This is a genomic window from Cupriavidus pauculus (assembly GCF_008693385.1).
GTDB lineage: Bacteria > Pseudomonadota > Gammaproteobacteria > Burkholderiales > Burkholderiaceae > Cupriavidus > Cupriavidus pauculus_D.
The window spans coordinates 967,875-1,024,573 of record NZ_CP044065.1; the positions used below are offsets into that span (position 1 = coordinate 967,875).

Annotated in this window: 51 protein-coding genes and 1 tRNA gene (2 of these 52 cut by a window edge); 28 read left to right on the plus strand and 24 right to left on the minus strand. The window is 67.0% G+C overall.

Annotated elements, in window-relative coordinates:
* Positions 1-305 carry the final stretch of a hypothetical protein gene (locus tag FOB72_RS04475; RefSeq protein WP_150371418.1) on the plus strand. It extends 514 nt beyond the left edge of the window, so 305 of the gene's 819 nt are visible here — the last part of the coding sequence; the start codon falls outside the window, past its left edge; it ends in the stop codon at positions 303-305.
* Positions 306-425: 120 nt separating this feature from the next.
* Here the strand turns inward: FOB72_RS04475 and FOB72_RS04480 are convergent, their stop codons facing one another.
* From FOB72_RS04480 to FOB72_RS04490, 3 genes are all read right to left on the minus strand, one after another.
* Complete coding sequence (locus FOB72_RS04480; RefSeq protein ID WP_150371419.1) at positions 426-2,222, minus strand: DUF6538 domain-containing protein; 1,797 nt, start codon at positions 2,220-2,222, stop codon at positions 426-428.
* Between the two features lie 113 nt (positions 2,223-2,335).
* On the minus strand, positions 2,336-3,748 hold the full coding sequence (locus FOB72_RS04485; RefSeq protein ID WP_150371420.1) for an FAD-binding oxidoreductase: 1,413 nt from the start codon (positions 3,746-3,748) through the stop codon (positions 2,336-2,338).
* 21 nt (positions 3,749-3,769) lie between these two features.
* Positions 3,770-4,606 carry an IclR family transcriptional regulator gene (locus tag FOB72_RS04490; RefSeq protein WP_150371421.1) on the minus strand — a complete coding sequence of 279 codons (837 nt, stop codon included), beginning with the start codon at positions 4,604-4,606 and terminating at the stop codon, positions 3,770-3,772.
* A gap of 197 nt (positions 4,607-4,803) precedes the next feature.
* On the opposite strand from FOB72_RS04490, the gene FOB72_RS04495 reads away from it, so the two are divergent.
* The 5 genes from FOB72_RS04495 to FOB72_RS04515 all read left to right on the plus strand — a co-directional run bounded on the left by FOB72_RS04495 (position 4,804) and on the right by FOB72_RS04515 (position 9,956).
* Positions 4,804-5,529 (plus strand): (Fe-S)-binding protein, encoded by a 726-nt coding sequence (locus FOB72_RS04495; protein WP_150371422.1) that lies wholly within the window; start codon positions 4,804-4,806, stop codon positions 5,527-5,529.
* A 23-nt stretch (positions 5,530-5,552) separates the two neighbouring features.
* Positions 5,553-6,965 carry a LutB/LldF family L-lactate oxidation iron-sulfur protein gene (locus tag FOB72_RS04500; protein WP_150371423.1) on the plus strand — a complete coding sequence of 471 codons (1,413 nt, stop codon included), beginning with the start codon at positions 5,553-5,555 and terminating at the stop codon, positions 6,963-6,965.
* The gene (locus FOB72_RS04505; RefSeq protein ID WP_150371424.1) at positions 6,962-7,228 is read left to right on the plus strand and encodes a hypothetical protein; all 267 of its coding nucleotides are present in this window, start codon (positions 6,962-6,964) and stop codon (positions 7,226-7,228) included. The genes FOB72_RS04500 and FOB72_RS04505 overlap by 4 nt, the downstream gene beginning before the upstream one ends.
* Before the next feature lie 138 nt (positions 7,229-7,366).
* A complete protein-coding gene (locus FOB72_RS04510; protein ID WP_150371425.1) occupies positions 7,367-8,401 on the plus strand; it encodes a tripartite tricarboxylate transporter substrate binding protein in 1,035 nt (344 codons plus the stop codon).
* Between the two features lie 49 nt (positions 8,402-8,450).
* A complete protein-coding gene (locus FOB72_RS04515; protein ID WP_150371426.1) occupies positions 8,451-9,956 on the plus strand; it encodes a M81 family metallopeptidase in 1,506 nt (501 codons plus the stop codon).
* On the opposite strand, the gene FOB72_RS04520 is transcribed toward FOB72_RS04515, so the two are convergent.
* From FOB72_RS04520 to FOB72_RS04595, 16 genes are all read right to left on the minus strand, one after another.
* Positions 9,957-10,805 (minus strand): alpha/beta fold hydrolase, encoded by an 849-nt coding sequence (locus FOB72_RS04520; RefSeq protein ID WP_150371427.1) that lies wholly within the window; start codon positions 10,803-10,805, stop codon positions 9,957-9,959. It abuts the gene before it with no gap.
* A 95-nt stretch (positions 10,806-10,900) separates the two neighbouring features.
* A complete protein-coding gene (locus FOB72_RS04525; RefSeq protein WP_150371428.1) occupies positions 10,901-11,695 on the minus strand; it encodes an ABC transporter ATP-binding protein in 795 nt (264 codons plus the stop codon).
* A gap of 1 nt (position 11,696) precedes the next feature.
* Entirely contained in the window at positions 11,697-12,593 is an 897-nt protein-coding gene (locus FOB72_RS04530; protein ID WP_150371429.1) for an ABC transporter permease, read from the minus strand.
* Positions 12,594-12,648: 55 nt separating this feature from the next.
* Complete coding sequence (locus FOB72_RS04535; RefSeq protein ID WP_150371430.1) at positions 12,649-13,635, minus strand: ABC transporter substrate-binding protein; 987 nt, start codon at positions 13,633-13,635, stop codon at positions 12,649-12,651.
* A gap of 215 nt (positions 13,636-13,850) precedes the next feature.
* Positions 13,851-14,882: a quinone-dependent dihydroorotate dehydrogenase gene (locus tag FOB72_RS04540; RefSeq protein WP_150371431.1), complete on the minus strand. Its 1,032-nt coding sequence runs from the start codon at positions 14,880-14,882 to the stop codon at positions 13,851-13,853.
* 39 nt (positions 14,883-14,921) lie between these two features.
* Positions 14,922-15,707, minus strand: coding sequence for an arginyltransferase (locus tag FOB72_RS04545; protein WP_150371432.1), 786 nt, complete (start codon positions 15,705-15,707; stop codon positions 14,922-14,924).
* Positions 15,708-15,775: 68 nt separating this feature from the next.
* The gene (gene aat, locus FOB72_RS04550) at positions 15,776-16,525 is read right to left on the minus strand and encodes a leucyl/phenylalanyl-tRNA--protein transferase (RefSeq protein ID WP_150371433.1); all 750 of its coding nucleotides are present in this window, start codon (positions 16,523-16,525) and stop codon (positions 15,776-15,778) included.
* Between the two features lie 21 nt (positions 16,526-16,546).
* Positions 16,547-17,143 (minus strand): NUDIX hydrolase, encoded by a 597-nt coding sequence (locus FOB72_RS04555; protein WP_150371434.1) that lies wholly within the window; start codon positions 17,141-17,143, stop codon positions 16,547-16,549.
* Positions 17,144-17,266: 123 nt separating this feature from the next.
* Positions 17,267-17,725, minus strand: coding sequence for a hypothetical protein (locus FOB72_RS04560; protein WP_150371435.1), 459 nt, complete (start codon positions 17,723-17,725; stop codon positions 17,267-17,269).
* 225 nt (positions 17,726-17,950) lie between these two features.
* A tRNA-Met gene (locus tag FOB72_RS04565) sits at positions 17,951-18,027 on the minus strand.
* A 57-nt stretch (positions 18,028-18,084) separates the two neighbouring features.
* The gene (locus FOB72_RS04570; protein WP_191002191.1) at positions 18,085-18,822 is read right to left on the minus strand and encodes an RES family NAD+ phosphorylase; all 738 of its coding nucleotides are present in this window, start codon (positions 18,820-18,822) and stop codon (positions 18,085-18,087) included.
* Positions 18,782-19,171: an antitoxin Xre/MbcA/ParS toxin-binding domain-containing protein gene (locus FOB72_RS04575; RefSeq protein ID WP_150371436.1), complete on the minus strand. Its 390-nt coding sequence runs from the start codon at positions 19,169-19,171 to the stop codon at positions 18,782-18,784. The genes FOB72_RS04570 and FOB72_RS04575 overlap by 41 nt, the downstream gene beginning before the upstream one ends.
* A 109-nt stretch (positions 19,172-19,280) precedes the next feature.
* The gene (boxA, locus tag FOB72_RS04580) at positions 19,281-20,498 is read right to left on the minus strand and encodes a benzoyl-CoA 2,3-epoxidase subunit BoxA (protein ID WP_150371437.1); all 1,218 of its coding nucleotides are present in this window, start codon (positions 20,496-20,498) and stop codon (positions 19,281-19,283) included.
* 10 nt (positions 20,499-20,508) lie between these two features.
* Positions 20,509-21,933, minus strand: coding sequence for a benzoyl-CoA 2,3-epoxidase subunit BoxB (gene boxB / locus FOB72_RS04585; RefSeq protein WP_150371438.1), 1,425 nt, complete (start codon positions 21,931-21,933; stop codon positions 20,509-20,511).
* Positions 21,934-21,946: 13 nt separating this feature from the next.
* On the minus strand, positions 21,947-23,689 hold the full coding sequence (gene boxC / locus FOB72_RS04590) for a 2,3-epoxybenzoyl-CoA dihydrolase (protein ID WP_411859822.1): 1,743 nt from the start codon (positions 23,687-23,689) through the stop codon (positions 21,947-21,949).
* 111 nt (positions 23,690-23,800) lie between these two features.
* Positions 23,801-24,874 carry a helix-turn-helix transcriptional regulator gene (locus FOB72_RS04595; RefSeq protein WP_150371440.1) on the minus strand — a complete coding sequence of 358 codons (1,074 nt, stop codon included), beginning with the start codon at positions 24,872-24,874 and terminating at the stop codon, positions 23,801-23,803.
* Positions 24,875-25,078: 204 nt separating this feature from the next.
* Between FOB72_RS04595 and FOB72_RS04600 the strand changes: the two genes are divergently transcribed.
* The 8 genes from FOB72_RS04600 to FOB72_RS04635 all read left to right on the plus strand — a co-directional run bounded on the left by FOB72_RS04600 (position 25,079) and on the right by FOB72_RS04635 (position 34,549).
* Entirely contained in the window at positions 25,079-26,698 is a 1,620-nt protein-coding gene (locus tag FOB72_RS04600; RefSeq protein ID WP_150371441.1) for a benzoate-CoA ligase family protein, read from the plus strand.
* Complete coding sequence (locus FOB72_RS04605; protein ID WP_150371442.1) at positions 26,695-27,495, plus strand: alpha/beta fold hydrolase; 801 nt, start codon at positions 26,695-26,697, stop codon at positions 27,493-27,495. Before FOB72_RS04600 ends, FOB72_RS04605 begins: the two co-directional genes overlap by 4 nt.
* Positions 27,496-27,543: 48 nt before the next feature.
* Positions 27,544-28,722 carry an ABC transporter substrate-binding protein gene (locus FOB72_RS04610; RefSeq protein ID WP_150371443.1) on the plus strand — a complete coding sequence of 393 codons (1,179 nt, stop codon included), beginning with the start codon at positions 27,544-27,546 and terminating at the stop codon, positions 28,720-28,722.
* Positions 28,723-28,740: 18 nt separating this feature from the next.
* Positions 28,741-29,607, plus strand: a complete 867-nt coding sequence (locus FOB72_RS04615) for a branched-chain amino acid ABC transporter permease (protein WP_150371444.1) — start codon at positions 28,741-28,743, stop codon at positions 29,605-29,607.
* Positions 29,608-29,612: 5 nt separating this feature from the next.
* Positions 29,613-30,662, plus strand: a complete 1,050-nt coding sequence (locus FOB72_RS04620; RefSeq protein ID WP_191002192.1) for a branched-chain amino acid ABC transporter permease — start codon at positions 29,613-29,615, stop codon at positions 30,660-30,662.
* Positions 30,659-31,474: an ABC transporter ATP-binding protein gene (locus FOB72_RS04625; RefSeq protein WP_223851410.1), complete on the plus strand. Its 816-nt coding sequence runs from the start codon at positions 30,659-30,661 to the stop codon at positions 31,472-31,474. The genes FOB72_RS04620 and FOB72_RS04625 overlap by 4 nt, the downstream gene beginning before the upstream one ends.
* Positions 31,471-32,241: an ABC transporter ATP-binding protein gene (locus FOB72_RS04630; RefSeq protein WP_150371446.1), complete on the plus strand. Its 771-nt coding sequence runs from the start codon at positions 31,471-31,473 to the stop codon at positions 32,239-32,241. The genes FOB72_RS04625 and FOB72_RS04630 overlap by 4 nt, the downstream gene beginning before the upstream one ends.
* A 406-nt stretch (positions 32,242-32,647) precedes the next feature.
* Positions 32,648-34,549, plus strand: a complete 1,902-nt coding sequence (locus tag FOB72_RS04635) for a potassium transporter Kup (protein WP_150371447.1) — start codon at positions 32,648-32,650, stop codon at positions 34,547-34,549.
* A 40-nt stretch (positions 34,550-34,589) separates the two neighbouring features.
* Here FOB72_RS04635 and FOB72_RS04640 read toward each other — a convergent pair whose 3' ends face one another.
* A complete protein-coding gene (locus tag FOB72_RS04640; RefSeq protein WP_150371448.1) occupies positions 34,590-36,959 on the minus strand; it encodes a Tex family protein in 2,370 nt (789 codons plus the stop codon).
* Positions 36,960-37,138: 179 nt separating this feature from the next.
* On the opposite strand from FOB72_RS04640, the gene FOB72_RS04645 reads away from it, so the two are divergent.
* From FOB72_RS04645 to FOB72_RS04655, 3 genes are read left to right on the plus strand one after another with little or no spacing between them, the layout of a single operon-like run.
* A complete protein-coding gene (locus tag FOB72_RS04645; protein WP_223851411.1) occupies positions 37,139-37,843 on the plus strand; it encodes a hypothetical protein in 705 nt (234 codons plus the stop codon).
* 44 nt (positions 37,844-37,887) lie between these two features.
* The gene (locus FOB72_RS04650) at positions 37,888-38,091 is read left to right on the plus strand and encodes a DUF465 domain-containing protein (protein WP_150371450.1); all 204 of its coding nucleotides are present in this window, start codon (positions 37,888-37,890) and stop codon (positions 38,089-38,091) included.
* A 49-nt stretch (positions 38,092-38,140) separates the two neighbouring features.
* Positions 38,141-40,363, plus strand: coding sequence for an ATP-dependent DNA helicase (locus tag FOB72_RS04655; RefSeq protein ID WP_191002193.1), 2,223 nt, complete (start codon positions 38,141-38,143; stop codon positions 40,361-40,363).
* A gap of 70 nt (positions 40,364-40,433) precedes the next feature.
* Here FOB72_RS04655 and FOB72_RS04660 read toward each other — a convergent pair whose 3' ends face one another.
* Positions 40,434-41,213: an outer membrane protein assembly factor BamD gene (locus FOB72_RS04660; protein WP_150371451.1), complete on the minus strand. Its 780-nt coding sequence runs from the start codon at positions 41,211-41,213 to the stop codon at positions 40,434-40,436.
* Between the two features lie 106 nt (positions 41,214-41,319).
* Here FOB72_RS04660 and FOB72_RS04665 point away from each other — a divergent pair, with 106 nt between their 5' ends.
* Both FOB72_RS04665 and pgeF read left to right on the plus strand, forming a co-directional pair.
* A complete protein-coding gene (locus tag FOB72_RS04665) occupies positions 41,320-42,609 on the plus strand; it encodes an RluA family pseudouridine synthase (RefSeq protein WP_150371452.1) in 1,290 nt (429 codons plus the stop codon).
* Entirely contained in the window at positions 42,596-43,456 is an 861-nt protein-coding gene (gene pgeF / locus FOB72_RS04670) for a peptidoglycan editing factor PgeF (RefSeq protein ID WP_150371453.1), read from the plus strand. The genes FOB72_RS04665 and pgeF overlap by 14 nt, the downstream gene beginning before the upstream one ends.
* 35 nt (positions 43,457-43,491) lie before the next feature.
* Here the strand turns inward: pgeF and FOB72_RS04675 are convergent, their stop codons facing one another.
* Positions 43,492-43,710 carry a hypothetical protein gene (locus tag FOB72_RS04675; protein WP_150371454.1) on the minus strand — a complete coding sequence of 73 codons (219 nt, stop codon included), beginning with the start codon at positions 43,708-43,710 and terminating at the stop codon, positions 43,492-43,494.
* Between the two features lie 258 nt (positions 43,711-43,968).
* On the opposite strand from FOB72_RS04675, the gene phaC reads away from it, so the two are divergent.
* The 9 genes from phaC to FOB72_RS04725 all read left to right on the plus strand — a co-directional run bounded on the left by phaC (position 43,969) and on the right by FOB72_RS04725 (position 54,861).
* Positions 43,969-46,062, plus strand: a complete 2,094-nt coding sequence (phaC, locus tag FOB72_RS04685; protein WP_223851412.1) for a class I poly(R)-hydroxyalkanoic acid synthase — start codon at positions 43,969-43,971, stop codon at positions 46,060-46,062.
* Positions 46,063-46,181: 119 nt separating this feature from the next.
* The gene (locus tag FOB72_RS04690) at positions 46,182-47,360 is read left to right on the plus strand and encodes an acetyl-CoA C-acetyltransferase (protein WP_150371456.1); all 1,179 of its coding nucleotides are present in this window, start codon (positions 46,182-46,184) and stop codon (positions 47,358-47,360) included.
* Between the two features lie 74 nt (positions 47,361-47,434).
* The gene (locus tag FOB72_RS04695) at positions 47,435-48,175 is read left to right on the plus strand and encodes a 3-ketoacyl-ACP reductase (RefSeq protein ID WP_150371457.1); all 741 of its coding nucleotides are present in this window, start codon (positions 47,435-47,437) and stop codon (positions 48,173-48,175) included.
* A gap of 326 nt (positions 48,176-48,501) precedes the next feature.
* Positions 48,502-49,056: a polyhydroxyalkanoate synthesis repressor PhaR gene (phaR, locus tag FOB72_RS04700; RefSeq protein ID WP_150371458.1), complete on the plus strand. Its 555-nt coding sequence runs from the start codon at positions 48,502-48,504 to the stop codon at positions 49,054-49,056.
* A 124-nt stretch (positions 49,057-49,180) separates the two neighbouring features.
* Entirely contained in the window at positions 49,181-50,164 is a 984-nt protein-coding gene (locus FOB72_RS04705; RefSeq protein ID WP_150371459.1) for a tRNA dihydrouridine synthase, read from the plus strand.
* 69 nt (positions 50,165-50,233) lie between these two features.
* Entirely contained in the window at positions 50,234-51,616 is a 1,383-nt protein-coding gene (rimO, locus tag FOB72_RS04710; RefSeq protein ID WP_150371460.1) for a 30S ribosomal protein S12 methylthiotransferase RimO, read from the plus strand.
* Positions 51,617-51,726: 110 nt separating this feature from the next.
* On the plus strand, positions 51,727-52,911 hold the full coding sequence (gene bktB, locus FOB72_RS04715) for a beta-ketothiolase BktB (protein ID WP_150371461.1): 1,185 nt from the start codon (positions 51,727-51,729) through the stop codon (positions 52,909-52,911).
* Positions 52,912-53,021: 110 nt separating this feature from the next.
* The gene (locus FOB72_RS04720; RefSeq protein ID WP_411859823.1) at positions 53,022-53,594 is read left to right on the plus strand and encodes a hypothetical protein; all 573 of its coding nucleotides are present in this window, start codon (positions 53,022-53,024) and stop codon (positions 53,592-53,594) included.
* Between the two features lie 28 nt (positions 53,595-53,622).
* On the plus strand, positions 53,623-54,861 hold the full coding sequence (locus tag FOB72_RS04725) for a cystathionine beta-lyase (protein WP_150371463.1): 1,239 nt from the start codon (positions 53,623-53,625) through the stop codon (positions 54,859-54,861).
* 6 nt (positions 54,862-54,867) lie between these two features.
* Here the strand turns inward: FOB72_RS04725 and FOB72_RS04730 are convergent, their stop codons facing one another.
* Complete coding sequence (locus FOB72_RS04730) at positions 54,868-56,487, minus strand: PepSY-associated TM helix domain-containing protein (RefSeq protein WP_150371464.1); 1,620 nt, start codon at positions 56,485-56,487, stop codon at positions 54,868-54,870.
* 9 nt (positions 56,488-56,496) lie between these two features.
* Positions 56,497-56,699: the 3' portion of a hypothetical protein gene (locus FOB72_RS04735; protein WP_150371465.1), read on the minus strand. Its footprint extends 85 nt past the window's final position; the window shows 203 of its 288 coding nt (coding positions 86-288); its start codon lies off the right edge, out of view; it ends in the stop codon at positions 56,497-56,499.

The window sequence follows — 56,699 nt, forward strand, 5'->3', positions numbered from 1 at the left end:
AATGGATGGACGTCCAATGGTCCGGCCTGAAGACGCCCATTGATCAGTCCGACCCGCAGTATCTGAAGCTGCTGATGCTGCGCGAGCGGGACGCAAGAGGTCACGAGGACTTTCGAAAGGCATACGAGAATGGTGACCATCACGCGCGAGTCGCGCTAATTAAACGCGTGGTGAGCTATCTGAACGCCGATGACTTGGGCAGGGACACCTTAGACTCGGCCCGAGTCGATGAATCATTGAAACACGCCGAGTATTACTTGGCGCATCGGGCCTTTCTTAGCGAGGCTTACTGGATGAGTCAGTAGACGTGACGAGGGTCGCCATGTGAAAAGAGCCAGCACACTGCGGCAAGTGCCCCCGGGGTGCAGGGGAAGCTGCAAGCCGTGCCGACACATCAGGTGACGCGGATTTTTCTGGTTTTTTTCTTAGCCGTTCCCCTTCGTAGCGCCCGAAAAGGGTAGGCGGTCCAGTGCTTCTTTAACCGTCGCCAACGGCAATGTGCCCGTGTAGACCGTCCGACCGGCACTGCCTTTCGCCGAGTGCCCCGTGATCTGATCGGCCACAGCATCCGTAACATGTTGTGCCGCCAGCTCCGTCCGAATCCAATGGCGGAACCTGTGTGCCCCGTTGGGTGCCCCGTCCGGGAGGCCCACTGCATCGCGGAAGGCCCGGAACCATCGGTTGGCGACATCGCCGGGGAGGGTGCCCTTGCCGCAAAAGGTGAGCAATGCAGGGCCTTTGGTCAGGCGGGCACCATCGAGCCAGGTCGCGAACCACGCGTCGGTGACTAAATGCTCCGCCAGCGGGACCACGCGTTCGGAGGCGTCGGTCTTTACAGTGCCCGCTTCGGCGGTGATGCGGATCGCTTCCACTCCATTCCTGACGATAAAGTCCTCGCCCCGCAATTGCGCGATCTCGCCTATGCGTGCGCCCGTGTGCGCAAGCAGTAGTAGTAGCACCCGGCCATCCTGCGGCGCCGCGTTACGCCACGTTGGGAAGTCATGCGGAATCGTGTCGGCGAATAGGTCGCTTCCGAAGATCGCGTTGAGGTCTTCTGCATGCCACGGCTCGCGTTTCTTGCTCCCTGCCGATTTGTCCATCGTCAGGTCGAGCGGGTTGCTGTCAATGAGGTCCTCGCGCACCGCAATTGTCATCAACGCGCCTATAGCTGACGCATGGTTGTGCGCCGTCTTTGCGGCGAAGCCCCGGGCCTTGGAGTCTTTGAGGAAACGCAAGAAGGCTGCCCCGTGCGATTTCTCCAATGAGCGGAGGGGGATAGCGCCGACCGCTTGTTCAAAGAGTGCCAAGGCTCTCGCCGTGCGCTGGATCGCGTTGTCTGTCGGTGTGCTGTGCTGCTGCCAAAGCGGTACGACATCTCGCAGTGTCTTCGCCGAAGGCGCCTGCGATACCGCAGCAGGAGCGATGTTGTCCGGCGCAGCGATGGGCTCTGGCGTTTCAACGACTTCGCCGGAGTCTCGCTCGCTAACGGATTGCCACGCCTTTACTAGCGCCCGCATGATCTTCTGAAGCGCCGCTCGTGCGCGGGGGCTACCCCAGTCCACACGAATCGTTAGCGCGGCACAGGCGGCCTCTGCGCCCCTCTTGGCCGAATCTAAGCGACCGACCGCCATATCGGCCTTCAGCCCCCGTAGGATTGCCGAGTGGATTGCGGTGATGTCTTCGTGCTGCCTGGTGGAAAGATAGTCCCCAAGGTCCTGCCATGCAGGTCTCGTGACCGAGCTATCGGATAAGTAGGCAATCCCGCGTCCGACCATTCCCTTCATGAGCGAGGGGTTGGTCCGGAGCAGGTCGTCCAAGGCGAGCACGTCGCGCTCGATCCTGCCGCCGATATACGCGACAAGATCGTCCGTAATGGGAGTCAGGGGCGCTGGCTTTGCATTAGCCCGCAGGTCATCGAACTGCCGACGATAGTCGGCGATGATCTCGTGGGCTTTCGTGGCGGCCTCGTTGCGATCCGAAGTACGCAAGCTCGCCCGATAGGCATCAACGGCGTCAGACCCGTCTGCACGACGCGGCCATAGATGCCTGACGTCGTCGGGTACACCAATGCGGAGGTGGTAAGTCGAACCCCGGCGGTGGACGCCGGTTGGCAGTGATACTGGCATGTGTGAATCGCGCTCGATTGACACAGCGGATTGCCTCGACTCGGAAATGAAATCGCCCGGATCGCCATGACTGCCCTTGGTTTCAAGGACTGCCATAGCTTTCCGGGCGATGAAATCTGGTCGGGGCGAGAGGATTCGAACCTCCGGTATCGACACAGGAGGGCTACTATAACTCAGCGCGAGCGGTGGCTAGCACCCTTTCTCCCGGATCAGAGCAGCTTGCCGGGGTTCATGATGCCGGCGGGATCGAAGACACGCTTGATCTCGCGCATCAGGCGCAGTTCCAGCGGGTCCTTCGTATGCAGGAACGCATGGCGCTTCAGCTGGCCGATGCCGTGCTCCGCGCTGATGCTGCCGCCGTAGCGCACCACCTCGTCGAGCACTTCGTCGGTGAAGGCTTCGCCATCCTGCGCGGCCCATTCGCGCGGCGCGCCGGCCGGGCGGGAGAGGTTGTAGTGCAGATTGCCGTCGCCGAAATGGCCGAAGATAAAGGGCCGGATATCCGCGCTGCGCGCGCGCAGGCGTGCTTCCATCGATACCATGAACGCGGGGATATGTTCGATCGGCAGCGAGATATCGTGCTTGAGGTGCGGACCGTCCGCGCGCTGCGCTTCCGAGATTTCCTCGCGCAGCTTCCACAGCGCATGCAGTTGCGCGAGGGAGGCCGATACCACGGCGTCGAGGCAGAGTTCGCGCTCCAGCGCATCGCCGATGACCTGCTCGAGCAGCGCGTTGAGCGCGGCCTCGTCGGTGCTGTCGGCGAGCTCCATCAGCACATACGACGGATACCGTTGCGCGAACGGTTCCTGCACGCCCTCGGCATGCGCGAGCACGAGGTCCAGGCACGCGCTCGTAAAGAACTCGTAGGCCTGCACGCGCGCGCCGCAGCGCTCGAACAGCAGCTCGAACAACTCCAGCGCCTGCTTCGGCGATTCCACCGCGGCGAGCACCACGCAGCGCGTATCGGTGCGCGGGAACAGCCGCAGCGACGCGGCCGTGATCACGCCGAGCGTGCCTTCCGCGCCGATCAGCAACTGCTTGAGGTCGTAGCCCGTGTTGTCCTTGCGCAGCGTGCGCAGGCCATTGAACACCTCGCCATTGGGCAGCACCGCTTCCACGCCGAGCACGAGCTCGCGCGTCATGCCATAGCGGACGACGTTCACGCCACCGGCATTCGTCGACAGGTTGCCGCCGATCTGGCAGGAGTCCTCGGCCGCGAGCGACAGCGGCAGCAGACGGTTCGCTTCCGCGGCGGTGCGGCGCAGGTTGCCGAGAATGCAGCCCGCTTCGGCGACCATCGTGTTGGCAATCGTGTCGAGCGAGCGCACGGCGTTCATGCGGTCGAGGCTCAGCACCACGTTGACGGGCTGCGCATCGGGCGTGGCGCCACCGCACAGGCCCGTATTGCCGCCGCGCGGCACCACGGGTACGCCGGCCTGCTGGCACAGCGCGAGCGCGCGCGACACGTCATCGACGGTACGCGGCCGCACCACGGCCTGCGCGTGTCCACGATAGATGCCGCGCCAGTCGGCGAGCCACGGGGCGATATCGTCAGGGGCGGTGAAAACCGTATCGGGGCCGAGCGCTTCCGTCAGCCGGGCGGGAAAATCGGAACTGGACATGAGAAGGTGTGCGTTCGGTGGCTATGCGGCCGCGCCGTGCGAGCCGTGATGCGACAACTGGCTGCCGTGGCCCGCGGCCGTGGCATCGGTCGCGTAGCCCATGCCGCGCGAGATCTGCAGCGCGGTGTCCTTGAGGTTCTGCAGCCAGCTGTCCTGCAGCCGGTCCGCCGGCGCCGACAGCGACAGGCCCGCGACGAGGCGCCGCGAATCGTCGTAGATGCCCGCGGCGATGCAACGCACGCCGAGTTCGAGCTCCTCGTTGTCGCGCGCATAACCGTTCGTGCGAACCCAGTTGAGCTCGCGCTCGAGCTTGGTCAGATCGGTAATGGATGTGCGCGTGTGGCCGGCGAGCCCCGTGCGCGTGGCATAGCTGCGCACGCGCACCGCCTCGTCCGCGGCCAGAAACAGCTTGCCGACCGACGTCAGGTGCAGCGGCGCGCGGCCGCCGATCGCGCGCACGACCTGCATGCCCGAGCGCTCGCTATACGCACGCTCGATATAGACGATCTCGTCGCCCTGCCGCACGGACAGGTTCACGGTCTGCCCCGTGACGCGGTGCAGCGCGCGCATGGGCGCCAGCGCCGCATCGCGCACCGAAAGGCGCGCCTTGACGAGGTTGCCGAGCTCGAGCAACCGCATGCCCAGGCGATAGCTGCCCGGATCGGACCGGTCCACGAAACGGCACGCGACCATGTCGTTGAGAATGCGGTGCGCGGTCGAGGGATGCAGGCCGGTCGCCAGCGACAACTCCTTCAGGCTGACCGGATCGGCATGCTGGGCGAGGGCATCGAGCAGCGTCATCATGCGTTCGATGACCTGGATCGATGTCTTGCCCGGCGACTTCTCTGTTTCTGCCATGAGTGAAATGTTGCCCTGCGGCAATTTTTTAAGCGGTTGCCTGATTCTATCTCGCATCGTGAAAATTTCAATAGGTGAAATGTCGGTGCAGTGTGTACAGATGAGCAGGATTGGGCCTCGGGCTGAATAAGTTGAGCCGCGCGGCGCCGGGCGCGCGGCATAATTGCGGGGTTTCGGGTCTGGATAAAAGGAAAACGATGCGAGTCGGGCTGTTTGCCACCTGCCTGGTGGACCTCATGCGGCCGGAGATTGGGTTCTCCGTGCTCAAGCTGCTGGAAAACGCCGGCTACGACGTCATGGTGCCGGAGGCGCAGACGTGCTGCGGCCAGCCGGCCTACAACTCGGGCGAGCGGGCGGTCTCGCGCGATCTGGCCGAGAAATTCCTGCGCGAGTTCGAGATGTTCGACTACGTCGTGGTCCCGTCGGGCTCGTGCGGCGGCATGATCCGCCATCACTATCACGACCTGCTGCGCGACGATCCCGAACTGCATGGCCGCTACGAGCGGCTGCGCGAACGCGTGTTCGAGCTGACCGACTTCCTCGTCAATGTGGCAAAGGTGCAGACGCTCGATTCGGGCTTCACGGGACACGTGACCTATCACGACTCGTGCTCGGGCCTGCGCGAGCTCGGCGTCAAGCAGCAGCCGCGCGCGCTGCTGGGCCAGTTGCCCGGCGTGACGCTGACCGAAATGAACAACTGCGAGGCATGCTGCGGGTTTGGCGGCACGTTCTCGGTCAAGTACGGCAACATCTCGACGGCGATCGTCGACGAGAAGTGTGCGAACATCAAGGCGAGCGGCGCCGACGCCGTGGTACTGGGCGACCTCGGCTGCATGCTCAATATCGAGGGCCGCCTGCGCCGGTCCGGCGACGACCGCACGCGCGTGCTCCATATCGCGCAGGTGCTGGCCGGCGACGCATAACGACATACGAGACGAGCCCCACGATGCAAGTCCACAGCATGGAATTCAAGGCGCGTGCCGGCCAGAAGCTGGCCGACCAGCGCCTGCAGCAGAACCTCAAGAAGCTTTCCACGAAATTCGTCTCCGCGCGCGCCGAGGCCATTCAGGCGATCGACTTCGACGCCACGCGCGCCGCGCTGAAGGAGCGCCGCAATCGCGCGCTGGAGAACCTCGACGTCTGGCTCACGACCTTCGAGGAAGCCGCGACGAAGCGCGGCGCCACCGTGCTCTACGCGGAAACCACGGCCGACGCGGCGAAGCTCGTGGCCGATATCGCGCTGAAGCATGGCGTGAAGAAGGTCATCAAGTCGAAGTCGATGGTGACCGAGGAAATGCGGCTGAACCAGGTGCTCGGCGAGATGGGCGTGCAGAGCATCGAGACCGATCTGGGCGAATACATCCTGCAGATCAACGACTCGGAGCCGCCGTCGCACATCATTGCGCCCGTGATCCACAAGGACAAGGACGAAGTGGCGGACCTGTTCGCGCGCGTCCACAACAAGCCGCGCCTGACCGACGTGTCGGAGATGACCCGCGAGGCGCGCGGCGTGCTGCGTCCCGAGTTCCTGTCCGCGGACATGGGCGTGACGGGCGGCAACTTCGTGATCGCGGAGACCGGCTCGGTGGCCGTGGTGACCAACGAGGGCAACGAGGGCATGTGCACGATCATGCCGCGCGTGCACGTGGCGGTGACCGGTATCGAGAAGGTCCTGCCGACGCTCGAGGATCTGGCCACCGTCATGCGGCTGCTGCCGCGTTCGGCCACGGGACAGGCCATCTCGAACTATTTCTCGCTGCTGACGGGGCCGCGCGCCGACGGCGAGAAGGATGGGCCCGACCATATGTACTTCGTGCTCGTCGATGGCGGCCGCAGCGGGCTGATCGGCGGCGAGTTCCAGGAGATGCTGCGGTGCATCCGCTGCGGCGCCTGCATGAACCATTGCCCCGTGTACCAGAAGATCGGCGGGCACGCGTACGGCTGGGTCTATCCGGGCCCGATGGGCAGCGTGCTCACGCCCAGCTATGTGGGGCTGGCCAATGCGATCGATCTGCCGCAGGCGGCCACGCTGTGCGGCGAATGCAATCGCGTGTGTCCGGCGTCGATTCCGCTCTCCGACCTGCTGCGCAAGCTGCGCGAGAAACAGATGGAGCGCGGCCTGCGGCCATGGCAGGAACGGTTTGCCTTGCAGGCGTGGGGGTATGTGGCCAGGCGTCCCGCGCTGTATGCGTTTGCCACGCGGATCGGCGCGCGCTTCCTGTCGCGGCTCGGCGGCCGCAGCGGGCTGATCGCCAGCCTGCCGATGGCGGGCAAGGGGTGGACCGAGACGCGCGATATGCCCGCGCCGAGCGGGCGTACGTTCCGGGAGCTGTACAAGGAGAGGAGGGCGCGCGCATGAGCGTCAATACCGAAACCCTCGCGACGATGCGCGCGGCGCTCGACCGTCATCTGCGGGGCGATCTGCCGGTGACGGGACTGATCACCGCATGGCGCGGCGCCGCGCCGGCGCTGGCGCTGCCGCCCGTGTTCGGGCAGGCCATGGAAGAGCTGCTGCGCCGTCTGGAGATGTCCGCCGCGTTCGCGCAGGACAGCTGCTCGTTCTCGAGCACGGCGATCACCGACCAGCTGACGCGCTGGCTCGACAAGGCCGGTACGGTCTGAGGGGGGGCGTCGTTGCCTGCCAGGCAACGATGTCCTCCACATCTTGCTGTTGCTCGAACGCATTCTCACGCCAACAATCCGTAACACACGACGCCCCATCCCATATCGCGCGGGCGCGGAAGAACGGAGAGGAAGAGGATGCGCCATACCCCCAATATCATCGCCCGCGGCCTGTCCACCGCGGCCCGCCTGCTCGGCCTGACTGCGCTCGGCCTGACTGCGCTCGGCGTCCTGCCGATACTGGCGCACGCGGCCGAGACGTTTCCGAACAAGCCCATCTCGATGCTCGTGGCCTTCCCGCCCGGCGGCCCCGCCGACGTCGTGGCCCGCGCGATGCAGCCCGCGATGGCGAAGGTGCTGGGCCAGCCCGTGGTCATCGAGAACCTGCCCGGCGCCGGTGGCGCGCTCGCGATGCAGCGGCTGCTGAGCCGGCCCGCCGACGGCTACACGCTGATCATGGGCTCGCCGAACGAGGCCATCCTCACGCCGCTCGCGCTGGCCAGCGCGAAGTACAAGTCCGAAGACCTCGCGCTCGTCGCACCCGTGTCGAACCACCCGCTCGTGGTCATGACGCGCAACGACCTGCCCTACACCTCGCTCGAACAGATCATCGCGGCCGGCAAGGCGCCCGGCGCGCAGAGCCTGACGTTCGGCAATCCCGGCTATGGCACGATGTACCACATCGTCGCCGAATACATGGCCAAAGCGACCGGTGCGAAGGTGCTGCAGGTCCCGTACAAGGGCGCCACGCCGATGCTGGCCGACCTCACCGGCCATCAGATCGACATGACGATCCTGCCGAATATCGGCGCCTCCACGCAGTTGCTGGAGACGCGCAAGATCAAGGCGGTGGCCGTGCTCGACAGCCAGCGCATGCGCAACCTCCCCGACGTCCCGGCCATCGGCGAAACGCAGGTGGCGAAGAAATCCGAGTTCGTCTACGCGATCTGGATCGGCGTGATGGCGCGCGCTGGCATGCCCGCGGACCGCGCGCGCGTCCTGCTGGACGCATCGCAGCAGGCATTGCGCTCGCCCGAACTGATCAAGGCGCTCGAGCTCTCCGGCGTGCAGCCGCTGCCGCCGCAGACGCTCGAGACCTCGGCAAGGTTCTACGCCGACGAGACCGCGAAATTCCGCAAGATGGCGCGCTCGGTCGAGCTCGTCCCGCAGTAATCAACTCCAGCAAGCCGACCCCAGCAAGCGCAAGAAGCAAGGAGACCCCATGAACATCCTCGTCGCAGGCTTCCAGCACGAAACCAATACGTTCGCACCGACCATGGCGAGCTACGAAAGCTTTGTCCGCGGCGAGGACTTTCCGGCGATGGTGCGGGGCGAGGCGGTCTACGGCCTGCTCGACGTCAATGTGCCCGTCAGCGGATTCATTCACCACGTGCGCGCGCATGGCCACACGGTCACGCCCGTGATCTGGGCGGGGGCGGGGGCCTCGGCCCACGTCACGACCGATGCGTACGAGCGCATCGCGGGAGAGATCGTCGAGGCCGCGAAGCAAGGCAAGGCAGCCGGCAGCTACGATGCGATCTACCTCGACCTGCATGGCGCCATGGTCGCGCAGCACCTCGACGATGGCGAAGGCGAACTGCTCGCGCGCCTGCGCGACGTGGTCGGCGCCGACATGCGCATCGTGGTCTCGCTCGACCTGCACGCCAACGTGACCGAGCGCATGCTGTCGCTGGCCGACGGCCTCGTCGCGTATCGCACGTATCCGCACGTCGATATGGCCGAGACGGGCCGGCGCGCGGCCGAGATGCTGCTGGAGATCGGCCGCCACGGCAAGCGCCCCGTCTGCGTGGCGCGCCGCGTGCCGTTCCTGATTCCCGTCAACAGCATGTCCACGATGATGCAGCCGACGCAGGGCGTCTATGCGCTGCTCGAACTGCTCGAAGACACCGCGCCGGCCGATCTGCTGTCGCTGTCGTTCGCGCCGGGCTTTCCGGCCGCGGACTTTCCGGAATGCGGGCCCGTGGTCTGGGGGCACGGCTTCGAACGCGGCAGCGTGGAGCGCGCGGTCGATGCGCTGGTCGCGCGCATCTGCGAGCCCGAGTCGCAATGGGCCGTGCAGTTCGAAGCGCCCGACGCGGCCGTGCGGCATGCGATGACCGTGGCGCGGACCGCGACGCGTCCCGTGATCCTGGCCGATACGCAGGACAACCCCGGCGTGGGCGGCGACGGCAACACGATGGGCATGCTGCGCGCGTTGCTGGCGGCCGGCGCGGACGAGGCGGCCATCGGCATCGTCTGCGATCCCGCGGCCGCGGCGGCCGCGCACCGTGCCGGTGTCGGCGCCAAGATCGAGATCGCGCTTGGCGGCTGTCCGCAGGTGGCCGGCGACGCGCCGCTGCGCGCGACGTTCGAGGTGGAAGCGCTGTCCGATGGCAGGTTCACCTATGGCGGCCCGATGATGCACGGCAAGGCGGCCGACATGGGACCGATGGCGCGGCTGCGCATCGACGGCGTGCTGGTGGCCGTGAGTTCGGCCAAGGCGCAATTGCTCGACCGCAACATGTACCGCGTGGTCGGGATCGAACCTGAGCAGATGAAGATTCTCGTCAACAAGAGTTCGGTGCATTTCCGCGCGGATTTCGCGCCGATTGCCGAAGAGATCCTCGTGGTTCGCGCGCCGGGACCGTTTATCGCGGACCCCGCCGAGCTGCCATGGCGCCGGCTGCAGCCGGGCATGCGCCTGAGCCCGAACGGGCCTGCGTTCTGATCAATGCGCCGTGTCCTGCGTCATGTCGCGCAGGAATCGCGCGAGCACGGGATCGAACTGGGCGGGGGCTTCGCGGAACGGTGCGTGGCCCACGTGGGGGAGCCGCAGGCAGCGGCCCTCCCACAGGTTCGCGTAGGCCAGGCTGTCGATGTAGTCGAGGTTGAGAAAGCGGTCGTTCGCCCCGTTGACGATGGCTAGCGGCACGGGCAGCGATTCCACGAGCGCACGCTGATCGACGCCCGCTCCCGCGCGGGCGGCCTCGAACATCGTCTTGCGCGCGATGCCATCGGTGCGCGCGATCGCCGCGCGCAGTTCGGGCGTGAAATGCTCGCCGAAGATTGCATGGCCGAACGTCTCGATGTCTTCCGCCGAGAGCACCTGCTGGCTGGCGAGCCGCATATGCGGGGCCGGCAGGAACCCGACCGACAGGTCGCGGCCCACGGGCGGCGTGCCGCAGATCAGCATGCCGCGCACGCCGCGGAAGTGCGCGGCGATCTCGAGCGCGATATGGCCGCCGAGCGACCAGCCGACCAGAATCACGTCGTCGATGCAGAGCCTTGCCAGCAGTTCGATCGCCGCATCGGCAAAACCGGAGCGCGTGTACGTGCGGATGGGGTCGATCGCGTTCGACGATTCGCCGTGGCCGGGCAGGTCGAAGGCGATCAGGCGGTGCGAGGCGGCCAGCGGGCCTTCCATCTGGTGGCGGAACACGGCGCGGCACGACGAGTTGCCGTGGATCAGCAGGACCGGCGGCGTACGTGACGTATGCGAATGATGGGCGCCGGCGCGACCCGAATCTTCGACCGCGATCTGTCCGTGGGAGGTTTGCAGCAGGTATTGGCGTGGCATGGCGGCATCGGCGCGAGACGGCGGGTGCCAACCATGCTAGCCACAGCGCCGCGGCCCGATTTTCACCGGGCCACGGATGTTGCCTAACTGCGTGCTCAACCGAGAAGCAGGGCGTCGTCGTCGAGCTGCTCGTGGCGCGTCTGCTCGAACATCTTGAGCAGGTCCGGCACGTCGAGGCCCTTGCGCTGGTCGCCCGAGACATCGAGCACGACCTGCCCCTGATGCAGCATGACCGTGCGCTGGCCGTAGTCGAGCGCCTGGCGCATGCTGTGCGTGACCATCATCGTCGTGAGCTTGCTCTCCTCGACGATGCGCGCGGTCAGTTCCAGCACGAAAGCGGCCGTCTTCGGATCCAGCGCGGCGGTATGCTCGTCCAGCAGCAGGATGCGCGACGGCTGCAGCGAGGCCATCAGCAGGCTCACGGCCTGGCGCTGGCCGCCCGAGAGCAGGCCGATACGGTCCGTCAGGCGGTTCTCCAGCCCGAGGTTCAGCAGGCGTAGCTTGTCGCGGAACAGCTCGCGCGACGCCTTGTTCAGCGCGCCGCCAAAGCCGCGGCGCGTGCCGCGCGCCATGGCCAGCGCCATGTTCTCCTCGATCGTCAGCGCCTCGCAGGTGCCCGCCATCGGGTCCTGGAACACGCGCGCGACCAGATGCGCGCGGTCCCATGCGGGCTGCTTCGTGACGTCGGTCTCGTCGATCATGATGCGGCCCGTATCGACCATCTGGTCGCCGCTGATCGCGTTGAGGAACGTGGACTTGCCGGCGCCGTTGGAGCCGATCACCGCGACGAACTGGCCGCTCGGGATATCGAGGCTCAGGCCGCGCAGCGCGCGCGTCTCGATCGGCGTGCCGGGATTGAAGGTGAGCTTGAGGTCGGTTGCGCGAAGCATGTCAGGCACCTCCGTTCTTGCGCGCGAACAGCTTCTTGCGCGTGGCGGGCAGCACCAGCGCCAGCGTGACCAGCGCGGCCGTGACGAGGTTCAGATCCTGCGCCTTGAGGCCGATGAAGTCGCTGTTGAGCGCCAGCGCAATGAAGAAGCGATAGAGGATCGCGCCGAGCACCACGGCCAGCGTCACCCACACGAGCCGGCGTGCCGGCAGGATGGTCTCGCCGATGATCACGGCGGCCAGCCCGATGACGATCGTGCCGATACCCATCGAGATATCGGCGCCGCCCTGCGTCTGCGCGAACAGCGCGCCGGCCAGCGCGACCAGCGCGTTGGAGAGCGCCATGCCGGCCAGCGTGGCGCGGCCCGTGGCAATGCCCTGCGCGCGCGCCATGCGCGGATTGGCGCCCGTGGCGCGCATCGCGAGGCCCAGCTGCGAGGCGAAGAACCAGTCGAGCGCGAGCTTGGCCACCACCACCACGACGAACAGCAGGGCGGGGCGCAGCACATAGTCGGGCAGCCATTCGGGCTGCAGGACCGTGAACAGCGTGGGCTCGGTGATCAGCGGCACATTGGGGCGGCCCATGATGCGCAGGTTGATCGAATACAGCGCGATCATCATCAGGATACTGGCGAGCAGGTCCATGATCTTGAGGCGCACGTTGAGCCAGCCCGTGATGAAGCCCGCCACGGCGCCCGCGGCGATGGCCACCAGCGTGGCGAGAAACGGATCGTACCCGGCCGAGATCAGCGTGGCCGCGACGGCGCCGCCGAGCGGAAAGCTGCCATCGACGGTCAGATCGGGAAAGTTGAGGATGCGGAAGGAGATCAGCACCCCGAGGGCGACGAGACTGAAGATCAGGCCGATCTCCAGGGCGCCCAGCAGAGAGAAGAGGGACATGGGGAATCCTGTGCCGGGACGCGCGGGCGTCCCGGCTGGCAAGGCTGACTGGGGCTTACTTGATGACGGTCTTGGCTTCCTTGACCAGTTCCGGCGACAGCGTGACGCCTTGCTTCTCGGCTGCGCCCGTGTTCACGAACAGCTCGAGGTTGTCCGAGGTCTGCGAGGCGATCGCGCCGGGCTTCTCGCCCTTGAGGATGCGCACCACGATCTTGCCGGTCTGGTGGCCGAGGTCGCCGTAGTTGATGCCCAGGGCCGCGACGGCGCCGCGCTTCACGCTGTCCGTATCGGCGGCGACGAGCGGAATCTTCGATTCGTTCGCGACCTTGACCAGCGCTTCATACGCCGAGACCACATTGTTGTCGGTGTTCGTGTAGATGACGTCCACCTTGCCGGCGAGGCTCTTCGCGGCCGGGCCGATATCGACGGTGCGCGGCGCGGCGGCTTCCTTCAGCGTCAGGCCCTGCTTGGCCAGGATTTCCTTGAGCGCCTTGACCACGACCACCGAGTTGGCTTCACCGGGGTTGTAGACCATGCCGACGGTCTTCGCCTTGGGCACCACGCGCAGGATCAGCGCCACCTGCTTGTCCAGCGGCAGCTGGTCCGAGACGCCGGTCACGTTGGTGCCGCTCGGGCCCCATGCCTTGACCAGCTGGGCGGCCACGGGATCGGTCACGCCCGAGTACACCACGGGCACCGTCTTCGTGGCGGCGACCACGGCCTGCGCCGACGGCGTGGCGATGGCGACGATGGCGTTCGGCTGGTCGCCGACGAACTTGCGCGCGATCTGCGCGGCCGTGCCGGTGTTGCCCTGCGCGCTCTGGTATTCCCACTTCAGGTTCTTGTCGGCGTCATAGCCGGCGCTCTTCAGCTCGGCGCGCACGCCGTCGCGGATCGCGTCCAGCGCGGGGTGGTCGACGATCGACAGCACCTTGACGGTCTGGGCGTGCACGGCGCCGCCGGTCAGCAGGGCGAGCGCGGTGGCCGCGCCGAGGGCGGTACGCAGGAAATTCGAATGGGCAGATGCCTTGAGACGCAGCATGTAGTTGTTCTCCGCCGAAGGTTGGGAATGGGTTCTCAGGAAGCCCGAGAGGATACCATTTTCGGCGGCGGAGAGGCCCGCTTTTAGTGCGGCGGTGCGGCATATCGTGCCGCAATTGGCTGCGGCACGCGATGCAACGCGCATTTAATTGCGCGGAAATGCCGTTTTTGGTGCGATTCGGCACTCCGGGCCGTGGCCCGGGTCGGCTCGGGCGGTCAGCGCAGTGCGTTCGCGCAATCGCGCACCAACAGGGGGCCACGGTAGATCAGGCCGCTGTACACCTGTACGAGTTTTGCGCCGGCGTCGATCTTCGCGCGCGCATCGGCGCCGCTGAAGATGCCGCCCACGCCGATGATCGGCACCGCGTCCCCGACGACCGCGCGCAGCGCGCGCACGACGCGCGTGGAGGCTTCGAACACGGGCCGCCCCGAGAGGCCGCCGGCCTCCTCGGCATGCGGCAGGCCCTTGACCGCGTCGCGGGAGATCGTCGTGTTGGTCGCGATCACGCCGTCGATGCCGTGGCGCACGAGGGCATCGCCGATATTGCGCACCTGATCGTCGTCGAGATCGGGCGCGATCTTCAGCGCGAGGGGCACGTAGCGCTTGTGCTGGTCGGCCAGGCGCTGCTGTGCCTCGCGGAGCGTGGACAGCAGGCCGTCCAGTTCGCTCGCGCCCTGCAGCTGGCGCAGGTTCTTCGTGTTCGGCGAGGAGATATTGACGGTGACGTAGCTCGCGTGCGGATACACGCGTTCCAGGCAGTACAGGTAGTCGTCCACCGCGCGCTCGATCGGCGTGTCCGCGTTCTTGCCGATATTGAGCCCGAGCACGCCGCCTTCCGCCTTCCATCGCGAGGCCTGCACGTTGGCGACGAATGCATCGACGCCGCCGTTGTTGAAGCCCATGCGGTTGATCAGCGCGTCGGCCTGCGGCAGGCGGAACATGCGCGGGCGCGGATTGCCCGGCTGCGCGCGCGGCGTGACCGTGCCCACCTCGATAAACCCGAAGCCGAGCGCGGCCAGGCCGTCGATATAGGCGCCGTCCTTGTCGAGCCCCGCGGCGAGGCCGACCGGATTCGGAAACTTCACGCCCATCACGGTGCGCGGGTTGTCGGCGATGCGGTTGCCGATGCAGCCGCCCAGCCCGGCGCGCTTGGCGCGCAGCAGGTTGTTCAGCGTGAAATGGTGGGCATCTTCCGCGTCCATCGAGAAAAGGGCGGGGCGGAACAGGGGATAGAGCGCGTTGAGCACGGGGCGAAAGACGCGGCGGGCGCCGCAAGGGAGTTCAGGTCAGGGCGGCATTGTACCGGGTGCGGCGGGGCCGTCCGGTACGGGGGGCTCGAAGGCCTGCCACTGGTTGCCGGTGAGCACCTGCAGCGGACGGAAGCGCGACTTGTAGGCCATCTTGCGGCTGTCCGCGATCCAGTAGCCGAGGTAGAGATGCGGCAGGCCGAGCTCGCGGGTCTGGTTGATCTGCCAGAGGATGTTGTACGTGCCGTAGCTCGCGCCGACGTCGAGTGGATCGTAGAACGTGTAGACCGAGGATAAGCCATCGTCGAGCACGTCGATCATGCTGACCATGCGCAGGCGTCCGGCCTCGGGCGAGTCGGGCGGCTCCCGGAATTCCACGAGCCGCGAATTCACGCGGCTCTGCAGCAGGAACTGCTCGTACTGGTCGCGGCTGTCCTGGTCCATGCCGCCGCCCGCGTGGCGCATCGACTGATACAGCAGATACAGCGCGTAGTGCTCTTCCATGTACGTCAGCGGCGCCACCAGCGCCTGCAGGTTCGCGTGCTGCTTCCACGCGCGGCGCTGGCTGCGGTCGGGGTGGAACTGGTCCACGAGCACGCGGCACGGGGTGCACGCGTGGCATTCGTCGCAATAGGGGCGATACGTGAAGATGCCGCTGCGCCGGAACCCGGCGCGGACGAGGCGCGAATAGACATCCGCGTTGATCAGGTGGGCGGGCGTGGCCACCTGCGAGCGGGCCATGCGGCCGTCGAGGTAGCTGCACGCATATGGCGCCGTCGCATAAAACTGCAGCGCGGAAAGCGGGAGTTCCTTCAGCTTGCTCATGGCAGTGGCGTCCAGGCGAATGATGTGCCTGAACGCAGTCTAACAGAGGCCACGGCAGTGTTGCGGCGTCAGTCCGCGCCGCTGTTGCGCCACGCCCAATGGGCGAGCACCGACTTGTCGAACCGCCAGTCCGGAATCTCGGGGAGGGCCGCCGCCGCCCGCACATGGGCAAGGAACGCCTCGCGCGCGATGGGGCTCGCGCCGAGCGAGGCGAGGTGCTCCGTTTCCTGCTGGCAGTCCACGAGCGCCACGCCGTGGCCGACGAGAAACGCGCACAGCGCCGCGAGCGCGATCTTGGACGCATCGGTGCGATGCGCGAACATCGACTCGCCGTAGAACATGCGCCCGAGCGCCACGCCGTACAGCCCGCCCACGCGCTTGCCCTCGTACCATGCCTCCACCGAATGCGCGAGGCCGTTGCGGTACAGCGCGCTGTAGGCCGCCACGATCTCGTCGGTGATCCATGTGCCGAACTGGCCGTCGCGCGGCGTCATCGCGCACGCGCGCATCACGGCGACGAAGTCCGCATCGACGCGGATCTCCCATGCGGGGTCGCGCAGCACGCGGCGCAGCGTCTTGCGCAGCGTTGACGAGACGCGTAGCGCCGCGGGTGCGAGCACCATGCGCGGATCGGTGCTCCACCAGAGCACCGGTTGTCCTTCGGAGTACCACGGGAAAATGCCCTGCCGGTAGGCCAGCAGCAGCCGCTGCGGCGACAGGTCGCGGCTGGCCGCGAGCAGGCCGGGCGCGTCGGATGCAGGGCCCAGCGCCCGCTCGACGGGCGGAAACGGGTCCTGCGGGTCCAGCCAGGTAATCATGGGTTCGTGCCCCGGCGCGTCTCAGAGGGTGAGGGTCGGGGTGACGGACGCGCGGCTCTCGAGCGGTCGCATGGGCTTGTCGATGTCGAGGGTGTGCAGGCGGAAGCTGCCGTCCGCGATGCGGCCGGCGGCGCGATCCGCGAAGAAGCTGCGCAGCGTGTGGATGACGGTGGGAAACGCGAGGTCGTCCCACGGCACCTCGTCCTCGGTCACGAGCTTCACCTCGAGGCTTTCCTCGCCGGGGGCGAAGTCGAGGTCCTCGAGCGTCGCGAGGTAGAACAGATGCACCTGATGCACGTGCGGCACGTTCAGCATCGAGAACAGTTCGCCCATCTGGACGCGCGCACCGGCTTCCTCGAGCGTTTCACGCATGGCGCCCTGCGCGGTGGTCTCGCCGATTTCCATGAAACCCGCGGGCAGTGTCCAGAAGCCATAGCGCGGCTCGATCGCGCGTTTGCAGATCAGGATCTTGTCTTCCCATACCGGGATGGTGCCGACCACGTTACGCGGATTCACGTAATGAATCGTGCCGCAGTTGTCGCAAACGCTGCGCGGTCGGTTGTCGCCATCGGGTACGCGCAAGACGACCGCGTGGCCGCAGTTCGAGCAGAATTTCATGAGGGGCGTCCGGAAGGAATGGCGCCAAGTGTATCACCGCGCCGCCGGCCGCCCCCATGGCGTTTCCACTGCCCTTGCTGTCGCCCTCGCTGTCTTCCGCCAGCCGCGTGGACCGGCGCCGCATCAGCGGCCGCTCGTGCCGGTGGTGCCGGGCGAACCCGGTACGGGCGCCGGTGACGCGGTGCCTGGCGCGGTGGTGCCGGTACCCGGCGTCGTGCTCGGACGGCCCATCGTCGAATCGGTACCGCTGCGCGGCATCGTCCGGTTGCTGTCGCGCGGCATGGTGCTGTCGCGGGCGCGGTCACGCGTGCTGCTGTTGGGGTTGGTGCCGCGCGCGCCCGAAGGGTTCGTGGCCGGCGTATCGCCGGGGCCCGTGGTGCCCGAGGCCGTGCCCGTGCTCGTGCCCGGCGCGCCGCCCATGCCGGTGCCCGTGCCGGCGCTACCGCCACCGCCGCCCGCGCCGCCGCCCCCACCACCGCCGCCGCCACCCTGTGCCCATGCCGCGCCGCTCGCGAGCATCGCGCAGGTCAACGCTGCGGTGATCCACTTAGCCGAAGTCTTTCGTTGGTTGGAAGTCGCCATGATCTCTGCTCCTCTGAGAAACGAGTGATGGAGTGAGGACTTCCGCAAGACGCGTTCCTGCCCGCGTTCCTGTCGCTTCTTGTGGGTCAGGGCGGGGATGCGGCACATATCGCGCCGACCATTGCATATTGCACGTGGCAGCGGTGCAGATATTGCAGGCAATAAAAAACCCGCTGCGCAGCAGCGGGTTTTCGAAATGCGATGACGGCGTGTTGGTAACCAGGTTGGTTGCGGGGGCAGGATTTGAACCTGCGACCTTCGGGTTATGAGCCCGACGAGCTGCCAGACTGCTCCACCCCGCGTCCGTCGAAGCTGAAATTATATGTCATCTAATTTTGCATTGCAACACTTATGCCGACTTACTTCCAGGGCGCCGCTTCGAACTCGAAGCTATCGCGTTGCTGCAGGTCGTCACGCTGCCAGATCACGCGGTCTCGCCGCACGGTAAGCATCCACGTGGTGGTCTCGCGCGGATGCGTGGTATCGAACGCGCGCGGTGTCAGCACCGCGGCGGCGCGGCCATGGAGCGGGTCGCGCACCGAGGTGTATCGAATGACGCCGACACCGGCTTCGCGCGCGATGCGCGCGAAGGCCTGGCAGGCCGAGTAGTCGGTCGGGTCCGTCCACTGCGCGGCGTCCTCAACGAATGGCGGCGCATCGAGTGCGATGCCCTGCGTACTCACGCTGACCTGGAACAGCGTCTGCGCGCGCGCATCGATGCGCGGCAGGTCGGGGCTGTCCATCAGGAAGCGCCAGCGCCAGTAACCGAGCTCCGCGCAGGCGGTGCGAACCTCGTCGGCGCCATAGAACACTCCGGCATCCTGTGCCGCGCGAAAGCGGGAGGCGCGGCGCGCGTCGGCGGAACCGGTGGGGTAGCGGAACGGCGTGAACATCAGATAGTGGAGCGCCTGCGCGTCGTGAGGCACGTGGGGCTTGCCCGCTTCCAGCACGCGTTCCAGCACGGCCTGCTCCTCGAGGCTATCGACGAGGGGCATCGTCGACACCACGTGCTGGGCTTCCACGGCCCGCCACAGCAGGAGCGCGCAGGGCTCGCGCTCAGATGCGACCGCGGGTGGCGTCCAGGTAGTGAACGACACGTACGAGACCTTCCGTGGTGCGGATGAGTTCGAGCGGCTTGCCGCCCAGCGCGAGATTGTCGTGGGTCAGCCAGAGCCGGGCCTGTTCGTCATGGCCGAGTATGGCGTCGAGCGAGCGGAACAGGCGCACGAACAGCACGCCGAATTCCCATTCCTTGCGGTGCGCGTCGAGGATATAGCCTCCCGAGGCCATCCGCGACACCGAGGCCGTGCTGATGCCCAGCACGCTGGCGATCACGGCCTGGCTGATGCCGAGAAAGGCGGCGGCGCGCATGACCGCCTTGGTCAACGTCGTGCCCGGGTCGGGGCTGCCGGCCGGGTTTGTCTCCGGAATCTGAATGGGCTGCATCGGGGCTCCTGACCTCCGCTCCTGACCGCTGTTCCTGGGATTACCTGTTTCTTGAGAAACATTATAGGCGGGCAGTTTCAGAAGGGAAGTCGACGCAGCGTGGGCATTCTCAGTAGGTTTCCAGATGGAGCCGTCCCTCGGCCCGCAGCGTGGTCTCGATGGCCGCCCAGTCCAGTCCGTGCGCGGCGCAGACGTCCGCGAACGCGGCCAGCACGCCGTCTTCCATGCCCCTGAGGCCGCAGATATAGACGTAGCCGTGCGGGTCGCCGAGGTGCGCGGCCACGCGCGCGGCCGCCTGGCGGATGGCGTCCTGCACATAGCGGCGCGGCACGGCGGGGTCGCGCGAGAACGCGAAGTGGATGTCGAGGAAGTCCTTCGGCAGCTTCAGCAGCGGGCCGAAGTAGGGCAGTTCCGCCTGGTTGCGCGCGCCGAAGAACAGCAGGCGGCGGCCGTCGAACCGGTCGCGCTGGCGGCGCATGCGCTCGGTCATCGCGCGCATGGGCGCGGAGCCGGTGCCCGTGCAGATCATCATCACGCTGGCCTCGCGATGGTTCGGCATCAGGAACGTGCTGCCGAACGGGCCCACTACCTGCACGGTGTCGCCCTTGGCGAGATCGCACAGGAAGTTCGAGGCCACGCCGCGCACGGGGCGGCCGTCGTGATCGCGATCGACGCGCTTGATGGTCAGCGCGAGGTTGTTGTAGCCGGGGCGCTCGCCGTCGCGCGGGCTCGCCACCGAGTACATGCGAACGTAGTGCGGCTTGCCCGCGGCATCGGTGCCGGGCGGGACGATGCCGATCGCCTGGCCTTCGAGCACCGGAAAGAACTGGTTGCCGAAGTCGAGCACCAGATGGTGGATGTCGCTCGACGCGCCGGCGTCGGTGAGACGGTAGTTGCCCGCGACGGTCGCCGTGACCGGCGCGCGGACGCCGTGCAGGTTCACGTGCGGCTGCGCGGCCGACCATGGCGCGCGGGGCGAGGTGTGGCGGCTGGTTTCGACGGCCTGCACGGGCGTGCCGGCGTCCGGGGCGCCGGTCGCGGCCCCGGCAGCCGCTTCCATGGACACCTCGCCGGGCAGTTCGTCCCATTCGAGCTGGGCATCGATCGGATATGCCTGCCCGCGCGGCACCGTACGCCAGTTGTCGATGGCGCCCGTGGGGCACGGCGACAGGCATGCGCCGCAGCCGTTGCAGACGTCGGCCCTGACCACATAGTTGCGCGCATCGTGCGTGATGGCGCCGATCGGGCACGTGTCCTCGCACGTGTTGCAGCGAATGCAGATCTCGGGATCGATCAGATGCTGCCGGATGATGTCGGACGCGCCCATGTCGGTGTCCCTAGTTGAAGCGGACATAGGCGAAGTCCATCGGTTGCCGGTTGATGCCGACGGCCGGTGGCGCGATCCAGCCGGCATAGCGGCCGGGTTCGGTCACACGTCCCATCAGCGATGCGACGAATGCGCGGTCCTCGTCCGTCGCGAGCCATTCGTGCTGGCGCGCGGCCCATTCGGCCTCGCCGACGATCGCGCCTTCGGGCGAGACGCGGACGTTCGACAGTGTGCCGATGCGTCGGTTGAACGCCTTGTGCGGCACGGTCAGGCGGAACGGAATGCCGGCCTTCTCGATGACCTTGTTCCAGCGCGCCACGCCGCCCATCGAGTCGCGGATATAGTCGTCGCGCAGCACCTCGTTGAGCGCGTTGAGCATCGGCACCTCGCGCTCGGTCAGACGGCCGTCCTGGACATCGAGGATGCGATAGACGTCCTGCTTGAGCACGTGGTCGTCGTCGCGCTTGCCTTCCTCGAAACGGCCCTTGAGGCCCGCGCTGTAGAACGTGGCGGCGTTCGACGACTGGTCCGCGCCGAACAGGTCGATCGTCACGCTGTAGTGGAAGTTCAGGTAACGCTGGATGGTCTGCAGGTCGATGACGCCGGCCGCGCGCACGTCGGCCGGGTCGTGGATATCGCGCTCGCGCATGACCTCGCACGTGCGCTGGATCGCGCGCGATACGCCGGACTCGCCCACGAACATATGATGCGCCTCCTCGGTGAGCATGAAGCGCGTGGTGCGCGCGAGCGGATCGAAGCCCGATTCCGCCAGCGCGCACAACTGGAACTTGCCGTCGCGATCGGTAAAGTACGTGAACATGAAGAACGCGAGCCAGTCGGGCGTGCGTTCGTTGAACGCGCCGAGAATGCGCGGATTGTCTTCGTCGCCCGAGCGGCGCCCGAGCAGTGCCTCGGCTTCCTCGCGGCCGTCGCGCCCGAAATAGCGATGCAGCAGATACACCATCGCCCACAGATGGCGGCCTTCCTCGACGTTCACCTGGAACAGGTTGCGCAGGTCGTAGAGCGACGGCGCGGTAAGGCCGAGGTGGCGCTGCTGTTCGACCGACGCGGGTTCGGTATCGCCCTGCGTGACGATGATGCGGCGCAGGTTGGCGCGATGCTCGCCCGGTACCTCCTGCCACGCGGCCTCGCCCTTGTGCTCGCCAAAATGAATGCGGCGCTCGGGATCGCCCGGCGGCACGAAGATCCCCCAGCGGTAGTCGGGCATCCTGACGTAGTCGAAGTGCGCCCAGCCGGAGGGATCGACGGAGGTCGCCGTGCGCAGGTAGACGTCGTGCGTGTGCGAGCCTTCGGGACCCATGTCGCGCCACCAGTCCAGGAAGGCCGGCTGCCAGTGTTCGAGCGCGCGTTGCAGCGCGCGGTCGTCGGACAGGTGGACGTTGTTCGGAATCTTCTGGCTGTAGTCGATGCTCACGTGCGGTCTCCCGTTATACCCGGTCCCGGTCGAAGCGGGCCTTGTTGCCGGTGCCGAACACCTTGAGCGCACCGTACTCGCCGACCGCGTTGGGCCGGTTGAAGATCCAGTTCTGCCATGCGGAGAGGCGGCCGAAGATGCGCGTCTCCATCGTCTCGCGCGGGCCAAAGCGCAGGTTGGCCTCGAGGCCCGTCAGCGCATCGGGCGAGAGGCTTGCGCGCTCTTCCAGCGCGAGGCGGATCTCGTCGTCCCAGTCGATATCGTCGGGCGCCATCGTGACGAGCCCGAGCGCTTCGGCCTCGCGCGCATCGATCGGCGTGCCGATACGCGCGCGGGCGGCATCGATCGGGTCCGCCTCGCCGTAGAAGCGGGCCACGAGGCGCGGCAGGCCGTTCGACATCGGGTAGCGCCCGAAGTTGGCGGCATGCAGCGACAGCCGCGGGGCGGGGCGTCCGATCGCATCGGCATCGGTGGGGGCCGCATCGGTGGCGTCGAGCATGTAGCTGCGGTCGGCCGCCAGCGCGAGCTCGAGCAACGTGCCCGCGAAGCAGGAGCCGGGTTCGATCAGCGCGATCAGGCTGCGCGAAGACACATCGAGGCGCGCGAGCGTCCGGCGCAGCATGCCGACGGTCTCGCGTACGAACCAGTGGCCGGCGTGCGCGTCGAGCGTGGCATCGGCGGCAAGCACATGCGCGGCATCGCCTTCGGTACGCAGGACCCAGATGCCGATATCGAGATGATTCGTGCGGAGCATCAGGATGGCATCGTCGAGCTCGCGCGCCATCTTCAGCGGCCACCACCGCGCGCCGGCCGCGACGATGCCGTCGAGATCGGCCGGCGGGGCGGCGTCGGGCGCGCGGACGGTCAGCGTGGCGCGGCGGGCGGCACGGTCGAGCGTGACCGACACCGTCTCGTAGTCATAGCCATCGGCGCGGATCGTGCGCGAGAGCGGGACGAGCGCGATACCCGTAGCAATCCCGTCCGGGCGGTCGCTCTGCATGGCGAGCGCATGCGCGCGCGCCTGAACGTGTTCGGCGAAGCGCGCGGGTTTGACCACTGCATCCACGAGCTTCCAGTCGCACGCGCGCTGGCCCCGCACGCCTTCCGTCGTCAGGCAGAAAATGTCGGCATGATCGCGCCGCACATGGCGCTTGTCGGTCATGCGCGTCAGGCCACCCGTGCCGGGCAGCACGCCGAGCAGCGGCACCTCGGGCAGGCTGACGGCCGACGAGCGGTCATCGACGAGCACGATCTCGTCGCAGGCCAGTGCGAGTTCATAGCCGCCGCCGGCCGTGGTGCCGCTGCACGCGGCAATGAACTTGAGCCCCGAATGCCGGCTGCTGTCCTCGATGCCGTTGCGCGTCTCGTTCGTGAACTTGCAGAAGTTGACTTTCCACGCGTGGCTCGACTTGCCGAGCATGAAGATGTTCGCGCCGGAGCAGAATACGCGGTCGCGCGCGCTGGCGATGATCACGCTGCGGATCTCGGGATGCTCGAAGCGAATGCGTTGCAGTGCGTCGTGCAGTTCGATATCGACCCCGAGGTCGTAGGAGTTCAGCTTGAGCGCGTAGCCGGGGCGCAGGCCGCCGTTCTCGTCCACGTCCATGGTCAGCGTGGCGACCGGGCCGTCGAACGCTAGCCGCCAGTGGCGGTAGTGGTCCGGGTGGCGGTCGAACAGGACGAGGTCATCCCCCGACGACGCCTGGAGAAGGGGGGCCGGGGGGACCAGTGGGACAAGGGGGGCGAGGGCCGGCATGGACATGGGGCGCGTCTCCTTCGTGCACTATAGTGCTTCGCATATTTCGATGAAATATAGTGCATGGATTCAGGCGACGCAAGCCCGGAACTCACCGCGGAACAACAGGGGTCAGAGCGGTTCCCGCAGCCGCTCGCGCAGCGCGCGCAACGACGTGCCGGCGTCCTGCCCGCTGGTGTCGATCGCCAGATCCGCGCGCGCATAAAGCGGCGAGCGTGCCTGGAGAATGCGCCGCAGGTCGGTCATGGCCTCGCGGTTGCCTTCCATGGGCCGCATGTCGCCCTGCGCCACCACGCGCGCCATATGTTCCTCGGGCGAGGTGCGGACCCAGACCGTGAAGCAGTGCGAGAGCAGAAGATTGAAGGTGGCGGGCTCCGAGACGAGGCTTCCCGGCGTGGCGAGCACCATGGTCTCGTGCTCGCGCAGCACGCGCTCGAGCGCGCGCATCTCGTAGCGCCGGTAGGCCGCCTGGCCATACAGCGAATGAATCTCGGAGAGGCTTGCGCCCGCTTCGCGCTCGATCGCCGTATTGAGTTCGACGAACGGCATGTTCTCGGCGCTTGCCAGCGCGCGGCCCAGCGTCGATTTGCCCGCGCCGCGCAGGCCGATCAGCGCAATCCGGCGATGGCGCGCGGCTGGCGACGCCGTGGGGGAGAGCGCCTGGCGCGCGGCCTCGCGGACGCGTGCGAGATCGTGGGCGGGCAGTTGGGCAAGCCATTGCACGAGCTGGGAAAACTCGGTCGCGCGTTGATTCGGAGGTGGGGCGGGTTGTCCCGATTGCGGCATCTGTGCCGGTTGTGGCGCGACCGACGAGGGTGCCGAGCCGTCGGCACCTGGCCCGCCGGTTGGCATATCGGCGCGCAGGTCCACCTCGGCCAGCACCACGGGCAGCGGCACGTCCAGCGCGCGCGCGACCTCGCGCAGCAGCAGCACGGAGGCGTTGCCGGTACCGGTCTCGAGATTGGCGAGGTAGCGTTCGGAAACATCGGCGCCGCGTGCGAGGTCCTTGCGCGACATGCCGCGCGCCGCGCGCAGCGATCGGATACGCTCGCCGAGTTGCGTCAGATAGGGGTCGCGCGGCGCAGGCGTGGCGTCAGGCGTAGCAGGGGTGTCGGCTGCGGCTGCTGGTGCTGCAGCAGGGCGGCCGGGACGGTCATCGGGATTCGACTGTGGATCGCGGCGCATGCGTGAGGGTGTGTGTCGATGGTGTGTCGGTCACATCTGGCCGCATTATAAGGCTCGGCCATCAGGGTCGTGGGTAGACATTTGGTGGGGTAGGAGACTGCCATATAGTGCATACCCTTCCTTGCATAATACTCTGTGTGAAATAAAATGCATCGACGTCGGCGGCCATGGCTGTCGGGACAAGAAGACAACAGGAGTGGAGACATGACGCCCCCAGTCGTTTCCGAACCGCTCGTTGCATTGCCGCCGCGCTACAACGCCGCCCACGATCTGCTGTCCCGCAACCTTGCCGCGGGCCGGGGCGGCAAGATCGCCTACCTGGACGATCAGGGGGCCGTCACGTTCGGGGAACTCGACGCGCGCTGCCGCGCCTTCGCGGCGGCGCTGCGCCGCGCGGGCTACCGGCGCGAGGAGCGCGTGCTGCTGTGCGTGCTCGATACGATCGATTTCCCCACGGTCTTTCTCGGTTGCCTGCTGGCCGGCGTGGTGCCCGTCGCGGTCAATACCCTGCTGACCGCCGACGACTACGTCTATATGCTCGAGCACAGCGGCGCGCGCGCGGTCGTGGTGTCGGGCTGCCTGTTGCCGTGCATGCGCGCGGCATTCGGCAAGCTTGGGCAGGCGGTGCCGCCGGACCTCATCGTCGCGAACCCCGACGACGCCGGGCATGCGCCGCAGACGGTCGGCGCGATGATCGCGGCGCAGCGGGGCGATGTGGATCCCATCGTGGCGCCGACGGCGCCCGGCGATATGGCGTTCTGGCTCTACTCGTCCGGTTCCACGGGCCGTCCCAAGGGCACGGTCCATAGCCACGGCAATCTGTTCCATACGGCCGACCTCTACGCGCGGCAGGTGCTCGGCCTGCGCGAGGACGACGTCGTCTTCTCGGCCGCCAAGCTGTTCTTTGCGTACGGGCTCGGCAATGCACTGACGTTCCCGTTGTCGGTGGGCGCCACCACGGTGCTGATGGCCGAACGGCCCACGCCGCAGGCCGTGTTCCGCCGCCTGACGACCCATCGGCCCACCGTGTTCTGCGGCGTGCCAACGCTGTTCGCGGGCATGCTCGCGGCCGCCGACCTGCCTGAGCGTGCCGACGTGGCGATGCGCGTGTGCACGTCGGCGGGCGAGGCGCTGCCGCGCGATATCGGCGACCGGTTCCTTGCGCACTTCGGCTGCGATATCCTCGACGGCATCGGCTCCACGGAGATGCTCCATATTTTCCTGTCCAACCGGCCCGGCGACGTGCGCTACGGCACCACGGGCAAGCCAGTACCCGGCTACGAACTCAAGCTGCTCGACGAGCAGGGCGCGCCGTGCGCGGCGGGCGAGATCGGCGATCTCTATATCAAGGGGCCATCGGCCGCGCTGATGTACTGGTGCCATAACGATAGCGACCGCGAGCGCAACCGCGAGGTGTTCGTCGGCGCATGGACGCGCAGCGGCGACAAGTATGTGCGCGACGAGGACGGTTATTTCACTTATGCGGGGCGCAGCGACGATATGCTCAAGGTCGGCGGTATCTATGTGTCGCCATTCGAGGTGGAGGCCGCGCTCGCGCAGCATCCGTCGGTGCTCGAGGCGGCCGTGATCGGCGTGACGGACGCCGACCAGCTGGTCAAGCCGAAGGCGTTCGTGGTGCTGCGGCCCGGCGTGGCGTGGCATGACGGCATGGCGGCCGAATTGCAGGCTTTCGTGAAGTCGCGGCTGGCGCCCTACAAGTATCCGCGCCAGATCGAATGTGTGGACGAACTGCCGAAAACGGCCACGGGAAAGATCCAGCGGTTCCGCCTGCGCCAGCGCGAGGCCGCGCGCGTTGCCCGATGACGGCGGCTGTCCGGATTCCGTTCGACGATCGGCAGATCGATATCGAGGTCGCATGGCTGCGCGCGGACCGCACGGACCGTCCGCTCGTGGTTTTTCTGCACGAGGGGCTCGGATCGATCAGCATGTGGCGCGACTATCCGCGCCAGCTGTGCGAGGCGGGCGACCTGCGCGGCCTCGTGCTGTCGCGCTACGGTTATGGCCGGTCCACGCCGCGGCCGCATGACGAGAAATGGGGCGTGGATTTCATGCACCGGCAGGCGCGTGAGGCATTGCCCGCGCTGTTCGAGGCGCTGGAGATCGGCCCCGGCCGCCGCCATGGCGCGCCCTGGCTGTTCGGGCACAGCGACGGCGGTTCCATCGCGCTGATCCATGCCGCCAGTTTCCCCGACGCGGTGGCCGGCCTGATCGTGCTCGCGCCGCATATCCTGGTCGAGGACTGCTCGGTGCGGAACATCGCGGCCACGCGCGACGCGTATCTGCACACCGACCTGCGCGAGCGGCTGGCGCGCCATCATGCCGATGTCGATTCGGCGTTCTGGGGCTGGAACGATATCTGGCTCGATCCCGCGTTCCGGCAATGGGACCTGCACCCGCTGCTGCCGGCCATCGCCTGCCCGGTGCTGGCGGTGCAGGGCGAGGACGACGCGTACGGCACGATGGCCCAGATCGAGGGTATCCATCGATATGCCCAGCGCGCATCGCTGCTTAAACTCGCGCGCTGTGGACATTCGCCCCACCGCGACCAGCCGGAGCCGTTGACCGAGGCGGCGGTCGCCTTCATCACGACGCACAGCTGATTCCCGGCCCGAGACCCAGAGCAAGACCAGACCGACAGGAGGAAACCGATGCATCGTCGCTCGCTGCCATTCCCGGCGCTCGCCCTTGCGGCCGCGCTGGCGTGGGCCCCCGTGGCCAGCCACGCGCAGGCGCCGGCCGGCAAGGTCAAGGTCGGCTTCATGCTGCCTTATACGGGGACCTATGCGGCGCTCGGCACGGCCATCGAGAACGGTTTCCGCCTGTATGTGCAGGAGCAGGGCGGCAGGCTGGGGGGACGGGAGGTCGAATACTTCAAGGTGGACGACGAATCGGATCCGGCCAAGGCGCCCGAAAACGCGTCCAAGCTGGTCAAGCGCGACCAGGTCGATGTGGTGGTGGGCACGGTCCACTCGGGCGTGCAGATGGGCATCGTCAAGGTGGCCAGGGAAAACAACACGCTGCTGATCATCCCCAACGCGGGTGTCGATGAAGCGACGGGCCCGCTCTGCGCTCCCAATATCTTCCGCTCGTCGTTCTCCAACTGGCAGCCCGGCTATGCGATGGGACAGGTGGTGGCCTCGCGCGGGCTCAAGCGCGTGGTCACGCTCACGTGGAAGTACGCGGCCGGCGAACAATCGGTCAAGGGATTCAAGGAAGCCTTCGAGGCCAAGGGGGGCAAGGTCGTCAAGGAACTGAGCCTGCCATTCCCGAACGTCGAGTTCCAGGCGCAGATTACCGAGATCGCCTCGCTCAAGCCCGATGCCGTGTTCGTGTTCTTCGCCGGTGGCGGCGCGGTGAAGTTCGTGAAGGACTGGGCCGCGGCCGGCCTCAAGGACAAGATTCCGCTGTTCGCGTCGGGCTTCCTGACCGACGGCACGCTGGAGGCGCAGGGCGCCGCCGCGCAGGGGCTGGAGACCACGCTGCATTATGGCGATGGCCTGGCCAACGCGCGCGACAAGGCGTTCCGGCTCGAGTATGCCAAGGCGTACAAGCTGCAGCCGGACGTGTATGCGGTGCAGGGCTACGATGCCGCGCAGCTGCTCGCGGCCGGCGCCGGCGCGGTCAAGGGCGACATGACGCGCAAGGCGGAGGTCTACAAGGCGATGGAGGCCGCGCGCGTGGACAGCCCGCGCGGTGCATTCACGCTGTCGAAGGCGCACAATCCGGTGCAGGACTTCTATCTGCGCAAGGTCGACGGGCGCGAGAACAAGGTCAGCGGCGTGGCGGTGCGCGCGCTCGCGGATCCCGCGCGCGGCTGCCGGCTGTAATCGATGGAAGCTGGCGGTATGGATGTCGTTTCGTTTCTGATTCAGTGCCTGAACAGCGTGCAGTACGGCCTGCTGCTGTTTCTCGTGGCGAGCGGGCTGACGCTGATCTTCGGGATCATGGGCGTGATCAACCTCGCCCATGGCAGCTTCTACATGCTCGGTGCCTATCTGGCGTTCACGCTCGCCAGCCTCACCGGCAGCCTGTTCGTGGCGCTGCCGCTCGGCATCGTGCTCGCGATCGTGTTCGGCTATCTGCTCGAGTGGCTGTTTTTCAGCTACCTGTACCAGCGCGACCATCTGCAGCAGGTGCTGATGACGTACGGGCTGATTCTCGTGTTCGAGGAACTGCGGAGCATGCTCGTCGGCGACGACGTGCATGGCGTGCCCGTGCCCGCGCTGCTCGACGGCGCGCTGCCGATCGGCAACGACATGACCTATCCGGTCTACCGGCTGTTTATCTCGGCGGTCTGCCTGCTGGTCGCGGGCGGCATGTACTACGTGCTCCGGCACACGCGGCTCGGCATGACGATTCGCGCGGGCGCGGCCAACCGCGAGATGGTGCAGTCGCTCGGCATCAATGTCACGCTGCTGTACCGGCTCGTGTTCGCGCTCGGCGTGGCGCTGGCCGTGCTCGCGGGCATGATCGCGGCGCCGGTGTCCTCCGTATATCCGGGCATGGGCGGGCAGGTGCTGATCGTCTGCTTCGTGGTGGTCGTCATCGGCGGCATCGGCTCGGTCAAGGGCGCGCTGGTCGCGTCGCTGCTGCTCGGCTTCGTCGATACGTTCGGCAAGGTGTTCTGGCAGGACGCGGCGGGCGTGCTGATCTACCTGCTGATGGCCGTGATCCTGCTGTGGAAGCCGCAGGGCCTGTTTCGCGCGGGGTGACGGCCATGTCCATCCCGACCTCCCCGCATTCGCATCGTCGCGCGTGGCTGCACACGCTGGGGTGGCTCGTCGCCTTCGCGCTGCTCGGCGCCGCGCCGTTCGTGCTGACCGCGGACAGTCACCGCTTCTATATCGAGCTGCTCAGCAAGGTGATGATCATGGCGATCTTCGCGCTCTCGCTGCAGCTCCTCATCGGCTATACGGGACTCGTGAGCCTGGGCCACGCGGCGTATTTCGCGGTGGCGGCCTATGCGACGGCCATGCTGTCGCCGCAGGGCGAGGCGGGCAACGGGTGGGTGCTGCTGCTCGGCGCGCTCGGGGCCTCGGCCACGCTTGCGATCGCCGTGGGCGCGCTGGTGCTGCGCACGCGCGGCGTGTACTTCATCATGGTGACGCTGGCCTTCGCGCAGATGGTGTACTTCGTGTTCCACGACACGAAGATCGCGGGCGGCAGCGATGGGACCTATATCTATTTCCGTCCCGAGTTCGGGCTGCTCAGCGAGCGGCCGATATCGATCAACGATCCCGCGGTGTTCTACTGGTTCGTGCTCGCCGCGCTGGCTGTCACGGTGGCATTGCTGTCGATGCTGCTGCGTTCGCGCTTCGGCCATGCACTGGTCGGCATCCGGCATAACGAGCAGCGGATGCGGGCGGCGGGCTATGCGACCTATCGCTACCAGCTTGGCGCGTTCGTGGCGGGCGGGATGTTCGCGGGGCTGGCCGGCTTTCTCTATGCGATCCAGTTCGGCTTCGTGAATCCGGAGATCGCGTCGTGGCATCAGTCGGGCAACGCGATGCTGATGGTGATTCTGGGCGGCGTCGGCAGCCTTGCCGGCGCGGTGCTCGGGGCGTTCTCGTTCGTGCTGCTGGCCGAGTGGTTCGGCACGCTGACCAGGCATTGGCAGTTGCTGATGGGCGGCTTCATCATCGTCGCGGTGGCGCTGCTGCCGCGGGGGCTCGTGAGCGTGCCGGCGGTATTGCGGCAGCGGGGACCGCAGCGTGCTGCCGCGCAGCCGAACGAGCACGGCAACAAGCAGGAACGGGAGGCCACATGATGGACCCGCTGGTGGCGCCCATCCTGCAGGCCGAGCGGCTCACGCGCCGGTTCGGCGGCCTGCTGGCCGTCAACGAGGTGGACCTCAGCGTGGGCCTGCACGAGATCCATGCGGTCATCGGCACCAACGGCGCCGGCAAATCGACGCTCATCAACATGTTGTCGGGCGAGCTGCCCGCATCGTCGGGGCGGCTGTATCTGCAGGGCGAGGACGTGACGGGCTGGGATCAGCCGCGGCTCGCGCGCAGCGGCATCGGCCGCAGCTACCAGCGCAACAATATCTTCCTGCCGCTGACGGTGCGCGAGAACTGCCGGCTGGCCGCGCAATCGCGCGCGCAACGGGCGTGGCGTCTGTGGGAGCCCGCGAACGCTTGCCGAACGAGCCGCGCGCTGGCCGACGAGGCGCTCGAGCGCGCGGGCCTCGCCGTCCATGCGGACCGCATCGCCAGCGAGCTCGCGCACGGGCAGAAGCGCCAGCTCGAGGTGGCCATGTGCCTGGCGACGCAGCCCGTGGCGCTGCTGCTGGACGAGCCGCTCGCGGGCATGGGCGCCGAGGAGTCGTCGCGCATGCTCGAACTGTTGCGCGGGCTGCGCGACGGGCATGCGATCGTGCTCGTGGAGCACGATATGGAGGCCGTGTTCGCGGTGGCCGACCGCATCACGGTCATGGTCAACGGCGCGGTGATCGCCTCGGGGGAGCCGGCCGATATCCGCGCGAATCGCGAGGTTCAGCTCGCGTATCTCGGGGAGATGGACGGGATGGGGGATTCGGGCGAGATGGACGACGCGCCGGCCCGCGAGGACGCGGCATGACGACGGACACGAGCCTGCGCGCCACGCCGCCATCGGAGGCAACATCCGACGGAACCCCGGCGGACATCATCGCCGCCACGGGCATCCACGCCTGGTACGGGTCCAGCCACGTGCTGCGCGGCATCGACTTTCGCGTCGGCGCGGGCGAGACCGTCGGGCTGCTGGGCAGAAACGGCATGGGCAAGAGCACCCTGCTGCGGACGCTGCTCGGCCACGTGCGCCAGCGCGAGGGCACGATCCGTGTGGCCGGGCGCGACCTGTCGCGCGGCCAGCCGCACGAGGTGGCCCGGCTCGGTATCGCCTACGTGCCCGAGGGCCGTGGGATCTTTCCGAACCTGAGCGTGCGCGAGAACCTGATCATGGCCGCGCGCGCGGGCACGGGCGGCCGCCGCGACTGGGACGAGGCGCGCGTGCTCGACCTGTTTCCGCGCCTGGCCGAGCGGCTGTCCCACGGCGGCCAGCAACTGTCGGGCGGCGAGCAGCAGATGCTGTCGATCGGCCGCGCGCTCATGACCAATCCCGATTGCCTCGTGCTCGACGAAGCGACCGAAGGCCTCGCCCCGAAAATCGTGTGCGAGATCTGGCGCGTGATCGCCACCGTGCGCGCGTCCGGCATCGCGGCCGTGGTCGTGGACCGCAACTATCGCGCGGTGCTCGACCATGCCGACCGCGTGGTCGTGCTCGAGAAAGGGCAGGTCGTGGCGGCCGGCGCCTCGGCCGACCTCGTTGCGAGCCCCGCCGTACTCGATCGGTTGCTCGGCGTCTGACCCCGCATGGCCGATATTCGCACCAACGTAACCGTACCGTCACAATGCGGGAGGTGGACCCTGGCTGTCGTGCTGGCACAACGCCACCAACGGGATGCGAAGTCGCTGGCGCTATCGGTGGCGCCGCCCACCTTCGGGCTTGACCTCCCATGCGCGGACCACCATGCTTGATGCGTCGACCGCGCCACTCCCTTGCCCGACGTCGTGCCGACAGTGGTCGTAACGGTGCACTTCCTCTAGAATGGCGCGCAATTGTGCAATGCAATAGACATCCACATCAAAGAAGGCGATAAGCCCGACGGACCGGAGCCGTTTGCGTGAGAGAGAACCCGCACATGCGCCGCCGAGACCTCAGGTCCCGGCGATGGCGGGCAGGAGGCGCTGACCGGTCCATCACACCCTGACCATGACCACCCAATCCGCAACCAGTCATTACTTCGTCGAAAGTCCGAGCACCCGCACGCTCGTCCTCGGTGCCATCGGCGTGGTGTTCGGTGACATCGGCACCAGCCCGCTGTACGCCCTCAAGGAGTGCTTCAGCCAGGAACACGGCATTCCCTTCAGCCCCGACGCCGTGCTCGGCGTGATCTCGATGCTGTTCTGGGCCATGATCATCGTGGTCTCGCTCAAGTACGTCGTATTCGTGATGCGGGCCGACAACAACGGCGAGGGCGGCGTGCTCGCGCTCATGGCCCTCGTGCTGCGGACCGCCGCGCCACGCTCGCGCAAGGCGCGCCTGCTGATGATGCTGGCCATCTTCGGGGCGTGCATGTTCTACGGGGATGCGGTCATCACACCGGCCATCTCGGTGCTGTCGGCGGTGGAGGGCCTCGAGGTCGCCGCGCCGCAGCTGTCGCACTTCGTGATACCCATCACGCTGATCATCCTCATCGCGCTGTTCCTGATCCAGCGGCACGGCACCGCCGCCGTCGGCAAGCTGTTCGGCCCGATCATGATCGTGTGGTTCGTCACGCTGGGCCTGCTCGGCATCTACAACGTGATGCAGTCGCCCGAGATCTTCAAGGCGATCAATCCCTGGTACGGCGTGAACTTCCTGCTCGAGCACTCGCTGCAGGCGTTTATCGTGCTCGGCGCGGTGTTCCTCGTGCTGACGGGCGCGGAAGCGCTGTACATCGACATGGGCCACTTCGGCGCGCAGCCCATTCGCATCGGCTGGTTCATCCTCGTGATGCCGTCGCTGATGCTCAACTATTTCGGGCAGGGCGCCATGTTGCTGCTGCATCCGGAAGCGGCCAGCAACCCGTTCTACCTGATGGTGCCGGGCCCGCTGCTGCTGCCGATGGTGCTGCTGGCCACCTGCGCGACGGTCATTGCCTCGCAGGCCGTGATCTCCGGGGCATTCTCGCTGACGAGCCAGGCAATCCAGCTCGGCTTCGTGCCGCGCATGCGCATTCGCTACACCTCGGCCGCGGAAATGGGCCAGATCTACCTGCCGGTGATCAACTGGATCCTGCTGGTGCTCGTGGTGGCGGTGGTCATCTCGTTCAAGAAGTCGGAAAACCTCGCCGCCGCGTACGGTATCGCCGTGACCACGACGATGCTGATCACGACGTTCCTCGCGGGCTTCGTGATGCGCAGCGTGTGGAAGTGGAATCCGATATTCGTCACGCTGCTGAGCGCGGGCTTCCTGCTCGTCGATCTCACGTTCTTCTCCGCCAACCTGCTCAAGGTGGCGGAAGGCGGCTGGTTCCCGCTGCTGATGGGCAGTGCCGCGTTCTTCCTGCTCATGACCTGGCATAGCGGCCGCAAGCTGCTGCGCGCGCGCAGCCTCGAGGACGGCATTCCGCTCGAGCCGTTTATCGCGGGCCTGCTGGCGCATCCGCCGCATCGCGTGGAGGGCACCGCGGTGTTCCTGACCGGCAATACGGAGTCGGTGCCGGTATCGCTGCTGCACAACCTCAAGCACAACCGCGTGCTGCACGAACGCGTGGTGTTCCTGAGCTTCGTCACGCGGGATATCCCGTTCGTGGACGACGATCACCGGCTGACGTGCAAGGACCTCGGGGGTGGGGTGTTCATCCTGAAGTCCGAGTACGGCTTCAAGGAAACGCCGGACGTGCAGCGCGTGCTCGACCTTGCGCAGCGCAAGCTGAACATGGAGTTCGAGCTGATGGAGACGTCGTTCTTCATCGCGCGCGAATCGGTCATTCCGTCGAAGCTGCCCGGCATGTCGATGTGGCGCGAAAGCTTGTTCGCGTGGATGCATCAGAACGGCGCGAAGCCGTCCGATTTCTTCTCGATTCCCGCGAACCGTGTGGTGGAACTGGGGACGAAGGTAGAGATCTGAGGGGACTCGCCCCTCTCCCGCGGGAGAGGGGCCAGCCGGATTACCGCTTCAGCTTGGCGAACGCCGCCGCCATCGCGCCAGCCGGTTCCGGCTCGCGGCGCGCTCCGCCACCGAAATTCCTGCCGCCGCCACTGCGCTGACCGCCCCGGTCACCGCGATCGCCACGATCGCCGCCCCCGGTGCGCGGTGCCGCCTGCCCCGGCTCGTCGTCGAGCCGCATCGTCAGACCGATCCGGTTCCGCTTGACGTCCACTTCCATCACCTTGACCTTGACGATCTGACCGGCCTTGACCACCTCGTGCGCGTCCTTGACGAACTTCGTCGACAGCGCCGAGATATGGACCAGCCCGTCCTGGTGCACGCCGATATCGACGAACGCGCCGAACGCGGCCACGTTCGTGACCACGCCTTCGAGCACCATGCCCGGCTGCAGGTCCTTGACGTCCTCGACACCGTCCTGGAACGTCGCGGTCTTGAACTCGGGGCGCGGGTCGCGGCCCGGCTTTTCGAGTTCGCCGATGATGTCGCGCACGGTCGGCAGGCCGAACGTCTCGTCGGTGAACTGCTGCGCGGACAGGCCGCGCAGTGCCTCGCGGTTGCCCATCACGTCGGACAGGCCCTTCTTGATGTGTTCCAGAATCCGCTGCACCACCGGATAGGCTTCCGGGTGCACCGACGAACGGTCCAGCGGATTGTCGCCCGTGTTCACGCGCAGGAAGCCCGCCGCCTGCTCGAACGTCTTGTCGCCGAGGCGCGGCACCTTCTTGAGCGCCTCGCGGTTGGAGAACGCGCCATTGGCATCGCGGAACTCGACGATATTGCGCGCGAGCACGGTGTTCAGGCCCGACACGCGCGCGAGCAGCGGTGCGGAAGCGGTGTTCACATCCACGCCCACCGCGTTCACGCAATCCTCGACCACCGCATCGAGCGCGCGCGCGAGTTCGCGCTGGTTCACGTCGTGCTGGTACTGGCCCACGCCGATGGACTTCGGATCGATCTTCACGAGCTCGGCCAGCGGATCCTGCAGGCGGCGCGCGATCGACACGGCGCCGCGCAGCGACACGTCGAGGTCCGGGAATTCCTTCGCCGCGAGCTCGGACGCCGAGTACACGGAAGCGCCGGCCTCGCTCACCACGATCTTGGTCAGCTTGAGGTCGGGCATATTGCGCATGAGGTCCTGCACGAGCTTGTCGGTCTCGCGGCTGGCCGTGCCGTTGCCGATGGACACCAGCGCCACGCCATGCTGCTTGGCCATGCGCGCGAGCGTGGCCAGCGAGCCGTTCCAGTCGCGGCGCGGCTCGTGCGGGTAGATCGTCGCGGTTTCCAGCAGCTTGCCCGTGGCATCGACCACGGCGATCTTGCAGCCCGTGCGGATGCCCGGGTCCACGCCCATCACGGCCTTGGGGCCCGCGGGCGCGGCCAGCAGCAGTTCATGCAGGTTGCGGCCGAACACCTTGATGGCCTCGCCCTCGGCGGTTTCGCGCAGTTGCGTCAGCAGTTCGGTCTCGAGGTGCGGCTGCACCTTGACGCGCCAGCACCAGCGGCACACGTCGCCGAGCCACTTGTCGGCCGGGCGGTTCAGGTTCTGGATGCCGACGTGGCGCGCGATCATGCCTTCGCACGGGTGCGGCACCATCGCGTCCTGTTCCTCGCCCAGGCCCAGCTTGACCATCAGCACGCCCGCGTTGCGGCCACGGAACAGCGCCAGCGCGCGGTGCGAGGGCACCGTGCGGATCGTTTCGCTGTACTGGTAGTAGTCGCGGAATTTTTCTTCTTCGGCGGTTTCCTTGCCTTCCATCACGGAAGAGGTCACCACGCCGTTGTTCCACAGATGCTCGCGCAGCTTGCCGAGCAGTTCCGCGGTCTCGCCGAACTGTTCCGACAGGATGTCGCGCGCGCCGTCCAGCGCGGCCTTGACGTCGGGCACGCCGCCATCGGCGGTCGGATTCCCGTTGACGAACTTCGCGGCCTCCGCCTGCGGATCGAGCGTCGGATCGGCCAGCAGTGCCTGCGCCAGCGGCTCCAGGCCGCATTCGCGGGCGATCTGCGCGCGCGTGCGGCGCTTCGGCTTGTAGGGCAGGTACAGATCCTCGAGCGTCTGCTTGGTGTCGGCGGCCTCGATGGCGGCGCGCAGCTCGTCGGTCAGCTTGCCCTGTTCCTCGATGGAGGCCAGGATCGTCGCGCGGCGGTCTTCCATGTCGCGCAGATACAGCAGGCGCTCTTCGAGGTTACGCAGCTGCGTGTCGTCCAGATTGCCGGTGACTTCCTTTCGGTAGCGCGCGATAAAGGGCACGGTCGCGCCCTCGTCCAGCAGGTCCACGGCCGCGGCCACCTGGCGGGGCTGCACGGACAGTTCGGTCGCAATCAGCGAAACAATCTTTTGCGTGACGGAAGCAGGCAGGTTGGACATCGGGAAAACAGTCAGTCGAAAGCGGGGCATTTTGCCACAAGCGCGGCGACGTTCCAGTGACGTAAGGCGTGCTTTTGCATCGTTGTTCGTGGCGAGGTGGCGAAGCGGGGGCGGATGCTAGAATCGCGACCATGATCGTGACCACCCGAATGGCTGCCGTTGCCGGCCGTATGCTCCCCATGCTCCGTCCCTTGCTGGCGTCAGGCCTGCTGCTTGCAGCGGCGTTGGCGCCGCTGTCCGCCGCGCGCGCGCAGGCGTCGGTGCCGCAGGCGGCCGATGCCGCCACGAAGCGGGACTTCGAGGGCGAGCGCAAGGCCATCGGCGATGCGCGCGCATGGACCAACTACCGGTTCGCATTGGCCGAGCGCGAGTGTTACAACAAGTTTCTGGTCAACAGCTGCATCGAGAAGGCATCGGACGTCCAGCGCGCCGAACTGCACGTGCTGCGCAAGCGCGAACTCGAGGTGGGCGACGCGGAGCGCGCATACCGGGCCGCCACGCGCGATCGCGATCAGGCGATCCGCCGGGCCGAGTTCGAAGCCGGCCAGCCGGGCCGCGCGGCCAACGAGGCAGCGAGCCGCGCCGCCTTCGACCGCAAGCAGGAAGAGCAGCAGCTGCGCGATGCGCAGCGCGGGGCCGATGCGCCGGCGCGCGCGGCCAACGCCCAGGCGTTCCAGCAGAAGCAGGCCGATTTCGACGCACGCGTGAAAGAGGCCCAGCAGAAGGGCGCCGAGCAGGCACGCCAGCGGCAGGAGAGCGTCAAGGCGTTCGAAGACAAGCAGCGGCAGGCCGCCGACCGGCAGAAGGACCTCGACGAGCGCCGCGAGCGCGCGAAGCAGAAGCAGAACAACGGGGGCAGCACGCCGAGCCCGTTTGGCTTCTAACGGGGAACGGAGGCGCGCCGGCGGTAACGCCGGACGATAGGTATATGGACGACAACCTCAATACGGTCGCGCGGCAGATCATCGAACTCCAGATCGAGCATCGTGACCTCGATTTCCTGATCGACCGTCTGTCCGCCGATGCGCAGCACGACGAACTGCAGTTGCGCCGCCTCAAGAAACGGCGCCTGAAGCTCAAGGACGCGATCACGCTGCTGCAACTCCAGCTCGAACCCGATGTGCCGGCATGACCGGCACGGCCACCCAGATATCGATACCGATCCCATCCCCATCCCGATAGTGTCAGACCTTTCCGCCACGCCGCCCGAAGAGGGCGGCGACCCGACCGTCGGCGTCGACGCTGTCGATGTTGCCCCTGATCTTGCCTCCGAGCTGCGCGCGGCCTCCGCGGCCCAGCTGGCCACGCAGGCCGAGCAACTCGGCAAGATCTTCGCGGACACGGGCACGCTCGCGAGCGCGATTCCCGGTTACCGTCCGCGCGCCTCGCAAAAGCAGATGGCCGAAGCCGTCGCGGGCGCGATCTCGCAGCACGACACCGTGATCGTCGAGGCGGGCACGGGGACCGGCAAGACCTTTGCCTACCTCGTTCCAGCGATGCTGTGGGGCGGCAAGGTGATTCTGTCCACCGGGACGAAGAACCTGCAGGACCAGCTGTTCCTGCGCGACATTCCCACGGTGCGGCACGCGCTGAACGTGCCGATTTCGGTGTCGCTGCTCAAGGGGCGCGCGAACTACGTCTGCCACTACCACCTCGAACGCGCGCAGGCCAATGGCCGGCTCGCATCGAAGCAGGATGCCGCATGGCTGCGCGATATCGCGAAGTTCGCCAAGACGACCGCGTCGGGCGACAAGGCCGAACTGGCCGCGGTGCCCGAGAACGCCCCGGTCTGGCAGCTTGTCACGTCCACGCGCGACAACTGCCTCGGCAGCGAATGCCCGAACTACAAGGAATGCTTCGTCATGCGCGCGCGCAAGGAGGCGCAGCAGGCGGACGTGGTGGTCGTGAACCATCACCTGTTCTTCGCGGATGTGGTGCTGCGCGATACGGGCATGGCCGAGCTGCTGCCGGCCGCCAATACCGTGATCTTCGACGAGGCGCATCAGCTGCCCGAGACCGCGACGCTGTTCTTCGGCGATACGCTCTCCACGAGCCAGCTGCTCGAGATCGCGCGCGATACCGTGGCGGAAGGCCTGTCGCACGCGCGTGACGCGGTGGACTGGGTCGGCCTTGGCGCGCCGCTGGAGCGCGCCACGCGCGATCTGCGGCTCGTCTTCGGTCGCGACAACATGCGGCTGGCCGTCGGGCAGATCGAATCCGATCCGCGCATGCGCGAGCCGTTCTTCGAGACGCTCGATGCCGTGGAAACGGCGCTCGACGATTTTGTGGAGGCGCTGGCAAGCCAGGCCGAGCGGGCCGAATCGCTCGAGCAATGCCATCGCCGCGCGGTGGAACTGTCGCAACGGCTGACGGCGTGGCGCCGCGATGCGGTCTCCGCGCCGGCCCCGCAAACCGCGACGGCGGAGGGGGCCGAGGCTGCCGAGGACGGCGCTGGCGAGCGCACCCCGTCCGCCACCCCGCCCGCCACCCCGCCCGCCGCCACGGACCCGCCCAAGGCACTGGGTCCGGAAACCGTCCGCTGGGTCGAAGTCTTCTCCCAATCGGTCCAGCTCCACCGCACGCCGCTCTCGATCGCCCCGATCTTCACGCGGCAGCGCGAAGGGCAGCCGCGCGCGTGGGTGTTCACGTCCGCCACCCTGTCCGTCAAGGGCAATTTCGCGCATTACGCCGCCCAGCTCGGGCTCGACAAGGACCGTTCCCTGACGTTGCCGAGCCCGTTCGACTACGCGTCGCAGGGCCTGCTCTATGTGCCGCGCGACATGCCCCAGCCGCAGGCGCCGAATTTTACGGAAGCCGTGGTGGAACGCGCGCTGCCGCTGATCGAGGCCGCGGGTGGCCGGACCTTCCTGCTCTGCACCACGCTGCGCGCGGTGCAGAAGGCGTCCGATATGCTGTACGACGCCTTCGCGGAACGGGGGCTCGAGTTGCCGCTGCTCGTGCAGGGCCAGGCCAGCCGCACCGAACTGCTCGATCGCTTCCGCGAACTCGGCAACGCGGTGCTGGTCGGCAGCCAGAGCTTCTGGGAGGGCGTCGATGTCCGGGGCGAGGCGCTGTCGCTGGTCATCATCGACAAGCTGCCGTTCGCGCCGCCCGACGATCCCGTGCTGGCCGCGCGCATGGAGGTGCTGCAGAAGAAGGGGCTGAGCCCGTTCGCCGTGCACCAGCTCCCGCATGCGGTCATCACGCTCAAGCAGGGCGCGGGCCGGCTGATCCGCTCGGAGTCCGATCGCGGCGTGCTGGCCATCTGCGATATGCGGCTCGTGGAGAAGCCCTATGGGCGCCAGATCTGGCAGAGCCTGCCGCCGTTCACGCGTACGCGGGAGGAGGCGACGGTGATCAAGTTTCTGGAAGACCTGCGGACGCCGGATAAGGAAACCACATAAGGGAAACGACAAAAAAAGCCTCGCGCGAGCGAGGCTTTTTTTGTTGGCGGGGCGTTACGCCATCAGGCGGTCAGAACACTTCCCACCACGACTTGTCCTTGCGGCGCTCACCGTACTTGATGAAGTCGCTGTTCGGATAGTTGTGCTCCATCACGCGTGCCGTGTCGTCGCGCAGATCCTTCATGCCGAGCGAGTCGTACGAGCGGATCATGATGTACAGCGCTTCCTCGTTGGCGGGCGCGCCATCGTATTCCTTGAGCGACTGCTGCGCGCGGTTCACCGCGGCCAGGTACGCGCCGCGACGGTAGTAGTAGCGCGCCGCGTGCACCTCGTGCTGTGCGAGGGCGTTGACGATGTACTGCATGCGCTGGCGCGCATCCTCGGTGTACTTGCTGTCCGGGAAGCGCGTGACGAGCGTGTTGAACGCATCGAACGCGGCCTTTGCCGCCTTCGGATCGCGTTCGCTGAGATCCTGGCCCGAGAACCGGCCCAGCCAGCCGAGGTTGTCGTTGAAGTTGATCAGCCCCTTGAGGTAGTAGGCGTAATCGATGTTCGGATGGCTCGGATGCAGCTGGATGAAGCGGTCGATCGCGGCGAGCGCGGCGGCGGTTTCGCCGTCACGGTAGTTCGCATACGCGGTGTCGATCTGCGCCTGCTGCGCATATCGGCCGAACGGATAGCGTCCTTCGAGCTTTTCGTACAGCTTGACGGCCCGCGGATAATCGCCACCATCGAGCGCATCCTTGGCTTCCGAATATAATTTGTTGGCCGACCAGCCGGCCGTTTCGTCAGGCTGGTCCCCAAGCAGGCCGCACGCGGACAGCAGCACGCAGCCGCCTGCGAGCAACATGGCTCCAACTCTGGCGCGCCAATGGGCGCGCTTAGTGCTCTTAGTGCTCTGCAATTCTGTGCTCTGCAATTCTGTGCTCTGCAAGTGCATGGGCAACCTATCCCGGATGAAAAATAGCGCCAAGCATTATAGCCCAACCCCCCAGCCCAAAAACGGCATTGCAGGGGTACCCCGTGAACGCGAACGCCTCGCACCCACGGATTTGACCGATCCGGAGCTCGACGACATCGAGGATTTCGCGGGCGAGGAGGCGGAAGGAAGCGCCTCCGGCGCCATGCCGGCGCAGGCCGATATGGCCCCGCTGACACTCGAGGTCGATAGCGCCGCACATGGCGAGCGGCTCGACAAATTGCTCGCGCGCCACTTCAAGGAGTTCTCGCGCAGCCGCATCCAGCAATGGATCGAGGATGGCGCCGTGCGCGTGGACGGCGAGCCGAGCCGCGCGAAGGCCGCCGTGCAGATGGGCCAGCGCATCGATATCCAGCCGCAGGCGTCTCCGGAGACGAACGCCTTTACGGCGGAGGACGTGCCGCTGGACGTCGTGTACGAGGACGCGACGCTGCTGGTCATCGACAAGCCGGCCGGGCTCGTCGTGCATCCGGCCGCGGGCAACTGGAGCGGCACGGCCCTCAACGGCCTGCTGTACCGCTACCCGGGCGCCGCGACGCTGCCGCGCGCGGGCATCGTGCACCGGCTCGACAAGGAGACCTCGGGCCTGATGGTCGTGGCACGCACGCTCACGGCGCAGACGGACCTCGTGCGCCAGCTGCAGGCGCGCACGGTCAAGCGTACGTATATCGCGCTGGTGTGGGGGCAGACGCCCGACGCGGGCACGATCGACGCGCCGATCGGCCGCGATCCGCGCGAGCGCACGCGCATGGCCATCGTCCATACGAACAGCGGCAAGCCGTCGCGCACGCATTTCCGCACGCTTGGCACGGTGCCGCTCGGCCGGTCGAAGGTGTCGTACGTCGAATGCCAGCTGGAGACGGGGCGCACGCACCAGATTCGCGTGCACTTCGAGTCGATCGGCCATCCGCTGCTCGGCGATCCCGTGTACCACAAGGCCACGCAGCGCGGACAGCGGCCGGCCATCCGCGTGCCGCTGCCGGTGCCGTTCACGCGGCAGGCGCTGCATGCGTACAAGCTGGGGCTCGTGCATCCGGTCACGGGCCGCAAGATCTCGTGGGAGGCGCCGCCGCCCGAGGATCTGCAGGCGCTGATCGACGCGCTCGACTTCGAGGGGCACGAGGCGGACGACGATGATGATTTCGAGTGGGATGCGTCGCAGTACGATGCCAACGGGCTGTATATCGGCGCGGGCGATGACGACGAGGACGAGGATGAGGACGACGAGGATGGCGAGGACGGCGGGAACGGTAATGGCCGCCGCTGACACCGCCGCTCACACCGTCGCTCACACCGCCGCCGACGCGGACTGGATCGTCCCCGGCTGGCCCGCGCCCGCACGCGTCCGCGCGCTCTCGACCACGCGCGCGGGCGGCGTCAGCGCGGCGCCGTACGGGCTGGCGGACGGCGGCACGGGCGGGCTCAATCTCGGCACGCACGTCGGCGACGCACCCGCCGCCGTGTCCACGAATCGCGCCCGCCTTGCCGCGCACCTGCCCGCGATGCCGCAATGGCTCGAGCAGGTGCACGGCTGCGCGGTGGCCACGGCAGACGATATGGCGGCCGGCGTGGCCAGCGCGCGCGATGCGGGGCCAGCGGTGCCGCGCGCCGACGCCAGCGTGTCCGCCACCGCAGGCCATGTCTGCGCGATCATGACCGCCGACTGCCTGCCGGTGCTGCTATGCGACCGCGCGGGTACCGTCGTGGGCGCCGCGCATGCGGGATGGCGCGGCCTCTGCGCGGGCGTGATCGAGGCCACCGTCGCGCGCATGGCGGCGCGCGCGGCCGGCACGCCGCAGTGGCTGGCATGGCTCGGCCCCGCCATCGGCCCCTCGGCCTTCGAGGTCGGCGCGGAGGTCCGCGAGGCGTTTCTCGCCGCCGCCAAAGCCGGCGAGCACGACACGGTCGAGGCCGCGTTCAGGCCCGTCGCGCAAACGCCCGGCAAGTATTGGGCCGATATCTACGGGCTGGCCCGCACGCGCCTGGCAAGAGCCGGATGCACGGACGTCTACGGTGGCGACGCCTGTACCGTGACCGATGCCGAACGGTTCTTTTCGTATCGCCGTGACGGCGTGACGGGCCGCATGGCGACGCTCGTCTGGCTTGCGGACTGAGCCGCGCCCGGTGTGAATCGGCGGACCCAGTCGCCTCAGTGCGAATCGGACGGCGGCGTTACCGGTGCCGCCGCTTCCGCTGCCTCGCGTGCCTTGCGCCGGCGCTTGCGCGCGGGCGTCCCCATGATGTACACGATCAGCGCGACCGGCCCCACGCCATAGGCGAAAAAGGTCAGCACGCCCGCCACGACGGTTCGCTCGGAGATGGCCATCATCATGGCAACGTACAGCCAGGCGATCGCTACGATATACATCGTCAATTCAACTCGTTGTGGTAGGGGCCGACCCTACCGCGAGGTAGGGCTCATGGGTTAAAGCTGCCTTTCGGAAGTCCGCATTGACAGGCTCTCCATTGCGAGGCAACAATGCCTTCAAATGTATCGGAACAAGCAGCACCCCGCAGCATAGCGCCGGCAATACTGAATAGTGCCGGATCAGGGGCGGGCCGGGAGACAGGTACCCCGTTCCCGTCGACAAAGCAAGCGAATCGACGGTAAAGAGACGATTACATCATGGCGACCGGCAAAGGTGCGGCAGCTTCCGGCAAGGAAGGCAAGTCCCAACCATTTCAGTCTGTGCCGGGGCCATTCGATCCAGCTGCATGGCTGGAATGGTCCCGTCAATGGGCCCCCGAGATGAACGGCGGCATGCCCGGTGCGGCGTTCGGTACGCCGTTCGGTGCGCCGTTCGGTACCTTCCCCGGTGCCACCTTCCCCCATGGCCAGTTTCCCGGCGGGGCATTCCCCGGTGGCGCATTCCCTGGCGGTGCATTCCCCGGTGGCGCATTCCCTGGCGGTGCATTCCCCGGCGGTGCATTCCCCGGCGGCGCGGCCTTCTCGGGTGAGGGCTTTCCGGGCGGCGAGGCGTTCGCGCGCATGTTCCAGCAGGCATTCGGCGGCGCGCTCGGCGGCTCGGCGGCACCGGTAAAGATCGCCCCGACGCAACTGGCGCAGATCCAGCAACGCTACTTCCACGACTTTACGCAGCTCTGGCGCGAGATGAGCGAGTCCGCCACGGCGCAGGCCAGCGCGGCCGCGGCCGGCATGAGCGGCATGAGCGGCGCGAGCGGCGCGAGTGGCAATCAGGGCGGCCCGGCGGGCGCCGCCACCAACGGCTATGCGCCCCTCAACGATCGCCGCTTCGCGAGCGACGCGTGGCGCAACAACGCGCCGTATCACTATGCCGCGGCGTTCTACCTGCTGACCGCGCGCGCGATGACCGAACTGGCCGATGCCGTCGAGGCCGACAGCAAGACGCGCCAGCGCATCCGCTTTGCGGTGTCCCAGTGGGTCGACGCGATGTCGCCGGCCAACTTCCTCGCGACCAACCCCGATGCGCAGCAGCGCCTGATCGAGTCGGGCGGCGAATCGCTGCGCGCCGGCGTTCGCAACATGCTCGAGGATCTGTCGCGCGGCAAGATCTCGCAGACCGACGACACCGCGTTCGAGGTCGGCCGCAACGTGGCCGTCAGCGAAGGCGCGGTGGTCTACGAAAACGAATACTTCCAGCTGCTCCAGTACAAGCCGCTGACCGACAAGGTCTACGCGCGGCCGCTGCTGCTGGTGCCGCCCTGCATCAACAAGTTCTACATCCTCGACCTGCAGCCCGAGAGTTCGCTCGTGCGGCATGCGGTGGAGCAGGGCCATACGGTCTTCCTCGTGTCGTGGCGCAATCCCGACGCGACCATGGCCGAGCGCACATGGGACGACTACATCGAGCACGCGGCAATCCGCGCGATCGAGGTGGCGCGCGATATCAGCGGGCAGGACCGTATCAACGTGCTGGGATTCTGCGTGGGCGGCACCATCGTCGCGACGGCCCTCGCGGTGCTGGCCGCGCGTGGCGAGCATCCGGCCGCGAGCCTCACGCTGCTGACCACGCTGCTCGACTTCAGCGATACGGGCATCCTCGACGTGTTTGTCGACGAGTCGCACGTGCAGCTGCGTGAAGCGACCATCGGCGGCACCGCGGGCGCACCGTGCGCGCTGCTGCGCGGCGTGGAACTGGCGAACACGTTCTCGTTCCTGCGTCCCAACGATCTGGTCTGGAACTACGTCGTCGACAACTACCTCAAGGGCAAGACCCCGGTCCCGTTCGACCTGCTGTTCTGGAACGGCGACGCGACCAACCTGCCGGGCCCGTGGTACTGCTGGTATCTGCGCCATACGTATCTGCAGAACGAATTGAAGACACCGGGCAAACTGACGGTGTGCAACGCGCCGGTGGATCTCGGCGCGATCGACGTGCCGACCTACATCTACGGCTCGCGCGAGGACCATATCGTGCCGTGGACGTCCGCCTACGCCTCGACCGCGCTGCTCGAGAACAAGCTGCGCTTCGTGCTGGGCGCGTCGGGCCATATCGCCGGCGTGATCAATCCCCCGGCCAAGAAGAAGCGCAGCCACTGGACCAACGACGCCCTGCCGGGTACGGCACAGGAATGGCTGGCCGGCGCGAAGGAGCATCCCGGCAGCTGGTGGCCGGACTGGGACAACTGGCTCGGCAAGCATGCCGGGCCCAAGCGCGCGGCGCCCACGGCCTACGGCAACGCGCATTACAAGGCCATCGAGGCCGCGCCGGGCCGTTACGTGAAAGCACGCGCATAAATCGAGACAAACGTCGAGACAAGCGCGGAGCACGCGCAACGCCACAGACAAGGGCACCGCGGTTGGCCGCGGCACCCGCTTTTCGAACCGATCTGCATATCTAATCGAGAGGATCTCAAATGACTGACATCGTCATCGTTTCCGCAGCCCGTACCGGTGTGGGCAAGTTTGGTGGTTCGCTGGCCAAGATTCCGGCGCCCGAACTCGGCGCGATCGTGATCAAGGCCGCGCTCGAGCGCGCGGGGGTCAAGCCCGACCAGGTCAGCGAAGTGATCATGGGCCAGGTGCTGACGGCAGGCGCGGGCCAGAACCCGGCACGCCAGGCGTCCCGCAAGGCGGGGCTGCCCGACATGGTGCCGGCCATGACCATCAACAAGGTTTGCGGCTCCGGCCTCAAGGCCGTGATGCTGGCCGCCAACGCGATTCTCTCGGGCGATGCCGAGATCGTCGTGGCGGGCGGCATGGAGAACATGAGCGCGGCGCCGCACGTGCTGCCGGGCTCGCGCGACGGCTTCCGCATGGGCGACGTCAAGTTGATCGACTCGATGATCGTGGACGGCCTGTGGGACGTGTACAACCAGTACCACATGGGCATCACGGCCGAGAACGTCGCCAAGGAATACGGTATCTCGCGCGAGGCGCAGGACGAGTTCGCGGTGGCTTCGCAGAACAAGGCCGAGGCCGCGCAGAAGGCGGGCCGCTTCGACGAGGAAATCGTCCCGGTGATGATTCCGCAGCGCAAGGGCGACCCCGTCGCGTTCAAGACGGACGAGTTCGTGCGCCAGGGCGCGACGCTGGACAGCATTTCGGGCCTGAAGCCGGCCTTCGACAAGGCGGGCACGGTCACGGCCGCGAACGCCTCGGGCATCAATGACGGCGCGGCCGCGGTGGTCGTGATGTCGGCGGCCAAGGCCAAGGAACTGGGCCTGACCCCGATGGCGACGATCAAGGCGTACGCGAACGCGGGCGTGGATCCGGCCGTGATGGGTATCGGCCCGGTACCGGCTTCCAAGCGCTGCCTGTCGCGCGCGGGCTGGACCGTGGACGATCTGGACCTGATGGAGATCAACGAGGCGTTCGCCGCGCAGGCGCTGGCCGTGCATCAGCAAATGGGCTGGGACACCTCGAAGATCAACGTGAACGGTGGTGCCATCGCGATCGGTCACCCGATCGGCGCGTCGGGCTGCCGTATCCTCGTCACGCTGCTGCACGAGATGAAGCGCCGCGATGCCAAGAAGGGGCTGGCTTCGCTGTGTATCGGCGGCGGCATGGGTGTCGCGCTGGCCGTGGAGCGGTGAGGGGTTTCCACAGGCAATCAATGATCGTCGATCGCCGATCGACAATCGACAATAAAGCCAACTAGGAGCGAATGATGACTCAGCGCATTGCATATGTGACCGGCGGCATGGGCGGTATCGGGACCGCGATTTGCCAGCGTCTGGCACGGGACGGCTTCAAGGTCGTGGCGGGCTGCGGCCCGAATTCGCCGCGCCGCGAGAAGTGGCTGGAGCAGCAACGCGCGCTCGGTTTCGAATTCGTGGCATCCGAAGGGAATGTCGCGGACTGGGATTCGACCAAGGCCGCGTTCGACAAGGTGAAGGCCGAGGTCGGCGAGGTAGACGTGCTGATCAACAACGCCGGCATCACGCGCGACGTGGTGTTCCGCAAGATGACGCGCGCCGACTGGGACGCCGTGATCGACACGAACCTGACCTCGCTGTTCAACGTGACCAAGCAGGTCATCGACGGCATGGCGGATCGTGGCTTCGGCCGCATCGTCAATATCTCGTCGGTCAACGGCCAGAAGGGCCAGTTCGGCCAGACGAACTACTCGACGGCCAAGGCCGGCCTGCATGGCTTCACGATGGCGCTGGCGCAGGAAATGGCCACGAAGGGCGTGACCGTGAACACCGTGTCGCCGGGCTATATCGCCACGGACATGGTCAAGGCGATCCGACAGGACGTGCTCGACAAGATCGTTGCCACGATTCCGGTCAAGCGCCTGGGCCTGCCCGAGGAAATCGCATCGATCTGCTCGTGGCTGTCCTCGGACGAATCGGGCTTCTCGACCGGCGCGGACTTCTCGCTCAACGGTGGTCTGCATATGGGGTGATCGCCTGACGATCATGGGCTGATTGCGGCGGCGCAGCCAGCGCGGTGCACAAGCATCGCGTTCCACGCCATGGCGGTTCGTCGCGTTCGTCGACGAACCGCCGTTTTTATTCGATAACGCCGCGTTTCCGCGTAGGTCTACCGGACGGTATGCTGCGGGTTTTCCTTAACCGTGCCTGCTTTCCATAGTGCTTTCTTGAGCATAGAATCAGGGCAGCGGCGCAGTGGACGCCGGATTGCGCGCTGCATCCCTTGCAGCGCAGCAACGGATCTCAGCGATGGTCCGGCACCTGCCGGGCATCAGCGACGACAAAGGATAGAGCGACGATGGCCACGACAAAGAAAGGCGCAGAGCGACTGATCAAGAAGTATCCCAATCGCAGGCTCTACGATACGCAGACCAGTACCTACATCACCCTCGCGGACGTCAAGCAGCTGGTCATGGACTCGGAAGAGTTCAAGGTGGTTGACGCCAAGTCCGGCGAGGAACTCACGCGCAGCATCCTGCTGCAGATCATCCTGGAAGAAGAAACCGGCGGCGTGCCGATGTTCTCGAGCGCGATGCTCTCGCAGATCATCCGTTTCTACGGCCACGCGATGCAGGGCATGATGGGCACCTATCTGGAAAAGAACATCCAGGCGTTCATCGACATCCAGAGCAAGCTCGCCGAGAACTCGAAGGGCCTGTATTCGGGCGAAGCCTTCAGCCCCGACATGTGGTCGCAGTTCATGAACATGCAGGGCCCGATGATGCAGGGGATGATGAGCAACTACATCGAGCAGAGCAAGAACCTGTTCGTGCAGATGCAGGAGCAGATGCAGAGCCAGGCCAAGAACATGTTCGGGACCTTCCCGTTCAATCAGCAGGATCCCAAGAAATAAATCCCGCCTTCCGGCGATGCCATCGGGCAGCCTTGCGCGCTGCCCGTTTTCGTTGGCGCAAACAAGGTAACATCGCGGTCTTTCAAGGCAACGGCGCCCGAGGCAACTCAGACGCCGTTCTCGTATGAGCCAGTTGTTTCTTGCACCGATGGAAGGGCTCGCGGACTATGTCCTGCGGGACGTATTGACGCGCACAGGCGGATTCGACGGGTGCGTGTCGGAATTCGTCCGGGTGACGGGTTCGGTGCTTCCCATGCGGGTCTACGAGCGGGACACGCCCGAAATCCTCGACGGCGGCCGCACCGCGAGCGGCACGCCGATGGTGATTCAGCTGCTCGGCAGCGACCCGGAATGGATGGCGGTGAATGCGGCCCGCGCGGCGAGCCTGTCGCCGTATGGCGTCGATCTGAACTTCGGCTGCCCCGCGAAAGTCGTCAACCGGCACGGTGGCGGCGCCATGCTGCTGGCGGATCCCGAGCAGCTGAACCGAATCGTGTCGTCCGTGCGCGCAGCCGTGCCGGCCGGCATCGCCGTGACCGCAAAAATGCGGCTGGGCGTGTCCGACACCTCGCTTGCCATCGACTGCGCGACGGCGCTGGCGGAAGGCGGCGCGGCACACCTGGTCGTCCATGCCAGAACCCGTGACGATGGTTACCGGCCGCCGGCCCACTGGGAGTGGATTGCACGGATCGACGACGCGGTGGATGTTCCGGTCATCGCCAACGGCGATGTCTGGGCCGTGGCGGACTGGCAGCGGTGCAGGGCGGTGAGTGGCTGCGCGGACGTGATGATCGGGCGCGGCGCCGTGTCGGACCCGTTCCTGGCGTTGCGTATCCGTGGACGGGTGGATCCGGTGCCTTCCGGCGAAGAATGGCCGGCCGTGCTCGGTCTGCTCGACGACTACCTGAGAAAGCTGCAAGCGCGCGTGACGCCTCGCCACGAGCATGGACGCGTCAAGATGTGGCTCAGCTATCTCAAGCGGACCTGGCCGCAAGCGGCCGAGCTGCACACCGCGATCCGGTACCTCCAGGATTCGCGCGATATTCTCGAAGTCATCGCTGGCGCCATGTCAGGTATCGGGCACCGAGAAACTTTGGCAAACGGTTAAAATGCTCGATTGGCTTCGAATCGCTGGGCGGCCATGTCTCGCTCCGCACGTCCCACATTGGATTGATCTGTGAAAAACCCTTTAGAATCAACGACTAAAAAAGACCGTATTCCAAATGTGGGATTCGTGAGCCTTGGCTGCCCCAAGGCCCTCGTGGACTCGGAGCAGATCATCACGCAGCTGCGTGCCGAGGGGTACGCGATCAGCGGGACCTACGACGGTGCCGATCTCGTGGTGGTCAATACCTGCGGCTTTATCGACGAAGCCGTGCAGGAGAGCCTGGATGCCATCGGCGAGGCGCTGACGGAGAACGGCAAGGTGATCGTTACGGGCTGCCTGGGCGCGAAGAAGGATGCCGCGGGGCACGACATCGTGTCGTCGGTGCACCCGAAGGTGCTGGCCGTGACCGGTCCCCACGCGCTGGGCGAGGTCATGCAGGCCGTGCACACGCACCTGCCCAAGCCGCACGATCCGTTCACGGACCTCGTGCCGGCCGCCGGCATCAAGCTGACGCCGAAGCATTACGCCTACCTGAAGATTTCCGAAGGCTGCAACCATCGCTGCTCGTTCTGCATCATCCCGTCGATGCGCGGCGACCTCGTGTCGCGCCCGGTGGCCGAGGTGATGCTCGAGGCCGAGAACCTGTTCAAGGCCGGTGTGAAGGAACTGCTCGTGATCTCGCAGGACACGAGCGCGTACGGCGTGGACGTGAAATACCGCACGGGCTTCTGGGCCGGCCGTCCGCTCAAGACGCGCATGACCGAACTCGTGGCCGCGCTCGGCGAGCTGGCCGCGCAGTACGGCGCGTGGGTGCGCCTGCACTACGTCTACCCGTATCCGCACGTGGACGAGATCATTCCGCTGATGTCGCAGGGCCATGTGCTGCCGTACCTCGACGTGCCGCTGCAGCACGCGCATCCGGACGTGCTCAAGCGCATGAAGCGCCCGGCCAACGCCGAGAAGACGATGGACCGGATTCGCGCCTGGCGCGAGATCTGCCCGGAACTGACCATCCGCAGCACGTTCATCGCGGGGTTCCCGGGCGAGACCGAGGAAGAGTTCCAGACGCTGCTCGACTTTATCGCCGAAGCCGAACTGGACCGCGTGGGCTGCTTCGCCTATTCGCCGGTGGAGGGCGCCACGGCCAACGATCTGCCGGGCGCGCTGCCCGACGAGGTTCGCGAGGAGCGCCGCGCGCGCTTCATGGAAGTCGCCGAGGAGGTTTCGGCGCGCCGTCTGCAGCGCAAGGTGGGGCAGACGCTGCGGGTGCTCGTCGACGAGCTCAATCAGGATGGCGGTATCGGCCGGTCTTCGGCCGATGCGCCCGAGATCGACGGCCTCGTGTATATCGCGCCGGCCACCAAGACATCGCAGCGCTACCGTGCGGGGGAGTTCGTGCAGGTAAAGATCACCGGTGCCGACGGTCACGACCTCTGGGGCGAGATCGCCTGACGTCGCTAGTCCTCCTACGAAGTTGTAGGATGATTAGGTAATAGTACGATCGTTCGCTGCCCCCGGCCGGGGATATACTGTGCGCCGCAACATCAATCATGGAGACAGACATGACGCGTGAAGTGGTGGTGGTAAGCGGCGTTCGTACCGCAATCGGAACGTTTGGCGGCGCGCTCAAGGACGTGGCGCCGACCGACCTCGGCGCCCTGGTCGTGCGCGAGTCGCTGGCCCGCGCGGGCGTGAGCGGCGACGACGTGGGGCACGTGGTGTTCGGCAACGTGATCCATACCGAGCCGAAGGACATGTATCTGGCCCGCGTGGCCGCGGTGCAGGGCGGCGTGTCGATCCACGCGCCCGCGCTGACGCTGAACCGCCTGTGCGGCTCCGGCCTGCAGGCCATCGTGAGCGCGGCGCAGACGATCCTGCTCGGCGACGCCGACGTGGCGATCGGCGGCGGTGCCGAAAGCATGAGCCGCGCCCCCTATCTCGCGCCGGCCGCCCGCTGGGGCGCGCGCATGGGCGATGCCAGGCTGCTGGACATGATGCTCGGCGCGCTGCACGATCCGTTCCACAACATCCATATGGGCGTCACGGCCGAGAACGTCGCGAAGGAATACGACATCTCGCGCGGCCAGCAGGACGAGACCGCCCTCGAGTCGCACCGCCGCGCGTCCGCGGCGATCCGTGCCGGGTATTTCAAGGATCAGATCGTTCCGGTGACCGTGAAGTCCCGCAAGGGCGACGTCGTGTTCGATACCGACGAGCACGTGCGTCACGACGCGAAGATCGAGGACATGACCAAGCTCAAGCCCGTGTTCGCGAAGGAGAACGGCACGGTCACGGCCGGCAATGCCTCGGGGCTGAACGACGCGGCGGCGGCGGTCGTGCTGATGGAGCGCGCCGAAGCCGAGCGCCGTGGCCTGAAGCCGCTCGCGCGCCTGGTCTCGTACGGCCACGCGGGGGTCGATCCGAAGACCATGGGCATCGGTCCCGTGCCGGCGACGAAGATCGCGCTCGAGCGCGCCGGCCTGACGGTCGCGGACCTCGACGTGATCGAGGCCAACGAGGCGTTTGCCGCGCAGGCCTGCGCGGTGACCAAGGCGCTGGGGCTCGATCCGGCCAAGGTCAACCCGAACGGTTCGGGTATCTCGCTGGGCCATCCGATCGGGGCCACGGGCGCGCTGATCACGGTCAAGGCCGTGCACGAACTGCAGCGCGTGCAGGGCCGTTATGCGCTCGTGACGATGTGCATCGGGGGCGGGCAGGGCATCGCCGCGATTTTCGAGCGCATCTAGTTCAAGCGTATCTCACATCGCATCCTGCAGGCCATCTGCGGGTAAACTGGCGGCGCATTCCTCTTTCCATCGTTTCATCGAGGTCGATCGTGGTTCGTGCCGCCCCTTTCCTGTCGATTCTTGCCGCCACGCTGTCGCTCGCGTTGCCCGCTTCGGGCCACGCGGCCGACGGCACCTCGTTGTCGACCGGCTCGCTTGGCATCAGCCAGGCGATTCGCGACGGCGAGGCACGCCGCGGCACCTCCCTGTCCACCGGGCCCGTCGGCCCGCTCGCGCCGCGCCCCGAGTACGCGAAACTGCCGGTCTACGTCGGCAAGGTCGGGGACAAGTCCGTGCGGCTCCGTATCGGTCCCAAGAGCGATACGCGCGACAGCCTGCAAGGCGAGTATTCGACCGGCGACAGCAAGGACGTGCGGCTGCTGTCCGGCGAATGGGACAACGGTTCGTTCCTGATGGAAGAGTCTGACGACGGCACGCGCGTCTCGGGCAACTGGGAAGGGCAGATCGACGATCGCGGCGCGGTGCGCGGCACGTGGACCGACGCCTTCAATCCGGCGATCGTGCTGCCGTTCATGATCCGGCCGCTTGGCGGCTTCCTCGTGATTCCGCCCTTCGACATGCGGCCCTCCAGTGGCGTTACTTACGCGCCGCCGCCGCCCAAGTCGTCAATCTCCGGATATTGACCTGAACACTTCAGCCAAGGATCGCGCTGTGTCCGACCGTTCTTCTTCTCCCGATGATCGCCAGCCCGCTGGCAGCCGCTCCGCGCATTATCCGCAGACCGTTGCGGTGCAGCCGGACCTGAATATTCCGCCGAATTTCGGATCGTTCTCGCCAGCCACGCATCGCGGTTCGACGGTCGTGTTCAATACGCTGGCCGAACTGCGCGCCTATGGCGATCCGTCGAAGACCTACTGGCGCTACGGGCTCCATGCCACGCCCACCAGCGAGGCGCTCTGCCAGCAGCTCGCGCAGCTCGAGGGCGGCAAGCACACGCTGCTGTTCCCCTCGGGCATGGCCGCGATCTCGCTCGTCGATTTCTCGCTGCTCAAGAGCGGCGACGACGTGCTGATTCCCGACAACGTGTACGGCCCCAACCGCGACCACGCGGACTGGCTCGCGCGCGATTACGGCGTGTCGGTGCGTTACTACCATCCGATGATCGGCGCGGGCATCGCGGCGCTGATCCAGCCGAATACGAAGCTGATCTGGCTCGAATCGCCGGGCTCGGTCACGATGGAGGTGCCCGATGTGGAGGCCATCGTCGCGGCCGCGCGGGCGCGCAACGTGATCACGGCCATCGACAATACGTGGTCGGGCGGGCTGTACTTCCAGCCGTTCGACAAGGGCATCGATATCTCGGTGCAGGCACTGACCAAGTACCAGTCCGGCGGCAGCGACGTGCTGATGGGCGCGACCATCGTGCGCGATACCAAACTCTACGAACGTCTGCGCCGCACGCGCATGGTCATGGGGTGGGGCGTGTCCGCGGACGACTGCTTCCTCGTGCTGCGCGGGCTGCAGAGCATGCCCGTCCGCCTGGCCGCGCACGACCGCGCGGCACGCGAGGTCGCGGAATGGCTGCTGCAGCGTCCCGAAGTCACGCGTGTGCTGCATCCCGCGTTGCCGCAGTGCCCGGGGCATGCGGAATGGCGCCGGGACTTTACGGGTGCGACGGGGTTGTTCTCGATCCTGCTGCATGACCGGTACTCGCGCAAGCAGGTGGACGATTTCGTGGAGGCGCTGAAGCTGTTCGCGATCGGCTGGTCGTGGGGCGGCGCGCATAGCCTCGCCGTGCCGTACCACGTGCCGACGATGCGTGCGCCGGGCACCTGGCCGCCCGCTGGATGGGAGCACGCGGGCGAGCTCGTGCGGCTCTATATCGGGCTCGAGGATACGCGGGACCTGATCGCGGATCTGCGGCAGGCGATGGACGCCACGCTGGGCTGAATCGTATCAAGAGGCCCGCGCGGCTGCCGCGGCATCCCCGGCCGGCGCGTGACGCGGTGCCCAGACCGATTCCGCCGGACCGTTCCGGGACCGCCGCTGCGTCGCGCGCGCGAGCGCAACGTAACCCACCGCCAGCGCAATGGCCCCGATATCGAATCCCGCCACGGCCCAGCGCCCACCCAATGCCGCGGCAAACAGGTGGTCGCCCGTGAGGATGGCGTTCGACAGGGGCACCGTCAGCGAGGCCAGCGCGGCCACATACAGCAGCTCGATCGCCGCCCGTACCGGCGGGCGAATCAGCGCCCACGCGATGGCCAGCCCGAACACGGGCCAGTAGACATAGCTCACCGCGCGCTCGGGCCACAGCAGCGCGGCCGGAAAGCACAGCGCCACACCGATGCAGCAGCCGATGCAGACGCCCACCGTGGCCTGCGCGAGCAGCCGATGCACGCGCGGCTGGTCCGCCTGGCGCGCCTTGCGCCGCGATTCGATCCAGAGCAGATTGCCCGAGTAGAACAGGAACGCCCCCGCCAGCCCCGCCAGCAGATACACGAACCGCACCGCGAGGTCGCCAAACGTGCCGAAGTGCAGCGCGTACAGCGCGCTATACAGCGCATGGTTGCCATCGCGCGCGCCCGGCGTCTGGTTGGCGATCAGCTGCCCCGCATTGGGCTCGCCCGCCGCGGCATGCAGGCCGACCGAGCCGCCGTTGCCGAGCGCCCGCGTGCCTTCGCCACGGACCTCGGCCACCGCATTGGCATCGCCATAGCGCTGGAAGCGAATCGCCTCGGGCGTGAAATGCTCGCCACCATGTTCGCGCGCAATGCGCAGCAGCTCGGCCGACGTCATCGTCGGCACGGCCCGGTTGGCCGCCGCCACTTCCGGCGTGGCGCCGGTCACGCGCGGAATGACGTCCATCAGCTTGCCGTCGAACGTCAGCATGTTGAAGACCATCACGAGGATCAGCGACAGGCAGAACAGCGCGCCCGTCACCGCGAACACCATATGGAAGGGCAGGCTGAACAGGCCGATCACGTTATGCGCGTCCATCCAGAAGCGCTTGAGATTGCGCCCCGGCCGCACCGCGAACAGGTCCTTCCTGAGCCGCGGCAGATGCAGCAGCACGCCAGACACGAGGGCCAGGCCATACAGCACCGAGATCACGCCCATGAAGTACATGCCGTTCGTGCCGAGGCCGAGCGCGTAATGCAGCGAGTTCAGGAACGCTGACAGCTCGCCGGCCACCTGATCGATCGACGTGTTCTGCCGCGCGGCCGCATCGCCATCGAGGCGCGCGCCGCTCATGTGGTGCCATGCGCCCGCCTTGTCCATCCAGTAGGCGTTGAAGTCGGGCTCTTCCTTGCTGGGCAGACTCACGTAGACGCTGGCAGCCGCGTCGGGCTGCGCGGCAATGAGCTTCTGCACGAACGCATCGACGGCGGGACCGCTGACCTCGACCTCGGCCGCATGATGGCCTTCGAGGCGGGCAGGGTTCTGCCAGACGTGGATCTCGTGGTGGAAGACGGTGATCGCGCCCGCGAAGAACGCGATGAACAGCGCCCACCCGGCCATCAGGCCGACCCACGTGTGGAGCGTCTGGTAGAGACGAAGAGTATTGGCTTTCATCGGACGTCCTTACGAGCCGAGCGTGGTGGCGGGCGGCATGGCGTCCAGCGCGCGCACGGCCCACAGGATGCCGAAGCAGAGAAGGTTGGCGGCGCCGAGCCAGAGCCATGCGGCGCGGCTCGAGCCGAACAGCAGGCTGCCGCTGATGATCGCGACCCAGAGCGGGAATGTCAGGAGCACCGCGACGACGACGCCGCGCTCCCATCCGCCGG

What these genes read in the sequence shown, in the direction of transcription:
- FOB72_RS04660 (WP_150371451.1), bottom strand. Translation starts at nt 41,213, where the DNA reads ATGTTGCTCGCAGGCGGCTGCGTGCTGCTGTCCGCGTGCGGCCTGCTT.
- FOB72_RS04500 (WP_150371423.1), top strand. Translation starts at nt 5,553, where the DNA reads ATGCAAGTCCACAGCATGGAATTCAAGGCGCGTGCCGGCCAGAAGCTG.
- FOB72_RS04625 (WP_223851410.1), top strand. Translation starts at nt 30,659, where the DNA reads ATGATGGACCCGCTGGTGGCGCCCATCCTGCAGGCCGAGCGGCTCACG.
- FOB72_RS04705 (WP_150371459.1), top strand. Translation starts at nt 49,181, where the DNA reads ATGAGCCAGTTGTTTCTTGCACCGATGGAAGGGCTCGCGGACTATGTC.
- FOB72_RS04665 (WP_150371452.1), top strand. Translation starts at nt 41,320, where the DNA reads ATGAAAAATAGCGCCAAGCATTATAGCCCAACCCCCCAGCCCAAAAAC.
- FOB72_RS04635 (WP_150371447.1), top strand. Translation starts at nt 32,648, where the DNA reads ATGACCACCCAATCCGCAACCAGTCATTACTTCGTCGAAAGTCCGAGC.
- FOB72_RS04695 (WP_150371457.1), top strand. Translation starts at nt 47,435, where the DNA reads ATGACTCAGCGCATTGCATATGTGACCGGCGGCATGGGCGGTATCGGG.
- FOB72_RS04730 (WP_150371464.1), bottom strand. Translation starts at nt 56,487, where the DNA reads ATGAAAGCCAATACTCTTCGTCTCTACCAGACGCTCCACACGTGGGTC.
- FOB72_RS04675 (WP_150371454.1), bottom strand. Translation starts at nt 43,710, where the DNA reads ATGTATATCGTAGCGATCGCCTGGCTGTACGTTGCCATGATGATGGCC.
- FOB72_RS04520 (WP_150371427.1), bottom strand. Translation starts at nt 10,805, where the DNA reads ATGCCACGCCAATACCTGCTGCAAACCTCCCACGGACAGATCGCGGTC.
- FOB72_RS04600 (WP_150371441.1), top strand. Translation starts at nt 25,079, where the DNA reads ATGACGCCCCCAGTCGTTTCCGAACCGCTCGTTGCATTGCCGCCGCGC.
- FOB72_RS04690 (WP_150371456.1), top strand. Translation starts at nt 46,182, where the DNA reads ATGACTGACATCGTCATCGTTTCCGCAGCCCGTACCGGTGTGGGCAAG.
- FOB72_RS04485 (WP_150371420.1), bottom strand. Translation starts at nt 3,748, where the DNA reads ATGTCCAGTTCCGATTTTCCCGCCCGGCTGACGGAAGCGCTCGGCCCC.
- FOB72_RS04490 (WP_150371421.1), bottom strand. Translation starts at nt 4,606, where the DNA reads ATGGCAGAAACAGAGAAGTCGCCGGGCAAGACATCGATCCAGGTCATC.
- FOB72_RS04610 (WP_150371443.1), top strand. Translation starts at nt 27,544, where the DNA reads ATGCATCGTCGCTCGCTGCCATTCCCGGCGCTCGCCCTTGCGGCCGCG.
- FOB72_RS04605 (WP_150371442.1), top strand. Translation starts at nt 26,695, where the DNA reads ATGACGGCGGCTGTCCGGATTCCGTTCGACGATCGGCAGATCGATATC.
- phaR (WP_150371458.1), top strand. Translation starts at nt 48,502, where the DNA reads ATGGCCACGACAAAGAAAGGCGCAGAGCGACTGATCAAGAAGTATCCC.
- FOB72_RS04515 (WP_150371426.1), top strand. Translation starts at nt 8,451, where the DNA reads ATGAACATCCTCGTCGCAGGCTTCCAGCACGAAACCAATACGTTCGCA.
- FOB72_RS04560 (WP_150371435.1), bottom strand. Translation starts at nt 17,725, where the DNA reads ATGGCGACTTCCAACCAACGAAAGACTTCGGCTAAGTGGATCACCGCA.
- phaC (WP_223851412.1), top strand. Translation starts at nt 43,969, where the DNA reads ATGGCGACCGGCAAAGGTGCGGCAGCTTCCGGCAAGGAAGGCAAGTCC.
- FOB72_RS04510 (WP_150371425.1), top strand. Translation starts at nt 7,367, where the DNA reads ATGCGCCATACCCCCAATATCATCGCCCGCGGCCTGTCCACCGCGGCC.
- FOB72_RS04640 (WP_150371448.1), bottom strand. Translation starts at nt 36,959, where the DNA reads ATGTCCAACCTGCCTGCTTCCGTCACGCAAAAGATTGTTTCGCTGATT.
- FOB72_RS04645 (WP_223851411.1), top strand. Translation starts at nt 37,139, where the DNA reads ATGCTCCGTCCCTTGCTGGCGTCAGGCCTGCTGCTTGCAGCGGCGTTG.
- aat (WP_150371433.1), bottom strand. Translation starts at nt 16,525, where the DNA reads ATGATTACCTGGCTGGACCCGCAGGACCCGTTTCCGCCCGTCGAGCGG.
- boxA (WP_150371437.1), bottom strand. Translation starts at nt 20,498, where the DNA reads ATGGGCGCGTCCGACATCATCCGGCAGCATCTGATCGATCCCGAGATC.
- FOB72_RS04620 (WP_191002192.1), top strand. Translation starts at nt 29,613, where the DNA reads ATGTCCATCCCGACCTCCCCGCATTCGCATCGTCGCGCGTGGCTGCAC.
- FOB72_RS04525 (WP_150371428.1), bottom strand. Translation starts at nt 11,695, where the DNA reads ATGCTTCGCGCAACCGACCTCAAGCTCACCTTCAATCCCGGCACGCCG.
- FOB72_RS04480 (WP_150371419.1), bottom strand. Translation starts at nt 2,222, where the DNA reads ATGGCAGTCCTTGAAACCAAGGGCAGTCATGGCGATCCGGGCGATTTC.
- FOB72_RS04535 (WP_150371430.1), bottom strand. Translation starts at nt 13,635, where the DNA reads ATGCTGCGTCTCAAGGCATCTGCCCATTCGAATTTCCTGCGTACCGCC.
- FOB72_RS04505 (WP_150371424.1), top strand. Translation starts at nt 6,962, where the DNA reads ATGAGCGTCAATACCGAAACCCTCGCGACGATGCGCGCGGCGCTCGAC.
- boxC (WP_411859822.1), bottom strand. Translation starts at nt 23,689, where the DNA reads ATGCCGGCCCTCGCCCCCCTTGTCCCACTGGTCCCCCCGGCCCCCCTT.
- FOB72_RS04595 (WP_150371440.1), bottom strand. Translation starts at nt 24,874, where the DNA reads ATGCGCCGCGATCCACAGTCGAATCCCGATGACCGTCCCGGCCGCCCT.
- pgeF (WP_150371453.1), top strand. Translation starts at nt 42,596, where the DNA reads ATGGCCGCCGCTGACACCGCCGCTCACACCGTCGCTCACACCGCCGCC.
- FOB72_RS04575 (WP_150371436.1), bottom strand. Translation starts at nt 19,171, where the DNA reads ATGCAGCCCATTCAGATTCCGGAGACAAACCCGGCCGGCAGCCCCGAC.
- FOB72_RS04630 (WP_150371446.1), top strand. Translation starts at nt 31,471, where the DNA reads ATGACGACGGACACGAGCCTGCGCGCCACGCCGCCATCGGAGGCAACA.
- FOB72_RS04650 (WP_150371450.1), top strand. Translation starts at nt 37,888, where the DNA reads ATGGACGACAACCTCAATACGGTCGCGCGGCAGATCATCGAACTCCAG.
- FOB72_RS04545 (WP_150371432.1), bottom strand. Translation starts at nt 15,707, where the DNA reads ATGAGCAAGCTGAAGGAACTCCCGCTTTCCGCGCTGCAGTTTTATGCG.
- FOB72_RS04555 (WP_150371434.1), bottom strand. Translation starts at nt 17,143, where the DNA reads ATGAAATTCTGCTCGAACTGCGGCCACGCGGTCGTCTTGCGCGTACCC.
- bktB (WP_150371461.1), top strand. Translation starts at nt 51,727, where the DNA reads ATGACGCGTGAAGTGGTGGTGGTAAGCGGCGTTCGTACCGCAATCGGA.
- FOB72_RS04530 (WP_150371429.1), bottom strand. Translation starts at nt 12,593, where the DNA reads ATGTCCCTCTTCTCTCTGCTGGGCGCCCTGGAGATCGGCCTGATCTTC.
- FOB72_RS04495 (WP_150371422.1), top strand. Translation starts at nt 4,804, where the DNA reads ATGCGAGTCGGGCTGTTTGCCACCTGCCTGGTGGACCTCATGCGGCCG.
- FOB72_RS04615 (WP_150371444.1), top strand. Translation starts at nt 28,741, where the DNA reads ATGGATGTCGTTTCGTTTCTGATTCAGTGCCTGAACAGCGTGCAGTAC.